Source organism: Xanthomonas sp. WHRI 7064 (assembly GCF_040202355.2).
Lineage (GTDB): Bacteria > Pseudomonadota > Gammaproteobacteria > Xanthomonadales > Xanthomonadaceae > Xanthomonas > Xanthomonas arboricola.
Window position 1 is genome coordinate 2,688,056 of sequence record NZ_CP167821.1, and the last position, 56,513, is coordinate 2,744,568.

General features: G+C 67.1%; 49 protein-coding genes and 1 tRNA gene (2 of these 50 running past the window's edge). 22 read left to right on the forward strand and 28 right to left on the reverse strand.

All coding sequences use genetic code 11. The features are described from left to right. Positions 1-429: the 5' portion of an elongation factor P gene (gene efp, locus ABQY74_RS11610; protein ID WP_007962665.1), read on the reverse strand. 138 nt of this gene lie to the left of the window's left edge; 429 of the gene's 567 nt are visible here — the first part of the coding sequence; its start codon is at positions 427-429; its stop codon lies off the left edge, out of view. Positions 430-532: 103 nt separating this feature from the next. Here efp and epmB point away from each other — a divergent pair, with 103 nt between their 5' ends. Next, positions 533-1,561 (forward strand): EF-P beta-lysylation protein EpmB, encoded by a 1,029-nt coding sequence (epmB, locus tag ABQY74_RS11615; protein ID WP_047128831.1) that lies wholly within the window; start codon positions 533-535, stop codon positions 1,559-1,561. 95 nt (positions 1,562-1,656) lie between these two features. Here epmB and ABQY74_RS11620 read toward each other — a convergent pair whose 3' ends face one another. The 3 genes from ABQY74_RS11620 to ABQY74_RS11630 are packed head-to-tail and all read right to left on the reverse strand — an operon-like array spanning position 1,657 to position 5,519. Beyond that, entirely contained in the window at positions 1,657-3,774 is a 2,118-nt protein-coding gene (locus ABQY74_RS11620; protein WP_349791495.1) for an EAL domain-containing protein, read from the reverse strand. Then, positions 3,771-4,700 carry a phosphate/phosphite/phosphonate ABC transporter substrate-binding protein gene (locus ABQY74_RS11625; RefSeq protein ID WP_047128832.1) on the reverse strand — a complete coding sequence of 310 codons (930 nt, stop codon included), beginning with the start codon at positions 4,698-4,700 and terminating at the stop codon, positions 3,771-3,773. The genes ABQY74_RS11620 and ABQY74_RS11625 overlap by 4 nt, the downstream gene beginning before the upstream one ends. Before the next feature lie 51 nt (positions 4,701-4,751). Then, positions 4,752-5,519 (reverse strand): RNA methyltransferase, encoded by a 768-nt coding sequence (locus tag ABQY74_RS11630; protein WP_039526928.1) that lies wholly within the window; start codon positions 5,517-5,519, stop codon positions 4,752-4,754. Between the two features lie 116 nt (positions 5,520-5,635). Here ABQY74_RS11630 and ABQY74_RS11635 point away from each other — a divergent pair, with 116 nt between their 5' ends. Beyond that, positions 5,636-6,469 carry an inositol monophosphatase family protein gene (locus ABQY74_RS11635; RefSeq protein WP_039521909.1) on the forward strand — a complete coding sequence of 278 codons (834 nt, stop codon included), beginning with the start codon at positions 5,636-5,638 and terminating at the stop codon, positions 6,467-6,469. A 515-nt stretch (positions 6,470-6,984) separates the two neighbouring features. Here ABQY74_RS11635 and ABQY74_RS11640 read toward each other — a convergent pair. Then, a complete protein-coding gene (locus ABQY74_RS11640) occupies positions 6,985-7,596 on the reverse strand; it encodes a superoxide dismutase (RefSeq protein WP_016904847.1) in 612 nt (203 codons plus the stop codon). A 257-nt stretch (positions 7,597-7,853) separates the two neighbouring features. Between ABQY74_RS11640 and ABQY74_RS11645 the strand changes: the two genes are divergently transcribed. Both ABQY74_RS11645 and ABQY74_RS11650 read left to right on the forward strand, forming a co-directional pair. Further along, on the forward strand, positions 7,854-8,303 hold the full coding sequence (locus tag ABQY74_RS11645; RefSeq protein ID WP_104554210.1) for a ribonuclease domain-containing protein: 450 nt from the start codon (positions 7,854-7,856) through the stop codon (positions 8,301-8,303). Continuing rightward, the gene (locus ABQY74_RS11650) at positions 8,300-8,725 is read left to right on the forward strand and encodes a barstar family protein (protein ID WP_104554209.1); all 426 of its coding nucleotides are present in this window, start codon (positions 8,300-8,302) and stop codon (positions 8,723-8,725) included. Before ABQY74_RS11645 ends, ABQY74_RS11650 begins: the two co-directional genes overlap by 4 nt. 208 nt (positions 8,726-8,933) lie before the next feature. Here the strand turns inward: ABQY74_RS11650 and ABQY74_RS11655 are convergent, their stop codons facing one another. After that, entirely contained in the window at positions 8,934-10,826 is a 1,893-nt protein-coding gene (locus ABQY74_RS11655) for an ATP-binding cassette domain-containing protein (RefSeq protein ID WP_054592720.1), read from the reverse strand. A 102-nt stretch (positions 10,827-10,928) separates the two neighbouring features. On the opposite strand from ABQY74_RS11655, the gene dbpA reads away from it, so the two are divergent. Continuing rightward, a complete protein-coding gene (gene dbpA / locus ABQY74_RS11660) occupies positions 10,929-12,305 on the forward strand; it encodes an ATP-dependent RNA helicase DbpA (protein WP_053045141.1) in 1,377 nt (458 codons plus the stop codon). Between the two features lie 145 nt (positions 12,306-12,450). On the opposite strand, the gene ABQY74_RS11665 is transcribed toward dbpA, so the two are convergent. Further along, positions 12,451-13,011: an adenine phosphoribosyltransferase gene (locus ABQY74_RS11665; protein WP_024939306.1), complete on the reverse strand. Its 561-nt coding sequence runs from the start codon at positions 13,009-13,011 to the stop codon at positions 12,451-12,453. 94 nt (positions 13,012-13,105) lie between these two features. Next, positions 13,106-14,662: a protein adenylyltransferase SelO gene (locus tag ABQY74_RS11670; RefSeq protein ID WP_349791501.1), complete on the reverse strand. Its 1,557-nt coding sequence runs from the start codon at positions 14,660-14,662 to the stop codon at positions 13,106-13,108. A gap of 169 nt (positions 14,663-14,831) precedes the next feature. Here ABQY74_RS11670 and ABQY74_RS11675 point away from each other — a divergent pair, with 169 nt between their 5' ends. Beyond that, a complete protein-coding gene (locus tag ABQY74_RS11675; RefSeq protein WP_349791504.1) occupies positions 14,832-15,707 on the forward strand; it encodes an alpha/beta hydrolase in 876 nt (291 codons plus the stop codon). A 121-nt stretch (positions 15,708-15,828) separates the two neighbouring features. Here ABQY74_RS11675 and ABQY74_RS11680 read toward each other — a convergent pair whose 3' ends face one another. Continuing rightward, positions 15,829-16,527, reverse strand: a complete 699-nt coding sequence (locus tag ABQY74_RS11680) for a glutathione S-transferase (protein WP_166770925.1) — start codon at positions 16,525-16,527, stop codon at positions 15,829-15,831. Between the two features lie 174 nt (positions 16,528-16,701). Beyond that, positions 16,702-16,911, reverse strand: coding sequence for a cold-shock protein (locus ABQY74_RS11685; protein WP_006451993.1), 210 nt, complete (start codon positions 16,909-16,911; stop codon positions 16,702-16,704). Between the two features lie 267 nt (positions 16,912-17,178). On the opposite strand from ABQY74_RS11685, the gene ABQY74_RS11690 reads away from it, so the two are divergent. The 4 genes from ABQY74_RS11690 to ABQY74_RS11705 all read left to right on the forward strand — a co-directional run bounded on the left by ABQY74_RS11690 (position 17,179) and on the right by ABQY74_RS11705 (position 21,635). Next, positions 17,179-17,658: a YaiI/YqxD family protein gene (locus ABQY74_RS11690; protein ID WP_349791508.1), complete on the forward strand. Its 480-nt coding sequence runs from the start codon at positions 17,179-17,181 to the stop codon at positions 17,656-17,658. A 62-nt stretch (positions 17,659-17,720) separates the two neighbouring features. Then, the gene (locus tag ABQY74_RS11695; protein ID WP_024939301.1) at positions 17,721-18,269 is read left to right on the forward strand and encodes a YaeQ family protein; all 549 of its coding nucleotides are present in this window, start codon (positions 17,721-17,723) and stop codon (positions 18,267-18,269) included. Beyond that, a complete protein-coding gene (locus ABQY74_RS11700; protein ID WP_126966069.1) occupies positions 18,266-19,447 on the forward strand; it encodes an NAD(P)/FAD-dependent oxidoreductase in 1,182 nt (393 codons plus the stop codon). Before ABQY74_RS11695 ends, ABQY74_RS11700 begins: the two co-directional genes overlap by 4 nt. Positions 19,448-19,565: 118 nt before the next feature. Beyond that, positions 19,566-21,635, forward strand: coding sequence for an EAL domain-containing protein (locus tag ABQY74_RS11705; RefSeq protein WP_104622777.1), 2,070 nt, complete (start codon positions 19,566-19,568; stop codon positions 21,633-21,635). A gap of 104 nt (positions 21,636-21,739) precedes the next feature. Here the strand turns inward: ABQY74_RS11705 and htpX are convergent, their stop codons facing one another. After that, a complete protein-coding gene (gene htpX, locus ABQY74_RS11710) occupies positions 21,740-22,618 on the reverse strand; it encodes a protease HtpX (RefSeq protein WP_104554203.1) in 879 nt (292 codons plus the stop codon). A gap of 97 nt (positions 22,619-22,715) precedes the next feature. Here htpX and gluQRS point away from each other — a divergent pair, with 97 nt between their 5' ends. The 3 genes from gluQRS to phaR all read left to right on the forward strand — a co-directional run bounded on the left by gluQRS (position 22,716) and on the right by phaR (position 25,165). Then, positions 22,716-23,615 (forward strand): tRNA glutamyl-Q(34) synthetase GluQRS, encoded by a 900-nt coding sequence (gene gluQRS / locus ABQY74_RS11715; protein ID WP_104622778.1) that lies wholly within the window; start codon positions 22,716-22,718, stop codon positions 23,613-23,615. An 84-nt stretch (positions 23,616-23,699) separates the two neighbouring features. Continuing rightward, positions 23,700-24,440 carry a beta-ketoacyl-ACP reductase gene (locus ABQY74_RS11720; RefSeq protein ID WP_024939297.1) on the forward strand — a complete coding sequence of 247 codons (741 nt, stop codon included), beginning with the start codon at positions 23,700-23,702 and terminating at the stop codon, positions 24,438-24,440. Between the two features lie 158 nt (positions 24,441-24,598). Then, positions 24,599-25,165, forward strand: coding sequence for a polyhydroxyalkanoate synthesis repressor PhaR (phaR, locus tag ABQY74_RS11725; RefSeq protein ID WP_039526896.1), 567 nt, complete (start codon positions 24,599-24,601; stop codon positions 25,163-25,165). Positions 25,166-25,211: 46 nt separating this feature from the next. Here the strand turns inward: phaR and ABQY74_RS11730 are convergent, their stop codons facing one another. From ABQY74_RS11730 to ABQY74_RS11755, 6 genes are all read right to left on the reverse strand, one after another. After that, entirely contained in the window at positions 25,212-26,177 is a 966-nt protein-coding gene (locus ABQY74_RS11730) for a TraB/GumN family protein (protein WP_228599729.1), read from the reverse strand. A gap of 15 nt (positions 26,178-26,192) precedes the next feature. Then, a complete protein-coding gene (locus ABQY74_RS11735; protein ID WP_349791512.1) occupies positions 26,193-27,131 on the reverse strand; it encodes a DUF1684 domain-containing protein in 939 nt (312 codons plus the stop codon). Next, positions 27,131-28,984, reverse strand: a complete 1,854-nt coding sequence (gene mutL / locus ABQY74_RS11740) for a DNA mismatch repair endonuclease MutL (RefSeq protein WP_102596614.1) — start codon at positions 28,982-28,984, stop codon at positions 27,131-27,133. The genes ABQY74_RS11735 and mutL overlap by 1 nt, the downstream gene beginning before the upstream one ends. Positions 28,985-29,121: 137 nt before the next feature. After that, on the reverse strand, positions 29,122-30,816 hold the full coding sequence (locus ABQY74_RS11745; RefSeq protein WP_104573461.1) for an N-acetylmuramoyl-L-alanine amidase: 1,695 nt from the start codon (positions 30,814-30,816) through the stop codon (positions 29,122-29,124). A 70-nt stretch (positions 30,817-30,886) separates the two neighbouring features. After that, complete coding sequence (tsaE, locus tag ABQY74_RS11750) at positions 30,887-31,387, reverse strand: tRNA (adenosine(37)-N6)-threonylcarbamoyltransferase complex ATPase subunit type 1 TsaE (protein ID WP_349791517.1); 501 nt, start codon at positions 31,385-31,387, stop codon at positions 30,887-30,889. Next, positions 31,384-32,871, reverse strand: a complete 1,488-nt coding sequence (locus tag ABQY74_RS11755) for an NAD(P)H-hydrate dehydratase (protein WP_349791520.1) — start codon at positions 32,869-32,871, stop codon at positions 31,384-31,386. Before ABQY74_RS11755 ends, tsaE begins: the two co-directional genes overlap by 4 nt. A 24-nt stretch (positions 32,872-32,895) precedes the next feature. Here ABQY74_RS11755 and queG point away from each other — a divergent pair, with 24 nt between their 5' ends. Continuing rightward, the gene (gene queG, locus ABQY74_RS11760) at positions 32,896-33,963 is read left to right on the forward strand and encodes a tRNA epoxyqueuosine(34) reductase QueG (RefSeq protein ID WP_349791523.1); all 1,068 of its coding nucleotides are present in this window, start codon (positions 32,896-32,898) and stop codon (positions 33,961-33,963) included. A 54-nt stretch (positions 33,964-34,017) separates the two neighbouring features. Beyond that, on the forward strand, positions 34,018-35,358 hold the full coding sequence (gene xseA, locus ABQY74_RS11765) for an exodeoxyribonuclease VII large subunit (RefSeq protein ID WP_126967437.1): 1,341 nt from the start codon (positions 34,018-34,020) through the stop codon (positions 35,356-35,358). Between the two features lie 214 nt (positions 35,359-35,572). Here xseA and ABQY74_RS11770 read toward each other — a convergent pair whose 3' ends face one another. Then, on the reverse strand, positions 35,573-36,841 hold the full coding sequence (locus ABQY74_RS11770) for a virulence factor family protein (RefSeq protein WP_104573774.1): 1,269 nt from the start codon (positions 36,839-36,841) through the stop codon (positions 35,573-35,575). Positions 36,842-37,099: 258 nt separating this feature from the next. Beyond that, complete coding sequence (locus ABQY74_RS11775) at positions 37,100-38,965, reverse strand: SUMF1/EgtB/PvdO family nonheme iron enzyme (protein ID WP_372469836.1); 1,866 nt, start codon at positions 38,963-38,965, stop codon at positions 37,100-37,102. 97 nt (positions 38,966-39,062) lie between these two features. On the opposite strand from ABQY74_RS11775, the gene rnd reads away from it, so the two are divergent. From rnd to ABQY74_RS11800, 5 genes are all read left to right on the forward strand, one after another. Then, positions 39,063-40,157, forward strand: a complete 1,095-nt coding sequence (gene rnd / locus ABQY74_RS11780) for a ribonuclease D (RefSeq protein WP_016904996.1) — start codon at positions 39,063-39,065, stop codon at positions 40,155-40,157. Positions 40,158-40,629: 472 nt separating this feature from the next. Then, the gene (locus tag ABQY74_RS11785) at positions 40,630-41,031 is read left to right on the forward strand and encodes an H-NS family nucleoid-associated regulatory protein (protein WP_039516171.1); all 402 of its coding nucleotides are present in this window, start codon (positions 40,630-40,632) and stop codon (positions 41,029-41,031) included. Positions 41,032-41,119: 88 nt separating this feature from the next. Continuing rightward, positions 41,120-41,195 (forward strand) — tRNA-Ala (locus tag ABQY74_RS11790). Positions 41,196-41,367: 172 nt separating this feature from the next. After that, on the forward strand, positions 41,368-41,544 hold the full coding sequence (locus ABQY74_RS11795; RefSeq protein ID WP_164741595.1) for a hypothetical protein: 177 nt from the start codon (positions 41,368-41,370) through the stop codon (positions 41,542-41,544). A 204-nt stretch (positions 41,545-41,748) separates the two neighbouring features. Next, positions 41,749-42,828, forward strand: a complete 1,080-nt coding sequence (locus ABQY74_RS11800; RefSeq protein WP_104554195.1) for a diguanylate cyclase domain-containing protein — start codon at positions 41,749-41,751, stop codon at positions 42,826-42,828. A 219-nt stretch (positions 42,829-43,047) separates the two neighbouring features. On the opposite strand, the gene ABQY74_RS11805 is transcribed toward ABQY74_RS11800, so the two are convergent. Together ABQY74_RS11805 and ABQY74_RS11810 are read right to left on the reverse strand one after the other, a co-directional pair. Further along, a complete protein-coding gene (locus ABQY74_RS11805) occupies positions 43,048-43,557 on the reverse strand; it encodes a chemotaxis protein CheW (protein WP_349791529.1) in 510 nt (169 codons plus the stop codon). Between the two features lie 11 nt (positions 43,558-43,568). Next, entirely contained in the window at positions 43,569-45,227 is a 1,659-nt protein-coding gene (locus ABQY74_RS11810) for a methyl-accepting chemotaxis protein (RefSeq protein ID WP_039521952.1), read from the reverse strand. Positions 45,228-45,527: 300 nt separating this feature from the next. On the opposite strand from ABQY74_RS11810, the gene ABQY74_RS11815 reads away from it, so the two are divergent. Further along, positions 45,528-46,148, forward strand: coding sequence for a DNA-3-methyladenine glycosylase (locus tag ABQY74_RS11815; RefSeq protein ID WP_349791533.1), 621 nt, complete (start codon positions 45,528-45,530; stop codon positions 46,146-46,148). Here ABQY74_RS11815 and ABQY74_RS11820 read toward each other — a convergent pair. Then, entirely contained in the window at positions 46,088-50,488 is a 4,401-nt protein-coding gene (locus tag ABQY74_RS11820; RefSeq protein WP_349791536.1) for a DEAD/DEAH box helicase, read from the reverse strand. The genes ABQY74_RS11815 and ABQY74_RS11820 overlap by 61 nt on opposite strands. Before the next feature lie 358 nt (positions 50,489-50,846). Between ABQY74_RS11820 and ABQY74_RS11825 the strand changes: the two genes are divergently transcribed. Next, complete coding sequence (locus ABQY74_RS11825) at positions 50,847-51,227, forward strand: DUF3301 domain-containing protein (RefSeq protein ID WP_181098255.1); 381 nt, start codon at positions 50,847-50,849, stop codon at positions 51,225-51,227. A gap of 207 nt (positions 51,228-51,434) precedes the next feature. Here ABQY74_RS11825 and ABQY74_RS11830 read toward each other — a convergent pair whose 3' ends face one another. The 6 genes from ABQY74_RS11830 to ABQY74_RS11855 all read right to left on the reverse strand — a co-directional run. After that, positions 51,435-51,875 (reverse strand): ClpXP protease specificity-enhancing factor, encoded by a 441-nt coding sequence (locus tag ABQY74_RS11830; protein WP_016901612.1) that lies wholly within the window; start codon positions 51,873-51,875, stop codon positions 51,435-51,437. 78 nt (positions 51,876-51,953) lie between these two features. After that, positions 51,954-52,589, reverse strand: a complete 636-nt coding sequence (locus ABQY74_RS11835) for a glutathione S-transferase N-terminal domain-containing protein (RefSeq protein ID WP_024939278.1) — start codon at positions 52,587-52,589, stop codon at positions 51,954-51,956. A 390-nt stretch (positions 52,590-52,979) separates the two neighbouring features. Beyond that, positions 52,980-53,738 (reverse strand): cytochrome c1, encoded by a 759-nt coding sequence (locus tag ABQY74_RS11840; protein ID WP_349791540.1) that lies wholly within the window; start codon positions 53,736-53,738, stop codon positions 52,980-52,982. Then, a complete protein-coding gene (locus ABQY74_RS11845) occupies positions 53,731-54,990 on the reverse strand; it encodes a cytochrome bc complex cytochrome b subunit (protein ID WP_016901614.1) in 1,260 nt (419 codons plus the stop codon). The genes ABQY74_RS11840 and ABQY74_RS11845 overlap by 8 nt, the downstream gene beginning before the upstream one ends. Continuing rightward, positions 54,990-55,634: a ubiquinol-cytochrome c reductase iron-sulfur subunit gene (petA, locus tag ABQY74_RS11850; RefSeq protein WP_024939275.1), complete on the reverse strand. Its 645-nt coding sequence runs from the start codon at positions 55,632-55,634 to the stop codon at positions 54,990-54,992. The genes ABQY74_RS11845 and petA overlap by 1 nt, the downstream gene beginning before the upstream one ends. Positions 55,635-56,006: 372 nt before the next feature. Then, positions 56,007-56,513, reverse strand: the 3' portion of a protein-coding gene (locus tag ABQY74_RS11855) for a lytic transglycosylase domain-containing protein (RefSeq protein ID WP_102584746.1). 480 nt of this gene lie beyond the right edge of the window; only the last 507 of its 987 coding nucleotides appear in the window; its start codon lies off the right edge, out of view; the stop codon is at positions 56,007-56,009.

A 56,513-nucleotide genomic window follows, 5' to 3' on the forward strand; every position in this document is an offset into this window, starting at 1 on the left:
GCGCACGCCCGGGTCGGTCTCGGTGATCTTCAGCTCGACGAAGTTCGGCGGCTGCACCCAGATCGGCGTGCCGTTCCACAGCGTCACGATGCAGTCTTCCTCGCCCTTGAGCCACTTGTCGGCGCCGCCCATGCCGGCCTTGTCGGTCTGCACCTGCTCGAAGGTTTCCGGGTCCATGAAGTGCCAGTACTCGCCATCGCTGTACAGGTAGCGCATGTCGGTATCGACCACGTCGGCCACTTCCACGTCGTCGGTCGCCTTCATGGTCATTTCGACCACGCGACCGGACTTGATGAAGCGGTACTTCATGCGGGTGAAGGCCTGGCCCTTGCCCGGCTTGACGTATTCGGTCTCGGTGATGACCGCCGGCTCGTTGTTGACCAGGATCTTCATGCCGTTCTTGACGTCGTTCATGCCAACAGTGGCCATGGTGCAGCTCCTCGATAAGACCACGACCTGCCACAGGCCGTGGCAGGTCGGATTAGAATGGGGCGCCCGCCGCAACCGGCGGGCATTGGTTTTGTGACCGCACATGATACCCGCAGCCCCCCTCGCCTTGCAGCCATCTCCGCCGCCCACCCTGCAACCACCGCGCTGGCAGCAGCAGTGGCGAGACGCCGTGCGCGACCCGCGCGCGCTGCTGGCGCTGCTGGGCCTGGAGGCGCAGGCGGCCGGGATCAGCGATGCCGCCGCCGCGCAGTTCCCGCTGCGGGTGCCGCAGGCATTCGTGGCGCGCATGCGCCGTGGCGACCTGCACGACCCGCTGCTGCGCCAGGTGCTGCCGCTGGACGATGAAATGCGGCCGGTGCCCGGCTTCGGCCTGGATGCGGTCGGCGATGGCGCCGCCAAGACCGCCGATGGGGTGATCCAGAAATACCGCGGCCGCGCGCTGCTGATCGCCACCGGCAGCTGCGCGGTGCACTGCCGCTACTGCTTCCGCCGCCACTTCCCGTATGCCGAGGAAACCGCCGCGCGCGACGGATGGCGCGACGCGGTCGCCACGATCGCGGCCGACCCCGGCATCGACGAGGTGCTGCTGTCCGGCGGCGACCCACTGTCGCTGGCCACCGGCAAGCTGGCCGAACTCACCGACGCGCTGGCCGCCATCGGCCATATCAAGCGCCTGCGCATCCACAGCCGGCTGCCGATCGTGCTGCCCGAGCGCGTCGATGCGCCGCTGCTGGCCTGGCTGCGCAGCCTGCCGTGGCCGGTGGCCTTCGTGGTGCATGCCAACCACGCCAACGAATTCGATACCGCCGTCGACACCGCCATGCGCGCCCTGCGCGAGGCCGGCGCGCAGTTGCTCAACCAGGCCGTGCTGCTGCGCGGCGTCAACGACAGCGTGGACGCGCTGGCGGCCCTGAGCGAACGCAGCTTCGCCGCCGGCGTGCTGCCGTATTACCTGCATCAGCTCGACCGGGTGGCCGGCGTGGCGCATTTCGAAGTGGACGATGCCCGTGCGCGCGCCCTGCACACCGAGCTGGCCACGCGCCTGTCCGGCTACCTGGTGCCGCGCCTGGTGCGCGAAATTCCCGGCGACACCGGCAAACGGCCGCTGTAACCACCAGCTCAAACACACCGGATCGTAGGAGCGCACCCGGGCGCGACGGGCGTTACCGGTCATGCATCGTCGCGCCCGGGTGCGCCCTACGCTGCTCAGCCCGCGGCGATCAGCTTGACCATGTCGGTCGGGCTCAGCGGGCGGCTGAACCAGTAGCCCTGGCCCAGGTCGCAGCCGCGCTCGCGCAGCAGGTTGAACTGCGCTTCCTGCTCGATGCCCTCGGCCACGACCGTGATGCCCAGCGAATGCGCCATGCCGATGATGGCCGTGGTCAGCGCCAGATCGTCCGGGTCGCGCTGCAGGTCGGCGATGAAACTCTTGTCGATCTTGACCCCGTCCACCGGCACCTGGCGCAGATGGCTCAAGCCGGAGAAACCGGTGCCGAAGTCGTCCAGCCACACCTTCACGCCGGTGCGGTGCAATTGATCGAGCAGGCTGGCGGCCATCATTTCGTCGCCGATCACCGCCGTTTCGGTCAGCTCCAGGTGCAACCGCGCGGCCGGCAGGCCGGACTCGGCCAGGCACTCGGCCACGGTGTCGATCAGGTCGCCACTGCGCAGCTGACGCGGGGAGACGTTGACCGAGATGAACAAGCCCTCGCCCACCACCGGCCATTGCGCCGCTTCCAGGCAGGCCGCACGCAGCACCTTGGGGCCGATCACCTCGATCAGGCCGCTCTGCTCGGCGATATCGATAAAGGTGGATGGCGCAATCGTGCCCAGCGCCGGGTGCTGCCAGCGCAGCAGCACTTCCACCCCCACCAGCACCCGGTCGCTGGTGCGGTAGATCGGCTGATAGACCAGCCGCAGCTCGTCGCGATCCCAGGCCCCGCGCAGCTCGTGCTCCATGTGCACGCGCCGCTCCACCGCATGATCGGCGGCGCGGCTGTAGAAGCGATGGCAGTTCTTGCCGGCGACCTTGGCCTGGTACATCGCGATGTCGCCGTTCTTCAGCAACGCGGTGGCATTGCTGGCATCGTCCGGGAACAGCGTGATGCCGATCGAGGTGCCCAGGAACACCTCCCGGCCCTGCACATTCAAGGGGCGGCTCAGTTCGTGCACCAGCCGGTCCGCCAGCTGGGCGGCAAGCAGGCTGACATCGCCGTTCTGCAGCAGGATCACGAACTCGTCGCCGCCGAAGCGCGCCAGGATCGCGTCGTCGCCACCCAACGCACCGACCGCGCGGCTGATGCGGCTGGCGAACTGCAGCAGCGCCTCGTCGCCGGCCTCGTGGCCCAGCGTGTCATTGACGCGCTTGAAGTCGTCGATATCGGCGAACAGCAGCGCCAGCTTGCTGTCGGTGCTACGGGCGGTGTTGAGCAGATGGTCCAGGCCCTCGCGGAACCCCAGCCGGTTGGTCAGCCCGGTCAGCGCGTCGGTGTAGGCCATGTGGCGCACCTCGCGATCGTGCCGGGCGATGCTCTCGCTCATGCGGCCGAAGGCGGAAATCAACTCGCCGATCTCGTCGTTGCGCGGATGCGGCGGCAGCTGCACCGCATAGTCGCCACGCTCGATCTGGCGCGCGGCCGCCGCCAGCAACCGCACCGGCGCCACCAGGGTGCGCTGCACGTAGATGGCCAACAGCACCCCCAGCGCCACCAGCGCGGCCAGCAGCACCAGCAGCCAGCCCAGATCGCGCTTGCCGATCGCGTTGAGGTTCTGCACGAGGGTCAGGTTGGCGCCGGATTCGATCCTGCGCACCCGCTCGCGCGACATGCCCACCCGCACCCCGCCGATGCGCTGGTCGCCGATCTTGATCGGCACCGTCACGTCCAGCACTTCCGGCGAGGATTGCAACAGCATGGCGCGCGCGGTCACCGCCCTGGCTGCGAGCGGGTCGGTCATGGCCTGGCCGTAACGCTGCAGATTGGGCGAGCCGTCGTGCACCAGCCGGCCGCGTCGATCGAACACCAGCACGTAGCTCACCACCTGCTGCCGCGAGGCGTTGCGCACCAGCGCCCCCACCGCGCCCAGGTCGGAGTAGTACAGCGGATTGGCCAGGCCGTTTGCCAGTTCGGTGGCCAGGGTCTCGCCACGCGTGCGCAGGCTGCGATCGAACAGCTCGTGCAGGATCTGCGCGCTGAGCCCGCGCACCTCGCGCTGCATCGCGCTCTGGCGCTGCAGCAGCGACGCCAGGATTGCACCGACCAGCAGCAGCGTCAGCGCCATCACCAATAGAAAGCGTGCCTGCAACCCGAAGCGCACCTGAGTCATTCCACTTGGTCCCTGACACGGTGCAAGCCGGCGCTCAGCGCATCCAGGCGGCGGCGGCTGGCAGCATCCAGCGGGCGGAAGGCGGTGGTGCCGAAGAAGCGCTTCAGGGCCGGCCCGGCCTTGGGGTCGGAGGCCGCCTGCAGCAGCACCACGCGCAGCCGCCGTTCCACCGCCGGATCCATGCCGGTGCGCACCATCTCCACCGCGCGCGGCACCGGTGCACTGCGATGCACGATACGGAAGTCGCGCTTGAACACCTGTGGCAGGTGGCGCTCGTCGTCCCAGTCGGCGTTGCTGAAAGCGCCCGCATCGATCAGGTGCTGATGCACGAAGGCGGAGATATTCAATTTCGAGCCGACCATCAGGTAACCCACCGAGCCCGGCACCTGGCTGTCATCCGGCGACAGCAGCACATCGCAGGCGATGCCGTTGCGCACCAGCTCCAGCATCGGCAGCAGATAGCCGCTGGTGGAGGAGGCGTTCTGCAACGCCAGGGTGTGGCCGCGCAACTGCTTGAGCGACTGGATCGGGCTGTCGCGGCGGACGAAGAACACCGTATGGAACTCGCGCAGGCCGGCGCGCTCGGTCATCACCAGCGGGTGCGCACTGCCGCGCTGTTCCAGCAGCATTGCCGCACCGGTGGTTTCACTGACCCAGTCGACGCGGCCACGCCGCAGGTAACTGGACATCTGCCGTGCGTCCGGCGCCATCAGGATTTCGCCACGGCGGATACCGACCTCGTGCATGCGGGGCACCACGTAGTCCAGCAGGGGCTTGAGTTGCGCGTAATGCGTGGCGGGATCGTCGCTGATCCGTCCAAGCACCAATACCGGGGAAGGCGCCGCTGTCGCCGTCGCGGCAAAGCCTGCCCCGGCCAACAGCCCGCAGGCAATCAGACACCATCGTAGACCGCGCAAAACGGACACTCCCCTAGAGCCGCCGACAGCCTAGCCGAATCTTTCGAGATGTGACAGACGTCAGTTTCCGTTGCGCTTTGCCAGCATGGCCATGCGCTGCGCATCAGACAGAATGCCGCGCAGCAAACGCACTTCCTGCTCGCTCATGTCCGCGCGCAACAGCAGCCGCCGCAGCTTGCGCATCGCCGACTCCGGCGCCCGCCCCTTGTGGAAGTCGATCTCGTCCAGGGTCTGGCCCAGCTGGCCGAACATGCCTTCCAGTTGGGCATGGCTGGCCGGGCCCTCGCGCAGCGCACCGCCCGCCGCGGCGGGTGCAGCCTCCGCTTCGCCGGCCGCCAGCTGCGCCAGCCGCACTTCGTACGCCACGACTTGCACCGCCGCCGCCAGGTTGAGCGAGCTGAACGCTGGGTCCGACGGGATATGCAGCGCCGCATGGCAGAGCTGCAACTCGTCGTTGGTCAGGCCGGTGCGCTCGCGGCCGAACACGATCGCCACTTCGGCCGGTTCGCCAGCCTTGGCCCAGGCACGGCGTGCGCCCTCGTCCGGCGGCAGCTCTTCCAGCGCGACCCGGCGCGCACGCGCGGTGCAGCCGATCACCAGGGTGCAATCGGCCACCGCCTCGGCCAGGGTGGCGAAGATCGGCGCCTCGCCGAGCACGTCCTCGGCACCGGCCGAACGCCGATAGGCGTCTTCGTCGAGTGCACGCTCCGGCGCCACCAGCACCAGGCGCGACACCCCCATCGTCTTCATCGCGCGCGCGGCGGCGCCGATGTTGCCTGGATGCTGGGTGCCGACAAGAACGAAACGGATGCGCTGGCTGACGGACATGAACGGAGATTGGGGAGCGATTCGGTCGTAGATGGTAAACTGCGCGGCCGGCTTTGGTGCCGGACCGCTCTTTTACCTTCGCCATTTTCGATTCTGCCTTCACGGGAGCTTTAACCATGCAGAAACCCGCCGTCACCGTCATGGTCAAAGCCGCCCGCCTCGCCGGCAATGTGCTGTTGCGCGGTATCAACAAGCTCGATGCGCTCAACGTGGTGCAGAAAGGCCGCATGGACTACGCCAGCGAAGTCGATGCCGATGCCGAGAAGGTCATCATCAAGGAACTCAAGCGCGGCTACCCCGAGTACGCCGTGTTCGGCGAAGAAGGCGGCGTGCAAGGTGGCAAGAGTGGCCGCTACACCTGGGTCATCGACCCGCTGGACGGCACCAGCAACTATCTGCGCGGCTTCCCGCATTACTGCGTGTCGATCGCGCTGGTGGAAAACGGCGAGCCTACCGACGCGGTGATCTTCGACCCGCTGCGCAACGAGCTGTTCACCGCCAGCCGCGGCGCCGGCGCGGTGCTCAACGACCGCCGCATCCGCATCGCCGAACGCAAGGACCTGGAAGGCGCGATGGTCCATACCGGCTTCCCGCCGCGCGAGCGCGCACGCACCAGTGCGCAGCTGAAGTGCGTCGATGCGTTGCTGGTGCAGGCCGAGGATGTGCGTCGTACCGGTTCTGCCGCGTTGGACCTGGCCTATGTGGCCTGCGGCCGGGCCGATGCGTATTTCGAGGCCGGCGTCAAAGCCTGGGACATCGCGGCCGGCGTGCTGCTGGTGCGCGAAGCCGGTGGCCGCGTCTGCGACTACAAGGGCGCCACTCCGCCGCGCATGGACAACATGGGCCCGGAAACGCAGCAGATCGTGGCCGGCAACATCAAGATCAGCGACGCGCTGCAGAAGGTCATCGTCAATACCGGCTACGCCCGCGAGTTCGACGCCAAGTTCTGATCGCTGCCCGATCCCAAGTTCTGGTCGGCGCCGCACACCGTAGGAGCGCGCCAGAGCGCGACGGGGCTTCCCGGCAAAGCCCTCGCGACCAGGGTCGCTCCTACAACAGCGCGTAGCAAAACGAACAAGGCCGGGATCACTCCCGGCCTTGTGCGTTCCAGCTCGATGCAAAGCCCATCGGCGCCACACACCGTAGGAGCGCGCCAGAGCGCGACGGGCCTTTCCCAGCAAAGCCCCTCGCGACCAGGGTCGCTCCTACAACAGCGCGTAGCAAAACGCACAAGGCCGGGATCACTCCCGGCCTTGTACGTTCCAGTTCGATGCAAAGCCCATCGGCGCCGCACACCGTAGGAGCGCGCCCGAGCGCGACGGGGCTTTCCCAGCAAAGCCCCTCGCGACCAGGGTCGCTCCTACAACAGCGCGGAGCAAACACAAAAGGCCGGGATCGCTCCCGGCCTTGTGCGTTGGGTGACGCTGTCACAGCGCTACGTGGAACCTAGCGCTGATGCAGGACTTCAGGCGATCGCAGCGTGGTAGCGGCGCTCGACTTCTTCCCAGTTCACTGCGTTGTAGAACGCGCCGATGTATTCCGGGCGACGGTTCTGGTACTTCAGGTAGTACGCGTGTTCCCACACGTCCAGACCCAGGATCGGGGTGTTGCCTTCGAACAGCGGGCTGTCCTGGTTGGCGGTGCTTTCCACCACCAGCTTCTTGTCCGGGGTCACGCTCAACCAGGCCCAGCCCGAGCCGAAACGGCTGACGGCGGCCTTGGTGAAGGCTTCCTTGAACTTCTCGAAACCACCGATGTCCTTGTCGATCGCCTTGGCGACCTCGCCCTTGGGCTCACCGCCGCCATTGGGCGACAGCACGGTCCAGAACAGCGAATGGTTGGCGTGGCCACCACCGTTGTTGCGCACCGGGCCCTGCAGGTTTTCCGGCAGGCTCTTCAGCTTGGACACCAGCTCTTCCACCGGCAGGTCGGCGTACTCAGTCCCTTCCAGCGCCGCGTTGACGTTGTTGATATAGGTCTGGTGATGCTTGGTGTGATGGATTTCCATCGTCTGCGCATCGATGTTGGGTTCCAGCGCGTCGTAGGCGTAGGGCAACTGCGGGAGGGTGTAGGCCATGCGTGTCTCCTGGACTTGCCGCCCGGCGAAGACCGGGCGTTGCGGGGTAGATGGTAAGGACGGCGGCGGCGCTTACCAAGGGTATTGGCAGGGAAACTTCATCCCATCGCATGCCGCGTCGTGTTCGCTGCACACCTTGCACCATGCCCCGGTTACTTGGGCGTGAACCGTCCCACCGGCCGGCACGTTCAAAGTCGACACAGTCGCGCAGCGGCATACTTGCTCTGCCGTCCCAAACTCCTGTTTTCGGAACCGTCATGCGCAAGCCCGCTTTGCTGATCGTCGCCATCGTGCTGCTCGTCACCGGGTTGTGGGGCATGCGCGCGATGCAGACACCCAAGCCGCACTTCGCGCCGCAGCTCAGCGCGCCGATCGCCGCGGCAGCACCGGTCGAACGCTCACCGCAGCAACAAGCGTTGCCGGGGTTTCTGCCGACCGAGGCCATGGCCACGATCGTGCTGATCCAGCGCGGCGGGCCATTCCCGCATCCGCAGGACGGCAGCGTGTTCGGCAATCGTGAGCAGCGCCTGCCCGAGCGTCCGCGCGGCTACTACCACGAGTACACCGTGGAAACGCCAGGCAGCTCCGATCGCGGTGCGCGCCGCATCGTCACCGGCGGTACGCCGCCGCAAGCGTGGTATTACAGCGACGATCACTACCAGAGTTTCAGATCGTTCCAGGGCCCGGCCCCGGAGCAGGCACCATGAGCGCAGGCGACTTCGCACTGGATCTGTCCGACCCGCAGCAATCGGGCGTCTATCAAGCCGAGACCGACGACCTGGACACCATGGCCGCCCTCGCACGCGATGCAGGCCTGCACATCCTGCGCGTGGACCTGGCCAGTTGCAGCGACAAGCACAGGTTGCTGATGCGTCTGGCCACCCAACTGGACTTCCCGGCCGGCTTCGGCCGCAACTGGGACGCGCTCTCCGATGCCTTGCGCGATCTGGCATGGCTGCCGGCGTCGCATGGCTATGCGCTGCTGATCGACGGCGCCGATGCGCTGGCCCGCGCTGCGCCGAACGACCGCGACACCTTGCTGGACATCCTCGACGAAGCGGCTACCGCCTGGGCCGCGCGCGGGCTGACGTTTGCGGCATTCGTGGCGCCTGCGAGTGCCTGCGACTAGGCGCTGCCTGCGAGACGCGTCCCGCAATCACGGGACACAGCACGACCAACACAGCGTATTGGTGATCGGTGATCACCGGTGCGTATCCAGCGCGTGTTTTACGCGACGCGCTGCCCCACGGCTGCCACCCCTGTAGTAGGAGGCGTGGTGCCAGTTATCGCTCCACACATCCACAAGGCCGGCACGCAGTCGCGCACCGGCCCGATCATCAACTATCCAGTTCGCTCCAGCGCGCGAACGCCGCATCCAGCCGAGCCTGCGCATCGCCCAATGCGGCGGTATGCGCGGCCATCGCCGCACTGTCGCGCTGGTAGAAGGCCGGGTCGTTCATCGCCTCGGTCAGTGCCGCGACCTGTTGCTCCAGGGTTTCGATCAAGGCCGGCAACTGCTCCAGCTCACGCGCGTCCTTGTAGCTGAGCTTGCGCTTGGGCGCGGCATCGACCGGCAGCGCAGCCGCCACCGGCGTAGTCGCCGCCGCCGTCGCCGATGCCTTGGCGACCGCCATCGCGTTGGGCGCCGGGGTGCGACGCTGACGCAACGAATCGCTGTACCCGCCGACGTAATCGCCGATCAGGCCCTCGCCCTCCATCACCAGCGTGGAGGTCACCACGTTGTCGAGGAAGTCGCGGTCATGGCTGACCAGCAACAAGGTGCCGGTGTACTCGCCCAGCAGCTCTTCCAGCAGCTCCAGCGTTTCCACGTCCAGATCGTTGGTCGGTTCGTCCATCACCAGCAGGTTGGACGGCTGCGCGAACAGGCGGGCCAGCAGCAGCCGATTGCGCTCGCCACCGGACAGCCGGGTGATCGGCGCACGTGCGCGCTCGGGGGTGAACAAAAAGTCCTGCAGATACGCATGCACATGCTTGCGCTTGCCGTTGATCTCGATGAAGTCGCGGCCTTCGGCCACGTTCTCGATCGCGCTCCAGTCCTCGCGCAGCGTGGAACGGTACTGATCGAAGTAGGCGATCTGCAGATTGGTGCCGATGCGGATCTCGCCCTGCTGCGCCTGCAGATCGCCCAGCAGCAACTTCAGCAAGGTGGTCTTGCCGCTGCCATTGGGGCCGATCAGCCCGATGCGGTCGCCGCGCTGGATGATGGTCGAAAAATCCTTGACCATCGTGCGCGCGCCGAATGCGAAACCGACTTCCTTGGCCTCGATCACCTTCTTGCCAGAGGACTCGCCCTGCGAGACTTCCATGCGCACATTGCCGGTCAAGTCGCGGCGCTGCACGCGCTCGTTGCGCATCGATTCCAGACGCCGCACACGGCCTTCGTCGCGGGTACGCCGCGCCTTGATGCCCTGACGGATCCAGATTTCTTCCTGCGCCAGCATCTTGTCGAAGCGCGCGTTTTCCTGCGCCTGCGCATTGAGCCGCTCTTCGCGGCGCCGCTCGTAATTGGCCCAGTCGCCCGGCCAGCTGGTGACCTGGCCACGATCGATCTCGACGATGCGGGTGGCCAACGCACGCAGGAAGCGCCGGTCATGGGTGACGAACAACACGCTGCCGTTCCAGTTCTTCAGGAACGACTCCAGCCAATCGATGGCTTCGATGTCCAGATGGTTGGTCGGCTCGTCCAGCAGCAGCACATCCGGCGAGGACACCAGCGAGCGCGCCAGCAGCACGCGCCGCTTCATGCCGCCGGACAACCGCGCAAACTCCGCATCGCCGTCCAGTTCAAGCTTGGTCAGCGTCTCGCTGACGCGCTGATCCAGCGCCCAGCCGTCGGCCGCATCGATCTTGGCCTGCACCTTGCCGAATGCGTCGGCATCGAACACCTCGGCATGACTGAGCTGGTGGAACTCGGCCAGCCAATGACCCAGCTCGCCCAGGCCGTCGGCCACCACATCGAACACGCTACCGCCGGTGCCCTGCGGCACTTCCTGCTCCAGCCGCGCGATGCGCACGCCCTGTTGCACGCGCACTTCGCCGTCGTCGGGCTTGAGCTCGCCGGCAATCAGTTTCATCAAGGTCGATTTGCCGGCGCCGTTGCGGCCGATCAGGGCGATACGCTCGCCCGGCTCGATCGTGAGGTCGGTTTTTTCCAGCAACAAGGGGCCGCCGACGCTGTAGTCGACGCTTTGCAGAGTGATTAAAGGCATGGGCTGATTGTACGGGAATCGGGAATGGTGAATCGGGAATGGAAAAAGCCTCGCCGTCGCGAATCCCCAATCCCCACTGCCCAATCCCGGCTAAAATGCGCCATGAACGAATTCTCCGCGCTGCCGCTGTCGCCGGCCCTGGCCCCCGGCATCGACGCCCTTGGCTACACCGTCCTTACCCCCATCCAGGCACAGAGCCTGCCGCCGATCCTGCAGGGGCTGGACGTCATCGCCCAGGCGCCGACCGGCAGCGGCAAGACCGCCGCCTTCGGGCTGGGCCTGCTGCAGAAGCTCGACCCGGCGCTGACCCGCGCGCAGGCGCTGGTGCTGTGCCCCACCCGCGAGCTTGCCGATCAGGTCGGCAAGCAGTTGCGCAAGCTGGCCACCGGCATCCCCAACATGAAGCTGGTGGTGCTGACCGGCGGCATGCCGCTCGGCCCGCAACTGGCCTCGCTGGAGGCGCATGACCCGCAAGTGGTGGTCGGCACGCCCGGCCGCATCCAGGAACTGGCCCGCAAGCGCGCCCTGCATCTGGGCGGCGTGCGCACGCTGGTGCTGGACGAGGCTGACCGCATGCTCGACATGGGCTTCGAAGAACCCATCCGCGAGATCGCCAGCCGCTGCGACAAGCACCGCCAGAGCCTGCTGTTCTCGGCCACCTTCCCGGACATCATCCGCACACTGGCGCGCGAGATCCTCAAGGACCCGGTCGAAATCACCGTCGAGGGCGCCGACAACGCGCCGGAAATCGACCAGCAATTCTTCGAGGTCGACCCGACCTACCGGCAGAAGGCCGTCGCCGGTCTGCTGCTGCGCTTCAATCCCGAATCCAGCGTGGTGTTCTGCAATACCCGCAAGGAGGTGGACGAGGTGGCCGGCTCGCTGCAGGAGTTCGGCTTCTCCGCGCTCGCCCTGCACGGCGACATGGAACAGCGCGACCGCGACGAAGTGCTGGTGCGCTTCGTCAACCGCAGCTGCAACGTGCTGGTGGCCAGCGATGTGGCCGCACGCGGGCTCGACGTGGAAGACCTGTCGGCAGTGGTCAATTACGAGCTGCCCACCGATACCGAAACCTACCGCCACCGCATCGGCCGCACCGCGCGCGCCGGCAAGCGTGGATTGGCGCTCAGCCTGGTGGCCCCGCGCGAGACCGGCCGCGCGCAGGCGCTGGAAGCCGAACAGGGCCAGCCACTGAAGTGGTCGCGCGCGCCCCTGGCCACCGCCCGCCCGGCGCAGCTGCCGCAGGCGGCCATGACCACGCTGCGCATCGACGGCGGCAAGACCGACAAGCTGCGTGCCGGCGACATCCTCGGCGCACTGACCGGCGAAGCCGGACTGTCGGGCGCGGCGATCGGCAAGATCGCGATCTACCCCACCCGCTCCTATGTCGCCATCGCCCGCGCGCAGGTCGCCAAGGCGCTGGCGCATCTGCATGCAGGCAAGATCAAGGGGCGCCGGTTCCGGGTCAGCAAGCTGTAATCAACGCGCGGCAGCGACCCTGCCGACCACCGATCGGGCGGCGGCGACAGCGCCTGCCGCACGCTCCACAGGGATGCGCATGCTTGCGCATTCCCGTTTTCAGAAAGCCTGATCGGCGAGCTGCTCGATCGGCAAGACGCCTGGGTCAGTAGCTCAAGGTAGCCAGCAACGGCACGTCATTGGCCCACTTCTCGCGGCCCTGCAGCGCCAGCAACTCGACCAGCACCGCCGCGCCGACCACTTCCAGCTCCAGCTGTGCAGCCAGACTCAGGGCCGCGCGCAGCGTACCGCCGGTGGCAAGCACGTCGTCGACGATCAACACGCGCGCGCCGCGTGGCAACGCGTCCTCGTGCATTTCGATGCGGTCGGTACCGTATTCCAGCGCGTATTCCTGGACCAGCGTACGCCCGGGCAGTTTGCCGGGCTTGCGCACCGGCACAAAGCCGGTACGTAGTTCGCGCGCCAGCGCCGACCCCAGGATGAAACCGCGCGCCTCGATGCCCAGCACCGCATCCAGCGGCGTGGTGCGCCAGGGCTGCGCCATTTCATCCAGCGCCGAGGCGAAGTCCGGCCCATCCGACAGCAGCGGCGTGATGTCCTTGAAGACGATGCCCGGCTTGGGAAAATCGGCGATGTCGCGGATTCGCTCGGACCATTGGTTGGGTCCGGAAGAATTGGTGCCGGCGCAGCGGGTGCAGTCAGTCATGGTGGTGGTGGCGTCTAGGCCGGTGGGGACCACCCTATTCTAGGCTGCGCGCGCTCACGACGCCGCGTTTACGACATACCTGCATCTGAGCGCGTCAGGAACTGCAGGACAGCATCGAGCAACCGGCGCGGTCGCGCGCCCAGTCCGGCCGCCGTGCGGCAAACGCCTCGCGGCCCGGCTGCTCGTCGTACGGGTGACGCATGACCTCCAGCAACTCTTCTACGCCGGACGCATCGCCCTGCTCGGCCAGATCGATCGCCTGCTGCGCCAGATAGTTGCGCAGCACATAGCGCGGGTTGGCCAGGCGCATGCGTTCGCGCCGCACCTCCGGCGACAGCGTGTCCTGCTGCAGCCGCTCAGCGTAGCGCTGCAGCCAGTCCTGCAGCTGCGCGACATGCGCGAGGCGCTTGTCCTGGTCATAGAACGCCTCACGCAACAGATCGGGATCCGGATGCTCCGGCACCAACGCGATCAGGCCGCGGAAGGTCAGCGTCATGTCCATTTCCGCGTTGTGCATCAGCGCGCGCAGCGCATCGATCAGCTGCAGATCCTCGTCGCGGCAGTCGGCCAGACCCAACTTGGCGGCAGTGTCGCGGCGGTCGCAGGCTAGGTAGGTATCGCGGAAGCGGTCCAGCCCCAGCTGCAACTGCGCCTGGTCGGCAAATAGCGGCGCCAGCGCCTGCGCCAGGCGCCCGAGGTTCCAATACGCGACCTGGGGCTGGGTGCCGAAGCGGTAGCGACGGCCCTGCGCATCGGTGGTGTTCGGCGTCCAGTCCGGGTCGTAGTCGTCGACCCAGCCGTAGGGGCCGTAGTCGATGGTCAGCCCCAGGATCGACATGTTGTCGGTGTTCATCACCCCATGCACGAAGCCCACCCGCATCCAGTGCGCCACCATCACCGCGGTGCGCTCGCAGACCTGCGCGAACCAGGCTGCGTACAGCGCCTCGCCAGCACCTTGCAGCTGCGGGAAGTCGCGCGCGATGGTGAAGTCCACCCATTGCCGCAGCAGCGCCAGATCGCCGCGCGCACCGGGCAGCTCGAAGTTGCCGAAGCGGATGAACGACGGCGCCACCCGGCACACGATCGCGCCCGGCTCGCGCTGCGGCCGGCCGTCGTAAAACATGTCGCGCACCACCGCATCGCCGGTGGTGACCAGGCTCAGCGCGCGCGTGGTCGGCACGCCCAGGTGATGCATCGCTTCGCTGCACAGGAATTCGCGAATGGACGAGCGCAGTACCGCCCGGCCATCGGCACCGCGCGAATAAGGGGTCGGGCCGGCACCCTTGAGCTGCAACTCGTAGCGACCGCCATCGACCCCGATTGCCTCGCCCAGCGAGATCGCCCGGCCATCGCCCAACTGGCCGGCCCAATGTCCGAACTGGTGCCCGCCATAATTGACCGCCCACGGCTGCATGCCCGGGTACAGCGCATTGCCGGCGAATACCTCGGCAAACTGCGCGCTGCCGATCTGGGCCTCATCCAGCCCCAGCCGTTGGGCGACATCGGCCGAATACGCCAGCAAGCACGGCGCGGCTACCGGCGTCGGCATCACCGTCGACCATGCAGCGCGTACCTCGCGGCGGCGTGGACCTTGTTCGGAATCACCGGGCAGCTGCTGGCGCAGGCGGTTGTCAAACTGCAGAGTCGTCATGCATGCCAGCGTAGGCCAACGACAGTGAACTTCGCATGGGCAACCACGCATCCGGCGTTGCGCACGTACCGTATCTTCGAGCAGCTGGCCGCCAGCAAACGGGCTCGTCCTGCACACGCAGGCAACAGCCGCCGCGTTATTCCTCCCCGCCCCTCAAACGACATCGCCCATGCCCTCGCGCACTTCCTGCTGGTTTCGCCCCGCCCTGCTGCTGCTCGGCTCGCTGACACTGACTGCCTGCAGCAGCGTGTTCTTCGGCGGCATCAACGCCGCCTCCAGCCGCGACGGCATTGTCGAGCACCGTGACCAGGTGTTCGATCCGGCGCATGGTCTGGCCCTGGACGTCTACCAGCCGCGCGGCGCGGTGGATGCACCGGTGGTGGTGTTCTTCTATGGCGGCACCTGGAAGCGCGGGACGCGCGCCAACTATCGCTGGGTCGGACGCGCGCTCGCGCGACAGGGCGTGGTGGCGATGGTGGCCGACTACCGCAAGTATCCGCAGGTCGGCCTGCAGGGCTTCATGTCCGACGCTGCCGGCGCCACCGCCTGGGGCTATCGGCATGCGCACGACTACGGTGGCGACCCGACGCGCCTGGCGGTGATGGGCCACTCTGCCGGCGCGCATATGGCCGCGCTGCTGGGTACCGACGCGCACTGGCTGCAGGTGCAAGGCCTGCAACCCCGGCAACTGTGCGGGGTGGTGGGTCTGGCCGGGCCCTACGACTTTCTGCCACTGACCGACCCGGAGCTGATCGAGATCTTCGGCGAGGCACCGGCCGCGCAACAGCAATCGCAGCCGGTGCGCTATGTCGGCGGCGACGAACCGCCGATGCTGCTGCTGCACGGCGATGCCGATCGCGTGGTCGAGCTGCAGAACAGCACCTCGTTGCAGCACGCCCTGCAACGCAAGGGCGGCACGGCCGAGTTGAAGGTCTACCCGGGCATGGGCCATCTCGGCATCGTGCTGGCGCTGCGCAAACCGCCCGAGCGCTCGCCCGTGCTGCGCGACACGCTGCAGTTCCTGCGGCAATGTCGGGCGCCTTAATTGGGCGGTACGGGATTGAGCGGTACGGGATTGGGGAGTCGGGATTGGGGATTCGCCAAACCCTGGCAGGACACCGTCAAGGCACGGTGACCTGCGGCCTCCCTGCGCGCATACCGCAACGTCACTCGGCGGGCTTGCGCCCCATCAGCTCGAACGGGCCGCCCTTCTTCAGCGCGGCCTGGTATGCCGGACGCGCCTCGATACGCGCGATAAACGCGCGCAGGCGCGGATAGCTTTCCAGCCCGCCGCCACGTGCAGCGGCGGCCTGTACCGGGAAGCTCATTTGGATGTCGGCTGCGGTGAAGCGCTCACCGGCGAACCATTCGCTTGCCTGCAGCGACTGCTCCATCCAGTCCAGATGCAGTTTGAGCTGCGGACCGACAAAGCCGGACATGGCCTTGTCCACGATGGCACGCGCGATCGGCTTGGCGAAGAACGGCATCGGCGCACTGCGAATCCGCCCGAAGATCAGCGTCATCAGCAACGGCGGCATTGCCGAGCCTTCGGCGTAATGCATCCAGTAACGGAACTTCAGGCGCTCCGGCGACTCCAGCGGACGCGGCGGCGGCGACAGCGCGCATTCGGTGTCGTAGCGTTCGGTCAGGAACTCCAGGATCGCGCCGGACTCGGCCACGGTCAGCTCGCCGTCGACAACCACCGGCGACTTGCCGAGCGGATGGATGGCACGCAATGCCGCCGGCGCCAGCATGGTCTTGGGATCGCGCTCGTGCCGCACGATCTGGTATGGCAGCGCCAGTTCCTCCAGCAGCCACAGCACGCGCTGGGAACGGGAATTGTTGAGATGGTGGACAGTGATCATGGAAGAGGCTGCACGCGGAAAGCGCACATGCTACCGATTGGCGTGTCGTCGCTGCGCTCACCTGAGCGGGCCGAACCGCCGCACTCTCTATTGCACTGATCAAACCGCGCCCAATAAAAAACGCCGGTCGCTTGCGCGACCGGCGTTTTTGGCAACCTTACGGTTGCAGACGGATTAGACCGCCTGCACCTGGTCAGCCTGCATGCCCTTCTGGCCCTGCACGGCGACGAAGGTCACTTTCTGGCCTTCCTGCAGCGACTTGAAGCCGGTGCCCTGGATGGCACGGAAGTGCACGAACAGGTCCGGGCCGCTTTCCGGGGTGATGAAGCCGAAGCCCTTGGCATCGTTGAACCACTTCACGGTACCGCTCTGACGATCTGACATTTACAAACTCCTGAACTATAGATGGATAAATCGCAGCGTCCGAAAAGCCGGAGCTGAGACTGAGTTGCAGGCGTTGGTAAAGCGGAACGATGAAGCGAGATCTGTAACGATCCGGCTGCATCAGGCCACGATTCACGGTGACCCTTGCAAACACAGTGCGTGCACAGTACTCGCGTTCCCAGCAAAAAGCGACACCTTGCGTCAAATTTTTTACTGTCAGGCCGAATCTGACCACCTGTCAGGCCCCTTCCCTCTCGATTTCAGCACATGAATGCGCCTCCCCTGCCGTCCCGCCCGAATATCTGGGTCGATGCCGATGCCTGCCCCGCAGTCATCCGCGACATCCTTTTCCGCGCTGCCGCACGTACCGGCACCGCGGTGACGCTGGTCGCCAATCATTTCCTACCCACCCCTCGCCTGGCCCACGTGCGTGCGCTGCAGGTGCCTGGAGGAGCGGACGCGGCCGACGACGCCATCGCCGCACGGGTGGCCGCAGGCGACCTGGTCGTCACCCAGGACATTCCGCTGGCCGCTCGCGTACTGGAGGCGGGAGCGGCCGCCGTCAGCCCGCGTGGCGAGCCGTTTACCCGCGACAGTATCAACGAGCGCCTGTCGGTCCGCGGCTTTCTGGAGGAACTGCGCGGCGCCGGCGTGGTCACCGGCGGGCCGGCGGCCCTGCACCCGCGCGACCGCCAGGCATTTGCCGCCCAGTTGGACCGTTGGCTGGCCGAGATGGCGCGGCGCTGACCGCAACACGCCGGCATTGCAACGGGGGCGTATCATAAGTGCCCTTTGCAACCGGCATCCTGATGGCCCTTACCGCCACCGTCCGCAGGGCGGAACTCCAGATCAGCGACATGGACCGTGGCTACTACGCCAACCATTCGTTAACCCTGGCCCAGCACCCCTCCGAAACCGACGAGCGCCTGATGGTACGGCTGCTGGCGTTCGCGCTGTTCGCCGACGACCGCCTGGAATTCGGCCGCGGCCTCAGCAACGAGGACGAGCCCGACCTGTGGCGGCGCGACTACACCGGCGACCCGGACCTGTGGATCGACCTCGGCCAGCCGGACGAAAGCCGAGTGCGCAAGGCCTGCAATCGGTCGCGCGAAGCGGTGGTGATCGGCTATGGCGGCCAGGCCACCGAAACCTGGTGGAAGAAGCAGGCCAACGCGCTTAGCCGGCAGCGCAACCTGCGCGTGATCGAGCTGGACTCGCAAGCCACTGAAGCGCTGGGCGCGCTGATCCAGCGCGGCATGCGCTTCGACGTGATCATCCAGGACGGTGAGGTGCAGATGCTGGCCGACCACGGCAGCGTCACCCTGACCCCGATGGTGCGGCAAGCCCCGGCCGAATGAGCATGCGTTGCGACGTGCTGGTCATCGGTGCCGGCGCGGCCGGACTGATGAGCGCCTTCACCGCAGGCCGGCGCGGCCGTCAGGTGCTGGTGATCGACCATGCCAACAAGGTCGGCAAGAAGATCCTGATGTCCGGTGGCGGCCGCTGCAATTTCACCAATACCAGCACCACGCCGGGCAACTTCCTCTCGGCCAACCGCCACTTCTGCAAGTCCGCCCTCGCCCGCTACAGCCCGCTGGATTTCGTGGAGATGGTCGAGCGCCACGGCATCGCCTATCACGAGAAAGAGCTGGGCCAGCTGTTCTGCGACATCTCGTCCAAGCAGATCGTGCGCATGCTGCTGGACGAGTGCGAGGCGGCGGGCGTGCAGGTGCGTACCGACTGCAAGGTGCAATCGGTGCAGCGCGGCAGCGACGGCTTCAGCGTGGAGACCAGCCAGGGACGCGTGCAGGCGCAGTCGCTGATCGTGGCGACCGGCGGGCTGTCGATTCCGAGCATGGGCGCCAGCGGCTTCGGCTATGCGCTGGCCCAGCAGTTCGGCCACACGCTGTTGCCGACGCGTGCCGGGCTGGTGCCGCTGACCCTGAGCGGCAAGCACCAGGAACGGCTGCAGGACCTGTCCGGGCTGGCGCTACCGGTCCAGGCGCAGTGCAACGGGGTCAGCTTCCGCAACTTCATGCTGGTCACCCACCGCGGCGTCAGCGGCCCGGCCATCCTGCAGATCTCCTCGTACTGGCAGCCCGGCGACGACCTGCGCCTGGACCTGCTGCCCGGCCAGGATGCGGCGGCGTGGCTGCGCGACCAGAAAAATCAGCGTGGCGCCACCGAACTGCGCAACGTGCTGGCCGACGTGCTGCCGCGGCGGTTCGCCCAGCGCCTGTGCGAGGTGTGGTTGCCGGACAAGCCGGTCCGCCAGCTCGACCCGCCCCAGTTGCAGGCCGCAGCCGACCTGCTGGCCGCCTTCCCGCTGATCGCCAGTGGAACCGAAGGCTATCGCACCGCTGAAGTAACGCTGGGAGGTGTCGATACCAACCAGGTCTCCAGTGCGAGCATGGAGTCGCGCCTGGTGGCCGGCCTGTACTTCGTCGGCGAGGTACTGGATGTGACCGGCTGGTTGGGCGGCTACAACTTTCAGTGGGCATGGGCGTCCGGCCATGCCGCCGGGAGCGTGGCCTGATGTCAGCTTCGACACATGGAAACGTGGCCTGAGTCTCACCCCGGATGCGGCCTTGTCCACAGACATGGACGCAGCCGAGTTCCTTCGTGTATTAAAGCCCGTCGCTAGGGAAACGCGCATGCAAAAAGGCAAAGATCTCACCCTCCGCCTGATGATCGTCGACGACAGTGTCGAAAGCGCGGAGGCGATCGTGACCGCGCTGCGCAACGGCGGCATCGCAGTGCGTCCGTCGCGACCGCAGACGCCGGAAGAGCTCGCCAGCATGCTGTCGGGGCAGATCGACCTGGCCCTGCACGGGCAGGCGCTGCAGATCCCGATGAGCGCGTTGCAGCAGCAGATCGCCGGCAGCGGCAAGGATATTCCGATCATCCTGCTGGCCGAGCGGATCGAGGAAAACGCGCTGGTCGAGGCCGCGGCACATGGCATTCGCGCCATCGTGCTGCGTCATCGCCCCGAACACCTGCTGGCGCTGGTGCGCTCGGAATGGGCCGACCTGCAGGCACGCCGTGGCCTGCGCCGCATCGAGGCACAGATGCGCGAGACCGAGCGGCGCTGCGATGCCCTGATCGCCTCCTCGCGCGACCCGATCGCCTACGTGCACGAAGGCATGCACATCCGCGCCAACGAGGCGTATCTGGACATGTTCGGCTTCGAGTCGTTCGACGATGTCGAGGGCGTGTCGCTGCTGGACATGATCGCCGCCCAGTACGTCGACGATTTCAAGCAACTGCTCAAGGCGATGTCCAAGGGCGAGCCGCCGCCGGCGCAGTACAAGGTCGACGCGCGCCGGCTCGAAGGCGACACCTTCCCGGCGACGATGGAGTTCGCCACCGCGACCTACGAAGGCGAGCCGTGCATCCAGGTGGTGTTCCGCCGTCGCGAGGAATTCGACCCGGAGCTGGCGCGCGAGGTCGAGGACCTGCGCCAGCGCGACCAGGTCACCGGCCTGCTCAACCGCCCCACCTTCATGGTCGCGCTGGAACAGGCGGTGGCGCGCGCCGGCCGCAGCGAAGGCCAGTCCGGCTTCCTGTTGATCGAGCCCGACCACTACGCGCGCCTGCTGCCCGAGATCGGCCTGGATTCAGCCGACGCGCTGATCGCCGCGCTGGCCGCGCACGTGGCCAACGTGAGCGACGACAGCGTGGTCGCCGCACGTTTCGGCGAGCACAGCTTTGCGTTGTTGATGGACGGCAATTACGCGCGCACGCATGCACTGGCGGAGCTGGTACGCGACACCTTTGCGCAGCATGTCTTCAGCATCGGCGCGCGTTCGGCCACGGTGACGGTGAGCATCGGCGGGGTGCAGATCGGCGAGAAGATCGCCAGCATCGGCCAGGTGCTCAACCGCGGCACCGAGGCTGTGCGCACCACCGCCGAGCTCGGCGGCAATGCGGTCAGCATCTACGACCCTGCCGCGGCCGACCGGGCTGAAGAGGAACGCATCGAGCGCTGGGTGCAGCAACTGCGCGAGGCGCTGGTCGGCGACGGCTTCCTGCTGCATTACCAGCCGGTGCTCAACCTGCAGGGCGAGCCGCTGGAGCTGTACCAGGCCTTCCTGCGACTGGAGCGCAACGGCGAGATGATGTCGCCGAACGCCTTCATGGCGATCGCCGAAGAACACGATCTGATCACCGAGATCGACCGCTGGGTGGTGGCACGCGCGATCCGCCAGCTCGGCGAGCGGCAACGTGCAGGACACAGGACGCACCTGCTGGTACGCATCGGGCCCAACTCGTTCTCCGATCCGCAGATGATCGACATCATCCGCGAGCAGCTGGCCGTGTACGGCGTGCCGGGCGAACGGCTGTGGCTGCAGACGCCGGAATCGAAGGTGTTCACCCATCTGCGCAATGCCCAGCAGTTCCTGGCGGCGGTGTCGGCGATGGGCTGCAAGGTCGGGCTGGAACAGTTCGGCTCGGGCCTGGACTCGTTCCAGTTGCTGGCGCATTTCCAGCCGGCCTTCCTCAAGCTCGATCGCGGCATCACCGGCGAAGTGGCCTCGGCGCGCGAAAGCCAGGAAAAGATCCGCGAGATCACCTCGCGCGCGCAGCCGGCCGGCATCCTCACCGTGGCCGAGTTCGTGGCCGATGCGCAGTCGATGAGCACCTTCTTCAGCGCCGGGGTGGACTATGTGCAAGGCGATTTCGTCGCCCCGACCGGGCCGTTGATGAACTACGAGTTCGGCTGAGACCTGCAGCTACACCGCATCACCGCCGCCTCTCTCCACCCAACAAAAAACCCGCAGGACGCGGGTTTTTTGTTTGGCGGCACGCATCGGTTGGCGCTACCGTCTTACATCGCCGCACCGTTGGCGGCGCGCAGCGCGGCGATGCGCTCGGACAGCGGCGGGTGGCTCAGGAACAACCGGCGCAACCCATCGCCACCACCGCCGGAAATGCCGAAAGCCTGCACCTGCGAAGGCAGGCTGTTCTGGCCATGGTTGAGCGACAGGCGTTCCAATGCGGCGATCATCTTGCCGCGGCCCGCCAGTTGCGCGCCACCGGCATCGGCACGGAATTCGCGGCGCCGCGAGAACCACATCGCGATCATCGTCGCGAACAGGCCGAACACCATCTCCAGCACGAACACGATGATGTAGTAGGCAAAGCCGCGGCCACCGTCGCGATTACCCGACATGGCGCTGTCGATGACGCCGCCGACCACGCGCGCCAGCACGATCACGAAGGTATTGAGCACGCCCTGCAGCAAGGCCATGGTGACCATGTCGCCATTGGCGACATGCGCAATTTCATGGCCCAGCACCGCCTCGGCCTCGTCCTGGCTCATGTTCTGCAGCAGCCCGGTGGACACCGCCACCAGCGCGTTGTTGCGGTTGGCGCCGGTGGCGAAGGCATTGATCTCCGGGCCGTCGTAGACCGCCACTTCCGGCATGCCGATGCCGGCCGCCTCGGCCTGACGGCGCACCGTCGCCAGCAGCCAGCGCTCGGTCGGCGTGCGCGGCTCGCTGATCACCTGCGCGCCGGTGCTGCGCTTGGCCATGAACTTGGACAGCAGCAACGAGATGAAGGAGCCGCCGAACCCGAACACGGCCGCCATCACCAGCAAGCCGCTCATCTGCGCGGGATTGACGCCCAGCACCGACATCACGATGCCGGCCAGCACCAGCACCGCAAAATTGGTCAGCAGGAACAGGAAAATGCGGTTGAACATGGTGCGACGACTCCACGCGAGCAAGATGAGCTGCAGCAGATCTGCGGTCGTCAGCGCTTGAAATCAAGCGATCACCTGACCGACGATTCAGCCGATCATGCCAGCTCTCCCCTACCGCGGCCGCTTCGCGCCCTCCCCGACCGGCCCGCTGCACTTCGGCTCCCTGCTGGCGGCGTTCGGCAGCTGGCTGCTCGCGCGGCATGCCGGCGGTCAGTGGTGCGTGCGCATCGAAGACATCGATCCGCCGCGTGCCGAACCCGGCGCCTCCGCGCGCCAGCTGCGCACGCTGGCCGCCTTCGGCCTGCACTCGGACCTGCCGGTGCTGTATCAATCCGAGCGCCACGCGCAGTACGAGGCTGCCGTCACCACCTTGCTGGAGGCGGGACTGGCGTTCGAATGCAGCTGCAGCCGGGCCGACCTTGCCGGCATGGGCGGCATCCACCACGCCTGCGTGGCGCCGCTGAGCGCTCGCCGTGCGGTGCGCCTGCGGGTGCCGCCACAGCCGCCGGTCGGCTTCGACGACGCGCTGCAGGGCCACGTGGTGCAGGACGTGCATGCCGAGGTCGGCGACGTGGTGCTGCGCCGCGCCGATGGCTACTGGGCGTACCAGTTGGCGGTGGTGGTCGACGATGCCGCGCAGGCCATCACCGATGTCGTGCGCGGCGCCGACCTGCTCGACTCCACCCCGCGCCAGTTGTTGCTGCAGCGCGCACTGGGCCTGCCGCAACCGCGCTACCTGCACCTGCCGCTGATCCTGGATCAGGCCGGCCGCAAGCTGTCCAAGTCGCATGCTGCGCCCGCGCTGGACGATGCCGATCCGCAACCGGCCCTGCGCGCCGCCTGGGTCGTGCTGGGACAGCAGCCGGACGCCTTGCCGCGCCGGGCGGCGCTGGACACCTTGCTGCAGCATGCGGCGCAGCATTTTTCGCCACAGCGCTTGCCCCGGCACCTGCATCTGGACGCGGACGGACGCGCATCGCAGCCCCGGCGTGACTAGAATTGCGCCCCAGCACCGGCGTCGGGCCAGGCAGCGCGCCTGTGCCCCGCCCGCCCCCAGTCTTACCTGTCCATTGGAGTCGTCATGACATCTCGCGTCGTATTGGTCACCGGCGGCACCGGCGGTATCGGCACCGCCATCTGCAAGCGCCTGGCCGACCAGGGCCACCGGGTGGCCAGCAACTTCCGCAACGCCGAAAAGGCCCAGGCGTGGCAGCAGCGCATGCAGACCCAGGGCTACGACATCGCGCTGTTCCGCGGCGATGTGGCGTCCTCCGAACATGCGCGCAGCCTGGTCGAGGACGTCCAGGCAGCGCTGGGGCCGATCGAAATACTGGTCAACAACGCCGGCATCACCCGCGACACCACCTTCCATCGCATGACTGCCGAGCAATGGCATGACGTGATCAACACCAATCTCAACTCGGTGTTCAACGTCACCCGCCCGGTGATCGAAGGCATGCGCCAGCGCGGCTGGGGACGGGTGATCCAGATCAGTTCGATCAATGGCCTGAAGGGCCAGTACGGGCAGGCCAATTACGCGGCCGCCAAGGCCGGCATGCATGGCTTCACCATTTCGCTGGCACGCGAAAATGCCGCGTTCGGAGTGACCGTCAATACCGTGTCGCCGGGGTATGTGGCCACCGACATGGTGATGGCGGTCCCGGAAGAGGTGCGCGCCAAGATCGTTGCCGACATCCCCACCGGCCGCCTGGGCCGGCCGGAAGAAATCGCCTATGCGGTGGCATTCCTGGTTGCGGAAGAGGCCGCCTGGATCACCGGCTCCAACCTGGATATCAACGGCGGCCACCACATGGGCTGGTGAGCTTTGCTGCAACTTTGCGATGCAGCATAAAAACCCTTGAAAATCATGCTGCGCAACATTTTTTAGGTGTCTACTTAAGAAAATAAGGCCTTGTGGCGGTTGCAAGGGCTGCTGCGGTGCGCCATCCTGCGCGCACTATCGTTGTGAGTGAACGTTCCATGGCCGGACTTCGCATCATCAAGAAGTATCCCAATCGCCGTCTCTACGACACGGAAATTTCCAGCTACATCACCATCGAGGATGTGCGTCAGCTCATCATCGACGGCGAAGAATTCGAGGTACGCGACGCCAAGAGTGGCGAAGACCTCAGCCGCGCGGTCTTGCTGCAGATCATTGCCGACCGCGAACAGGACGGCGAGCCGATGCTGTCGACCCAGTTGCTGAGTCAGATCATCCGTTTTTACGGCGACTCGCTGCAGGGCTTCATGGGCAACTACCTGGAGCGCAGCATGCAGGTGTTCCTGGATCAGCAGCAGCAGTTCCGCCAACAGATGGGCAACCTGCTCGGGCAGACCCCGTGGGCGATGATGAACCAACTGACCGAGCGCAACCTGGAGTTGTGGCAGGAATTCCAGCGCAACTTCGGCGCCGGCTTCGGCCGTCCGGGCGGCCCTGGTACGCCGCCGCCGGGTGCCAGCGGCATGGGCAGCGGCCCGATGGGCACCGGCACGCATGGCACCGCCGGTAGCGCCGGCACCACCGGCAAGGCCCGCAACCGCGGGTAAGACAGGCGCGGCGCCTGGAGCGTGAGCCGCTCCAGGGCGCAGCCAATCAGCGGCCGGCCTGCTCCGCGCAGGCCGTGCAGATCCGCTCCACGTGGTAGCCACGCGCGCGCAGACGCTCCACCACGCCATCACTTCCCAGCAGGTGCAGCGCACCGACCACCACCAGCGTGGTCCCGCTGCCCTTGCCCAGCCGCTGCTCCAGCCGCGGCACCCAGCGCGCATTACGCTCGACATTGATGTCCTGATACAGCGCTGGGTAGTGCTGCCGCATTTCTTCGGCCATCTGCGTGGACAGGGTACGCACATCGCCACTGCGCCAGGCCGCGTGCAGCTGACGCAGCTGATCGTTGGCGCCGGCATCGTCCAGCGATTCCTCCAGCAGCTGATGCTGTTCGGTCGGCGACATGCCATCGAGCAAGGCAATCTGCTCTTCGGCCCGCTCCAGCCCATCGGCCGGTTTGCCGCTCGCCTGTGCCTGCGCCATCAGGTAATGGTCCAGCCCGGCGTTCGGGTCCATGCCTTGCCGGCTCATCTCCGCCAGACTGATCGTCAGCGCCACGAACCAGGGTTCCAGGGTCTGCAGGCTGTCCACCGGCATCCCGTGTTTGCGGGCGTAGGTGGTCAGCGCCTGCCAGGTCTTCGGATCCAGTGCGTCCTGCAGGCGACGCCCGTCGCTGCGACGCGCCGCCTGCAGCATGCGGCCGGCCAGTTCGGGCGATTGCGCATCGGAGGGCGGCAGTTCGAACACCAGCCGGTCGGCCTTGGCGAAGGCCTGTATCACATCCGGCGACAACGGGTAATCGCTGGGCTTGAGCACATGGAACGAACCCAGCAGATACAGCGTGCCGCCCTTGCCATCGACCTTCCACAACAGCGGCACCGGCGGACCGGCCGGCGCCTCGCTGCCGGCGCGCGCCCAGGTCGGCGCGGCCGCCGCGCTGCATAGCGCCAGAGCAATCACCACACCGCCGCACCAGGCTGCCAGCCGGCTGCGCATGCTTGCCTTCACCATGTCGGCCTCTCCACGTCAGTGCGGCACCTTGTAGGTCTTCTCGCCGGCCGACACCGCCAGGTTGATGCGGTTCTCCGGCGGCGGCAGCGGACAGGTCGCAAACGGAGTGAACGCGCACGGCGGGTTGTAGGCACGGTTGAAATCGACGACCACATGCCCGGAGGCGTCGGGCACGTCCAGGTCGAGAAAGCGCCCGGCCGGATAACTGCCGTGTCCGCTGGTGCGATCGGCGAACACCACGAACATCGGCCGCCCGGGTTCGCCGATGGTTTCCAGCCGGTACGCCTTGCCGTTGCGCTCGAAGGTGATCGCCCCGGCGTTGGGCTGTTCGCTGCTGATGCCGACGATGTCCACGATCGGGATGGTCTTGCCGACATCGTTGGGCACATAGCGCGCGCTGATGCGCCAGGACGGATCGACCGGCCAGTAGTCCAGACCGGCGAAGTGGCTGCGCGATGGCGCATCGGCATGCTTGACCCGCAGCGCATTGCGGTCGCCCCGGTGGATCAGGCTCAACACGCCCTTGCCATCGTCGAAATGGATGAAGGTCGGCTGCGGGTCGCGATCGGACTGGAAGCGGATCCTGCCGGTCAGCGGCTTGCCGTCGACGGTCAATGCTGCGCCGCGCTCGGGCACGAACCAGACCGTGTCGGCCTCGGTCGCGACCATGCCCATCTTGGGTGGCCCGACCGCCAGCCTGATGCCGCTGTCGGCGCTGCTGCCGATGTAATGCGCCTTCAGCGACAGCCAGTGCAGGCCGACCAGGCTGGTCCAGCCATCGGGCGCGCGCAACTCGGTCAGGCGCGCCTCGCGCCAGGCCGCGTTATCGGCCAGGAAGGCCTTGTCGAGTGCGGCCGGCGCTGCCGGTGGCGGTGCATCCTTGCCGCAGCCGGCCAGCGCCGCACACACCAGCATGCCGAGCAGCCAGTGGTTCCCCTTGTGCAATACAGCCATCAGCGCCCCCTCAGGAACCAGCGATCGATTTCGCCCAGCGTAAACCGTGCCCAGGTCGGTCGGCCATGATTGCATTGGCCCGAGCGCTCGGTGACTTCCATATCGCGCAGCAGTGCGTTCATTTCCGGCACGGTGAGGCGCCGGTTCGCGCGCACCGCGCCATGGCACGCCATGGTGGAGAGCAGTTCGTCGCGCGCACTGGCAATGCGCCGGCTCTGGCCATGCTCGCGCAGATCGCCGAGCACATCGCGCAACAACGCCTCCGGGTCGGCATTGGCAAGCAGCGCGGGAATGCTGCGCACATGCAGCGACTGCGGGCCGGCGCGGGTGATCTCGAAGCCCAGGCTGGCCAGCGTGTCGGCCTCGCGCTCGGCGGTGTCGGCCTCGCGCTCGCCCACCGCCAGCGTCATCGGCACCAGCAGCGGTTGTGCGTGCAGGCCGATGCTGTCGTGCGCGTTCTTCAGCCGCTCGTAGCCGATGCGTTCGTGCGCGGCATGCATGTCCACCACGATCAGGCCTTCGGCGTTCTCGGCCAGGATGTAGATGCCGTGCAACTGCGCGACGGCATACCCCAGCGGCGGCACGCCACTGTCCGCGGCAGTCGCCGGCAGGCCCATCCCGCTGCCCTCCGGCAAGGCGGCAGACTGCTGCTGCGCGCCACTGGACGGCGGCGCATACAGCGCGCTGTAGGCCGCACGCGCCTCGTCCACGCGCAGGCCCAGCGGGGTCTGCGATGGCGTCCACTGACCATAGCCGGCACCGCCGCCACCGCCTCCGTAGTTTGGTCGGTCGAGCATGCCGCCCGGCGCCGCAACCGTGTCGCTGGCGCCGTCCGTGCCGATGCTGTTGGGCATCGCACCGGCGCGCGTATGCGCCAGCGCGTCCTGCAAGGTGCGGTAGACGAAGTCGTGGATCAGCCGCGCCTCACGGAAACGCACCTCGTGCTTGGCCGGATGCACGTTGACGTCCACGCGCGCCGGATCCAGTTCCAGGAACAGCACGTAGGCCGGCTGGCGCCCATGGAACAGCACATCGCCATAGGCCATCTTGACCGCGTGCGCGACGCTGCGATCGCGCACCGAGCGGCCATTGACGTAGAGATACTGCTGGTCGGTACTGGCGCGCGAGTAATGCGGCTGCGCGACCCAGCCATGCAGCCGCAGGCCGGCGCCACTGTGATCGACGCGCAAGGCCTGCCGCGCGAAATCCTCGCCCAGGGTTTCGCCCAGCCGCGCATCCGAATACAGATCGCCCGGCTTGTAGCGACGCGAGGGTTTGCCGTTGTGCGAGACCCGCAATTCCACATCCGGGCGCGCCAGCGCGAGTGAGCGCAGCCATTCTTCGATATGCCCCAGCTCGGTGCGCTCGGCACGCAGGAACTTGCGCCGCGCCGGCACGTTGAAGAACAGCTCGCGCACTTCGACCGTGGTGCCGGGCGCGTGGGCGCGTGGCACCACCTCGCTCAGGCGCCCGCCGTCGATCTCCAGTGCGGAGCCATGTTCGGCATCGTGGCGACGCGAGATCAGCGTGAAACGGCTGACCGAGGCGATCGACGGCAGGGCTTCGCCGCGGAATCCGAGCGTGGCCACGGTTTCCAGATCGTCCAGCGATGCGATCTTGCTGGTGGCATGCCGCGACACCGCCAGCGGCAGTTCGTCGGGGGTGATGCCGCCACCGTTGTCGCGGATACGGATCAGCCGCACGCCGCCCTCTTCCAGCTCGATATCCACGCGGGTAGCACCGGCATCGAGGGCGTTTTCGACCAGTTCCTTGACCACGGACGCAGGCCGCTCGACGACTTCGCCGGCGGCAATCTGGTTGATCAGGATCTCGGGGAGCTGACGGATCGCCATCAGCACAGGCGCTCGCGCTGGACGCAGACTGCGGAGCGCATCGGGGGTGTAACAGGCAAGACAGACGTCGGCACGGCAATCCGGCGGCGCGCAGGCGCCGTCATCAAGGAATCAGTGCGGAATGATAGCCGAGCGGCTCAGCGGCTGCCGCCGGCCACGGTGCCGACACCGGCATCGGCTTCGGCCTGCGCACGTGCGGCAAACAGGGTGCCCGGCGGCGGCTGGCGGGTGAAGAAGGTATCGATGCCATCCAGCACGGCCGAGGCGATCTTGCGCTGGTAGGCCGGGTCGATCAGCCGGCGCTCTTCGTCCGGATTGGAAATGAAGGCGGTTTCCACCAGCATCGCCGGCATGTCGGAGGTACGCAGCACCGCAAAGTTGGCGCGTTCCAGCTGCGGCTTGTGATTGTTGCCGATCCGCTTGAGACCGCCGAGCACATGCCCTGCCGCATCTTCGGAGGCCTTCATGTGGCCGCTCTGCGCCAGGTCCAGCAACACATTGGCCAGCGTGCTTTCGGTCTGCTGCAGACGCACGCCGCCGACCAGGTCGGCGGCGTTTTCCTTGTCGGCCAGCCAGCGCGCGCGCTGCGAGGAGGCGCCCTTGGTCGACAGCACATAGACAGACGAGCCGGTCGCACTGCGGTTCTCGGCAGCATCGGCGTGGATGGAGATGAAGATGTCGGCCTTGGCGGCGCGTGCCTTCTGCGCGCGCATCGGCAGCGGAATGAACACGTCGGTATCGCGCGTCAGGTAGGCCTTCATGCCGGGCGTGGCATTGATCTGGCGCGCCAGTTCGCGGCCGACCGCCAGGGTGACGTCCTTTTCGCGCTTGCCGGTGGGGCCCATCGCGCCCGGATCCTGGCCGCCGTGTCCCGGATCGATGGCAACGATCAGCGGCCGCATGCCTGGTGCCATCTTGATCCGCGAGGCCTCGCTGGGCAGCACCGGACGCGGCGGCAAATCATCGCTGTCCGCCGCGACGACACTGCCGGCAGTCGCATTCGGCGAAGCGGTCATGGCATTACCGGAAGCAGCACCCAGCGGCGCGTTGCCGCCATTCAAGATCGCAGCCGGCGATGCGGCGTTGCCTGGCAGCGCCGAGGCCGGCGAGGCACCGGCGACGCGATTCGGGGTAGTGCCGGCGGTGCTGGCTGGCGAGGCCGTGCTGGTCGTCACCGCGGTCGTGGCAGTGCCTGGACGCGGTGTCGGCACGCCGGTGGCGACCGTGGTCGGTACCGGTGCCGGAGTCACGCTGGGCATGGCCGACGCAGGCACATACGGTGCGGGCGCCGGAGCAGGCGGCACCACCGACGCACGCTGCGCAGACGCCGCCAACGCAGCGGTTGCGCGGGCGGCTTCGGATTGCGCATTGGCCGGGCGCGGCGGCGGCAGCGCGGCAGGTGCTGTGGTGGTGGCCACCGTGCCGGCAGCCGGCGGATCGCCTGGCCACTCGATCACCAACGTCGATGCGCTGCCCAGCGTCTGCATCTGCGGCTTCAACGGCGTCACCGGCGTTGCCAGCTCGAATACCACCCGGAAGGTGCCGGGCACCGGTTGACCGGTACGCACCGACGTCACCAGGCCGGCAGCCGGCGGCAGCTTGAGGCCACGCACACCCGAGGAATCGGGAAAATCCACCACCAGCCGATTGGGGTTGGCCAGCGACAACGTCTTGAATCCGCCACTACCGGCGAGCTGGATCTCCGCACGCGTGCCGGTGGCACCGGTGCTGACGCCAACGCCCTTGATTTCGCCGGCCCACGCTGCAAAAACCGCCAGGCTGAGGCTGGCGGTCACGGTGGAAACACAGAACTGGCGGAACCCCGGTGTCATGGCGCTGGATTCAATCACCCAAACGTGTGAATTGCAAGGTGATTTCCCTTAATAATCCACAACCTGGCGTTCATTCTTCCTGTGAGCTGACAAAAAGGGACTGCAACTCGGGCAGCTCCGACAACCGTGCCAGCCAGTCGCGCCCGGTTTCGCTGCGGCCCAGCAACGTCACGCTGCGCCCCTCGCCGTCGACTGCCAATTCCACGTCCAGATCCACCGGCGGCAATGCACCTGCGCCACGTTCCGGCCATTCGACCAGCCACAGGCTGGCGCTACCCTCGTCGAGCCCGAGAAAATCCAGTTCCCCGGCCTGCCCGATGCGGTACAGATCCAGATGCCAGGCCTCGTCGCCAATGCCGAGCGGATAGCGCTCGACCAGCGTGTAGGTGGGGCTGCGAATCGGCCCGGTGACGCCGAGTGCGCGCAGCAGGGCGCGCGCCAGCGTGGACTTGCCTGCGCCGAGATCGCCGTGCAGTTGCACCATCGCGCGGGTGGGCCGCACCGCGGCCAGGGCCTGCCCCAGGGTTTCGGTGGCCTGCGCATCGACCAAGTGTGCGCTGAGTGGGCTCATGCAATGGCTCCGGCATTGGCGAGGCGGCGCAGTTCGGGCAGCAGATCGGTGGGCAACAGGCCGCGCTCGCCCTCGCGCGCCGCCGCATCGCCGGCACAGGCATGCAACAAGGCGCCCAGACTGGCGGCATCGAAGGGCGACCAGCCCTGGGCCAGCAAGGCTGCGATCACGCCGGTCAGCAGGTCGCCCATGCCGCCGACCGCCATGCCCGGATTGCCGGCATCGATGATGCGCGGCACTGCGTGCGGCGCTGCAATCACGCTGCCAGCGCCCTTGAGCACCACCACTGCATCGAAACGTTTGGCCAATACGTCTGCGGCAGCCAGCCGATCCTGCTGAACCTGCCTGGTCGACATCCCCAGCAGCCGGCCGGCCTCGCCGGGATGCGGGGTCAACACGCGCGGGCCGCGCGCCGGCACCGGGTTGGCGGCCAGCAGATTCAGGCCATCTGCATCGATGACCACGGCGCTGTCCGAGGCCAGCACCGCGCGCCACAACTGCTGCGCCCAGGCGTCCTGCCCCAGGCCCGGACCCAGCGCGACCACGTCGGCGGCGTCAGCCAACGCGGCGATGTCGTCTTCGGCCTGCACAGAACGCACCATCGCTTCCGGGCAGCGCGCCAGCAGCGGCGCGACGTGCTCGGCGCGGGTGGCGACCTGCACCAGCCCTGCCCCGCTGCGCAGGGCCGCTTCGGCGGTGAGCATGATCGCGCCGCCGCTGCCGAGGTTGCCGCCGACACACAGCACGCGACCGGACTCGCCCTTGTGCGTATTGCGTCGCCGCGGGCGCAACTGCGGGGCCAGGGCGTCGATGTCCCAGCTGTGCGCGGCCGGCGCCAGGCCGTCGAATGCGGTATCCGGCACGTCCAGCGACGCGGTTGCGCGCGTGCCGGCATGCTCCAGCGCATCACCGGTATGGAGCCCCAGGTGCGGCACGATGAACTGCAAGGTGGCCTGCGCGCGCACCGCGGCACCGAAGGCCACGCCATGATCGGCATCGATGCCGCTGGGCACATCCAGCGCAAGCACCGGCACACCGGCGGCGTTGATGGCGTCGATCAAGGCGGTGGTCTCGGCGTCGGGCGCGCGGTTGAGGCCGATGCCGAACAGCGCATCGACGATCACGTCGGCTTGCGCCAGCGGCGAGGGAAACAACTCGATCGCACCGCCCACGCCCAGATAGTCGGTACAGGCGCGTTGCGCCAGCGACGAGGCCGGGCCGTGCTCGGCAAGATGCACCACCTGCACTTGGCGCCCGGCTCGCTGCGCCAGGCGTGCCAGCACATAGCCATCGCCGCCGTTGTTGCCGGTGCCGCAGACCACCACGATGCGGCGCGCCTGCGGCCAGCGTTCCAGCAGATGCTGCCAGGCGGCCTGCCCGGCGCGCTGCATCAAGATGTAGCCGTCGCCGCCGAGCAGCGTGGTGGCCTGCGTGTCCAGCCTGCGCGCGGCGGCGGTGTCGTAAAGATCGAGCGGTGCGTACATGCCGGGAATTCTATACTTGTCGCCATGTCTGCCGTCCTTGCCCGCCCCGACCCCACCGACGCTGCCGCGCGCATCCGTGCGCTCGCGCGCGAGGCCGGCTTCCAACGCTGCGGCATCACCGGCATCGAGCTCGGCGAAGACGAGGCGCATCTGCGCAGCTGGCTGGAAGAAGGCCTGTACGGGACCATGCACTGGATGGCCCAGCACGGCGACAAGCGTTCGCGCCCGCAGGAGCTGGTGCCGGGCACCTTGCGCGTGCTGTCGGTCGGCATGGACTACGGCCGCAAGGACGACACTGAGGCCTGGAACACCTTGCACGACGGCCGCCGCGCCTACGTGGCGCGCTACGCCCTGGGGCGCGATTACCACAAGCTGATGCGCAACCGGCTGCAGAAACTGGCCGAGCGTATCCAGGGCGAAGTCGGCGCGTTCGGCTATCGGGTCTTCGTGGATTCGGCACCGGTGCTGGAGCGCGCACTGGCGCGCAATGCCGGGCTGGGCTGGATCGGCAAACACACCTGCCTGATCGATCGCAATGGCGGCTCGTGGTTCTTCCTGGGCGAGATCTACCTCGACCTGCCCTTGCCCATCGATACCCCGGCCACCGCGCATTGCGGCACCTGCACGCGGTGCATCGACGTCTGCCCGACCCAGGCCATCATCGCCCCGTACCGGCTGGATGCGCGCCGCTGCATCGCCTATCTCACCATCGAACACGAGGGCGCGATTCCCGAGCAGATGCGCAAGCCGATCGGCAACCGCATCTTCGGTTGCGACGACTGCCAACTGGTCTGCCCCTGGAACAAGTTCGCCCAGCGCACCGACGAAGCCGATTTCCGCGCCCGCAACGAGCTGGATGTGGCAACGCTGCCGCAGCTGTTCGCCTGGGACGAAGACGAGTTCCTGCGCCGCACCGAAGGCAGCCCGATCCGTCGCAGCGGCCATCAACGCTGGCTGCGCAACATCGCGGTCGGCCTGGGCAATGCGCCCGGCACGCAGGAGGTGTTGGCGGCACTGGAAGCGCGCCGCCACGACGCCTCGGAGCTGGTACGCGAACACGTGGGCTGGGCGCTGGCGCAACACGGCTTGTGAGGTCTCGCCCGATGCGCTCACGCATGCGCATCGCCGCTGCGGGATAATGCGGCGATGGCCGACCGCAACGAACAGATCCTCACCCCCAGCCAGCTCAACACGCTGGCACGCGACCTGCTGGAAGGCAGCTTCCCGCTGGTCTGGGTGGAGGCAGAGCTGAGCAGCGTCACGCGCCCGTCCTCGGGCCATCTGTACTTCACGCTCAAGGACGCGCGCGCGCAGATCCGTTGCGCGATGTTCAAGCCCAAGAGCACCTGGCTGAAGTTCCAGCCGCGCGAAGGGCTGCGCGTGCTCGCGCGCGGACGTCTCACGCTGTACGAAGCGCGCGGCGACTACCAGCTGGTACTCGACCACATGGAAGAGGCCGGCGAAGGCGCCCTGCGCCGGGCTTTCGACGAACTGCGTGCACGCCTGGCCGCCGAGGGCCTGTTCGATGCCGAGCGCAAGCAGCCGTTGCCGGCACATGTGCGACGGCTGGGAGTGATCACCTCGCCCAGCGGTGCGGCGGTGCGCGACGTACTCAGCGTCCTGGCGCGCCGCTTTCCATTGTTGGAAGTGGACCTGCTCCCCTCGCTGGTGCAGGGCGACAGCGCCGCGGCGCAGATCACCTCGTTGCTGCAGCGCGCCGATGCCTCCGGGCGCTACGACGTCATTCTGATCACCCGCGGCGGCGGCTCGCTGGAAGACCTGTGGGCCTTCAACGACGAACGCCTGGCCCGCGCGATTGCCGCCGCGCACACGCCGGTGGTGTCGGCGGTCGGGCACGAGACCGACTTCAGCCTCAGCGATTTCGTGGCCGACGTGCGCGCGCCCACGCCCTCGGTGGCGGCAGAACTGCTGGTGCCCGATCAGCGCGAGCTGGTCGCGCGCGTGCGGCGTGCGCATGCCCGCATGGCCCAGCTGCAACAGCACGCGCTGGGCAATGCGATGCAGCGTGCCGACCGGCTCGCCCTGCGCCTGCGTGCGCATAGCCCGCAGGCGCGGCTGCAGTTGCTGCAACGCCGGCAGCAGGACGCCGGCCGCCAGCTGCGCGCGCGCATGACCCAGGTGCTGGAGCGTCTGCAGGCACGCCTGCAACGGACGCAGGCGCGCCTGCACGCGCATAACCCGCAACGCGATCTGGCCAGGCTGCAGCAACGACTGCGCGCACTGCATCCGCAGGCAGCGATGCAGCGGCGCTTGCAGCACGATCAACTGCGGTTACGCAGCCTGGCACGCTCGCTGGAAGCTGTCAGCCCGCTCGCCACCGTCGCGCGTGGCTATGCCATCGTGACCCGCCCCGCCGATGGCAGCGTGGTGCGCAGCGCCGCCGAGGTCAGCGCCGGCGAGCGCCTGCGTGCGCAGCTGGCCGATGGCAGCATCCAGGTGCGGGTCGAGCCGGGCAACGACGACTGACGGCGGCAAACCACGCTTGCTGCGTGGTTGCCGTGGGCGATCAGCAAGCGCACACGCATCGCTTTGTCGCGATAACGATGAGCTGCAGGGCGGTCGCCCGAGCAGAGCCGTGGATTGGCACAGAGGGCGCGCCTGGGCGGCGCTATCCACTTCGCCCAGGCGGGCCAAGCCTGGATCAACCCTTCAACCCGCCGCAGACCGCTCCGCGTGCAGATCAGAGGGCATCACCGGCTCTCAAACCATGAACGGGCGTCTGCGCCGCCTGCCGCCAGCCCCGCAGCAGCAGCCCGGCCAGCACCACCGGATCGTGGTCGAAGTGATGCCCGCCCGGACGCGCCACCACCTGCACGCCACGCGCGCGCAATTCCGGGCACAACGTGTCCTTTTCCTGATCGCCATAGATGCATTGCAGGCGATGCGCATCCAGCGACTGGATCGCCGGCTCCACATCGCGCTCGGCATCGTTATGCCAGCCCAGCCAGCCACCGACACGCACCTTGAAATCGGCCTGATGGGCAAGGCCGAGCAGGCTGACAAACTGCACCGATGCGCGCTGCTGCGGCGACAGCTCGGGATAGGCAAACGGCAGCACATCGGCGCCGAACGAGTAGCCCACCAGCGCGACGTGGTGGATATGCCAACGCTGCTGATAGGTCGCGATCACCCGATCCAGGTCCGCCCCGACCTGCTGCGGCGTGCGGCTGGCCCAGAAGTAGCGCAGGCTGTTCCAGCCCACCACCGAAACGCCTTGCTGCTGCAATTGCGCGGCAATGCCCTTATCCAGTTCGCGCCAGCCGCCGTCGCCGGACAGCATGACCACCATGCGGTCGCTGCCGGGCGCATGCAGTTCGACCAGTGGCAGATCGCCCACGCCCTGCGCCTGGGCCGTCAGGAAATGGCCCCGGGTGGCCGCAGCGATCTGCAGGGGGCTGGCAGCGTCGACCAGGTCGTCGAGGAAGCCTTGATTGGCATCGGGCACGTCGCGCGAGCAGGCCAGGCCGCCATCGCCGGCGTCGCCATCGGCGACAACCGCACCGCCCAGCACGTCGGGCGCGGCCGAGGCCAGCGCCTGCCGCGCCAGCACCGCGCCATCGCCCTGCCCCACCAGCACCGGCGGCAGGAACGCGTCGACATGCTCGGCGCGCAGCAACTTCTTGCCCAATCGTTCGGCATCGTCGGCCAGGGAGCTGCAGGCTGCGTGATGCGCGCGCACCCGTTCGCGATAGCTGGCGGTATCGACCACCGCGACCAGCGCGCCGTCGTTGCTCAGCATCTCCGCAAGCCGCTGGCCGTCCTGCGCATGGCCGCTGTCGGGCAACAGCACCACCATGGCCTTCGGCGTGCCTTCCGGACGCAGCACCTCCACCGAGCGGTAATGCCCGGCGGTATTTCCGTCCTGCAGATGCCGCGCCACGGCGTAGCCGCTACCGCCAATCAGCAGTACCGCGATGACCCAACGAAACACCTTGATTCCCCAGCCCATCACCGCAATCCTCGCAAGCGCTGGCGCTTGGACCGCGGCCGAGGCGGCCGGTTCCATGGCGATCGCCAGCAGCGTTCGCTGCGGTTAAGCCTGCGCGCCCGGGCTTGCGGCGGGACCAACCGAGAAAGTGTTCAGGTCGTCGCGAACGACAAGCACTTCGACATGAGCATGGCATCCGGACAACATGGCGATCGGCGATCAGCGATCAATCGCCGTGCAGCCGCAAACCACGCATGCGCACTGACTTACAGCTGCGGCCTAGATCCCGCGCGCCACGCGGAAGCCGATCCGTGCGCTGGTGCTGTCCGAATCCTGCGACTGCCGCCAGGCCGCACGCGTCTGCTGCGGCGAGTTGGCCCAGCTGCCGCCGCGGATCATGCGCTGCCGGCAGCCGGGGTTGAACCAGGCGGCACCGTCGGCCGGCGCGCGACGGTAGCTGGCATGCCAGCAATCGGCCACCCACTCGCTCAGGTTGCCGCCCATGTCGTGCAGCCCCCAGGCATTGGCGCGAAAGCTGCCGACCGGCGCCGGGCCCCAGAAGCCGTCGCCGTAGCCGACGAAGCCGTTGTTCCAGTGCCGGCCGCTGCGCGAGACATCGTTGCCGCCGGTGAAGTTGCCCGCATCCAGCGGCGGCGAGCCGGCGTTGCCCCAGGGATAGCGCCCGGTGGTGCCGGCGCGCACCGCGTATTCGAACTCGGCCTCGCTGGGTACGTGGTAGTGGCGGCCGGTCTGTTCCGACAGCCAGCTCGCATAGGCTTCGGCGTCGCGGATGCTGACGTGCATCACCGGGCTGTTGGGCGCGGCCTGCGCACCGTTGTAGTCGGACTGCCAATCCACCCCGCTGCGGCGGATGAAGTTGCCGCTGCGCTCGTCGTAGACCACCGAGTGCCCGCGCCGGGTGGCACGCGGACGAGCGCCGGTCGCCTCGACGAACTGGCGGAATTCGGCAACCGTCACTTCGGTGATCGACAACGCAAACCCGCGCGCGAAACGCACGTAATGCGCCGGGCGCTCGTTGTCGGAGGCGCCGGGCTCGGCATCGCCGGCGCCCATCTGGAACGCGCCATGCGGCACCACGATCATCTGCGGACCGCGCCCGCCAACCTTGAGCCCGTCGGTGAACACCTGCCCAGGGCGAAAGCTGCCGTAATGGGTGGCCAGTTCCAGCCGCCGACGCAGATCGCCGGCCACCGCATCGCCCGGGTCGGCAATGCGCAGCACCTCGGCCAGTGTTTCGCCAGCCGCCTTGAGGCCGCGGGGCGAGGTGAGATCGTGCAGGCCGGCGTCGTGCAGTGCGGCGATCTGGGCACGACGCATGCGCTCGATGCGCGCACGTGCATCGGCAATGGTCGGTGCGCGCTCACGCACCTGCCCGGCCATCTGCAACCAGTAGCGTGCGCCGATGAAGTCGCTCGCCTCGGCCGCCTGCTCGGCGCGTGCCAGCAGGCCGCTTTCCACCGCAGCCAGCCCCTGGCGCGTGCGCGGGTTGTCCGGATCCAGCTGCGCCGCATCGCGGAAGTTCACCAGCGCCCCGTTGCCGTCCTCGCCCAGGCGGCCGCCACGCAGATCCTCCTCGCCGGCACGGTTGAAGCTCAGCACCCGCTGTGCGGTTTCCACTGCGCGCTGCAGTGCGCGCACCGTCGGGTCCTGCGGAGCGAGCGCCAGCGCCACGATGGCCAGCTCACGCGCCTGTTCCAGCGCGCTGTCCTGACGGTCGGTCTGCGCGATCAGCGCCTGGCCGCGCTCGATCAACCGACGCCGCGCCTGCTCCAGCCCGCGCCGGCTGGCCGCGTCCTTGCCGTCGGCGCGTTGCTGGATTGCCAGATACAGCGGAATCGCATCGTCGGCGTCGCGATAGAGCCGATCGTCCTTCAATGCCTGGTCGGCGCGCTTGCGCACCTGCGCCAGCGGCTCATCGCCCAGGTCCACTGGCGGCGGCTGCCATTGCGCCACGGTTTCGGCGGATTCTTCGCCACCGATGGACACATTCGGCTTGCTCGGCACCGCGGCGGCGGCAGCAGGTTGCGGCGCAGCGGCAGGCGCCGGCGTCGGTGTCCGCGAACAGGCGCACACGCTTAGCGCAACCAATGCCCATGCTGCGATCCGGTTACCGCACTTACCCACCACCTGCTCCTTCCAGTGCTCTGCCGCACGACAGGCGATCGCGACGTTAGGCTATTCTGCGCGTTCTGCGCAAACCCTTGCTGTCGACGGAAATCACGTGCCCCATTGGATCACCCACCCCTCCGAGCTGAGCGAACGCCTGCAGGCATCGCGTCCGTCCCGCATTGGCCTGGATACCGAATTCATTCGCGAACGCACCTACTGGCCGCAACTGGCGCTGGTGCAGATGGCCATCGGCGAGGAGATCCTGCTGATCGACCCGCTGATCCCGGGCATGAACGAGGCGCTCAGGGAATGGTTGACCGCCACCGATATCGTCAAGGTGATGCATAGCGCCAGCGAGGATCTGGTCACCTTCAAGTGTGCGTGCGGGGTGTTGCCGCGGCCATTGTTCGATACCCAGATCGCCGCCGCGCTGGCAGGTGTGGGGGGTGGCATGGGCTACCAGAAACTGGTGCAGGAAGTGACCGGCACTTTGCTGACCAAGGGCGAGACGCGCTCGGACTGGATGCGTCGCCCGCTGTCGCCGGCGCAGCTGGAATACGCTGCCGACGATGTGCGTTACCTGTTCGCCATCCACGACGAACTCACCCGCCGCCTGACCGAGCAGGATCGCCTGGGCTGGCTGGCCGAAGACGCCGAGCGCCTGCTCGCCACGGTGGAGCATGACGATGGCGAGCGCTGGCCGCATGTGAGCCTGCGCACCGCGCAATTCCTCGAGCCTGCGGCGCAGCGCCGCCTGCTGCGCCTGCTGCGCTGGCGCGACCTGCAGGCGCGCCAGAGCGATCGCCCGCGCAGCTGGATCCTGGACAACGAACTGGCCAGCCAGCTGGCGCGCTTTCCGCCTGCCGATCTGGATGCCTTGCTGCGCCAGTTCGACAAGTTTCCCAAGGCGCCGCGCAAGCTCGCCGCCGCAGTGTGGGAAGCGCTCAACACGCCGTTGCCCGACGAGGACCATGCACCGCTGGCGCAGGCGGCCACCGACGGCAACAAGGCCGTGCTCAAGCGCCTGCAGGATGCGGTGGCCCAGCGCAGCCGCGAGCTGGGATTGCCCGACGGCATCCTGGCCTCGCGCCGGCATCTGGAAACCCTGATCGAACAACGCAGCTGGCCCGCACCGCTGGGGCAATGGCGCCGCGACGCGCTGGAAGCGCAGCTGACGCCGCTGCTGGAAGACGCTGCAGCGCAGTGAGGTGATGCAGTGGTCGACGGACCACGCATCCACGCGCTGGTGGCGATGCAGGCAAGGCGCAGGCTGACGTTCGCCAGCTGCGCCCGCACATCGCCGGCCATGGATCGGACCAGCCATTCGAGCAGCATCCCCGTCGATCGCCGCATCTGCCCTTGCACAGCGCGCCATCGAAACCGGCGCAGTCGATCAGGACAGGGTTGGCCATCATGCAGTCAATCTCTGGCCGGCGCTGCACGGAGATGTCATCCCGCCTGGCCTGCTGCTGTATTGTTACGGCCGGGGTCGCCGCCTGCGCAAGCATGCTCGACGACCTCGCCAGGACACTGCGAACCCGCGACCAGACCCTGTGAATAGCCTGCTCGCGTCATGTGCAGGTGCAGGCACACGCAAAGGCCGCCCCCGGGCCACATGCCATAATGACGCGTGCCCATCGGGCAACGTCTCCACCCCCTTATTCCGAGGCCATACCTCTGTGAGCAATACCACTTCCAAACTGGATTCCATCGCACAAGCCAAAGCCAAGCTGCTGGACGAGCTGCAGAAGCTGGAAGAACAGGAAAAGACCGAGCGCGCGAGCGAGGCATCCTCTGCGCATGCCACCATCGTCTCGCTGCTTGAGCAGTTTGCCGGCCACTTCAACACCAAGCAGCGCAACGATATTGCCGCTTACCTGGGCACCACCGCTGCACGCAAGGAAGTGGTCAAGAGCGGCCGCAGCGAAGTCAAGCCGAAGTACGAACTGCCGCACACCGGCGAGACCTGGTCCGGCCGCGGCCGCACGCCCAAGGCCTTTGCCGCCTGGGAAGGCTCGGTGTCGTACAAGGAATGGAAGGCCAAGAACCCAGACCTCAAGTTCCCGCTGGTTCGCGAGTGATTGCCGCAGGATCGCGCCCCCGGGCGGCGATCCAGGCCGCCGGCCTGCTTGGCGAATCGCGCAACATGTGGTTAGAATCCAGGCACGTGGGGCGGTAGCTCAGCTGGGAGAGCGTCGCGTTCGCATCGCGAAGGTCGAGGGTTCGATCCCCTTCCGCTCCACCATTGCTTCAATCGTAAAGGCCTCGGAAACGTCATGTTTCCGGGGCTTTTCCGTTCTGGGCTCCTGCATCGGCAGCGCGTCGGCCTGGTGCATGCCAGGCCCCGGTACGGCCATGTCGCCAGGATCACATCGAGCGCGCTAACGTCCATTTCATCATCACGCCGGACGCAAGCCATGAGCAACAAGCAGAGCCAGCCCGACAAGGCCGCCGACAATCAGCACGGTGTTTCGGAGAGCCAGCAGGATCGCAAACAGGATGAGGCCGCCAAGCAGCGTCCCGGGCAGAAGGACATGCAGATCCATGACGAACAGACCCGCCGCCCCAAGGGCAACAACGGCCAGGGCGAATGAGACGCCAGGCAGGGCTGCTCTGCGGCGCGTCAGAACGGAGTCGCTGCCCCTGACCTGCCCTGCCCGATGTGGCAAGATCGGTGACGGGCGTCATCCGCTGGGGTGGATGAGGTCTGCGCCAACCAACGTGTGCGACGGGCCCAGACACGGCATCGCCATGCGCATATCCATCGCCTGACGGCGCCTTGTTCCGGTGGTCTATCCATGCAGATTCCTGACGCGTCCGCGTTGCACCTCTTCCACGCGACGCTGCTGCCGGGTGGCACCGCCGTTGCAGCGCAGCTGCCGGCGAACGAAGATGAACGTCTGGCCGCATTGCAGGACTACCAGCTGCTGGACACTGCACCGGAGCCGGTCTACGACGCCTTCACCTCGAGCGCGGCCGAGCTCTGCGGGACGCCGATGGCCCTGATTTCGCTGATCGACACGCAGCGCCAGTGGTTCAAGTCGAAGCTGGGCATGGCGCCACGCGAAACCCCGCGCGAGCTGTCGTTCTGCGCGCATGCAATCCTCGAACCCGACCAGGTGATGGAGGTGGGCGACACCCACCAGGATGCGCGCTTTGTGGGCAATGCGCTGGTCACCGGCGAGCCGCAGATCCGCTTCTATGCCGGCGCCCCGCTGCTGACCTCCGATGGGATCGCGCTGGGCACATTGTGCGTGCTGGATCGCACACCCCGGCGCCTGTCGGTTGCCGAGCGCGACGCACTGCAGGCGCTGGCACGGCAGGTCGTCGACACCATCGAGCTGCGGCGTGCGGCCAAGCTGGTCGAGCTGGACGCGCTGCGCGACGAACTCACCGGCATGTGGAACCGCGCCGGTCTGGAGCATGCGCTGCAGACACACGCACAAAGCTCACCCACTGCCGCCACGCCATCGCTCGCCCTGGCGCTGATCGAGCTGGATGGCTTCAAACGGCTGAGATTGCAGGCGGGCGCCGCGGCAGCGGATGCAACGCTGATCCAGGCTGCCAGGGTGATCGAAGCGCAGTTGCCGGATGCCGCCACGGTGGCACGATTGAGCCGGGATCAACTCTGTATTGCCTTGCCGGAGACAGCGGCGACCAAGGCAATGGAGCTGATCGAGGCTGTGCGCAAGGCGATCGAAACGGCCAGCTGGCCAGCCGGCGCATTGACGATCAGCGTGGGGCTAGTCGAGGTGGCAGCCGGTGCCTCGCTCGACAGCAACGCCTTGCTGGCGCGCGCGCGGCACGCCCTGCAGGGCGCGATCGGCAATGGACGCAACTGCGTGCAGCGCTTCAATGGCTGGCATCGGCAGGACTGAGTGGCAGACCACGCGCGGGTCTGGCGAGGCAGGCCAGCAGGGCGCTGATCGACACGACCCAGCCTCAGGCAGCTAGGTCGATGCCTATGTACAGCTGCAGTCTTTCCACTTACGACCGCAGTGTGCACACACCCGCCAGCACGCCTGTCTTGAGCGGCTAACGCGTGTGCCGATCAGCTGCCAGGCGGCAGCCGTATCGTCAGCTGCGCTTCACCCGACTCAGGCTGCCAGCGCATCGGTGTTGCCGGCGATTTCGTCCACCTGCAGCACCTGCTCCATCTCCAGCAGCACCACGAAGCGCTCGCCCACCTCGCCCATGCCGCGCAGCAGGTCGCGGCGGATATGCGTGCCGAATGATGGCGCCGCTTCGATGTCCTGATCGGCCAGTTCGATCACCGCGTTGACCGCATCGACCAGCACCCCGATCACCTGCGGTCCCTGCGCCTGCTCGGTGGCCAGGATCACGATGCAGCTGCGCTTGCTGATCGCGCTGTCGGCACGCCCCAGCCGCGATTGCAGATCCACCACCGGCACCACCGCACCGCGCAGGTTGATCACCCCGCGCACGCAGGCCGGCATCGACGGCACCGGCGTGGGTGCGCGGTACTGGATGATTTCGCGAATGCCAAGAATGCTGATGGCGAAGGTTTCGCCATCCAGCTGGAAGGTCAGGTACTGGGCCGCCGCATCGGCGTCGCCAGGCATCACATCGGGGGTCTGTGCAGTCATCGATCGGTCTCTCAGAAGCGGGCGAACTGGCCTTCGTCCGGGCCCTCGGACATCGCATAGGCAGGTGCCGCGGCGCTGCGCCAGCCGCGCGCACCGGGCGCACGTGCCGGGCGTGCAACCGCCACCTTGCCGCGCTTGGGCGGCGTGTTCGCCGGCCCCTGCCCGCCCAGGCGGAAGAACGCCATGCTCTGCTGCAGCTGCTCGGCCTGTGCGCTCATTTCCTCGGCAGTGGCGGCCAGTTCTTCCGACGCACTAGCGTTCTGCTGGGTGGTCTGGCTCAGCTGCACCACCGCCGAATTGATCTGGCTGACGCCGGAGGATTGCTCTTCGGAGGCCGCTGAAATCTCCTGCACCAGGTCCGAGGTGCGCTTGATGCTGGGCACGATGGTGTCGAGCAAGCGGCCGGCGCGATCGGCCAGTTCGACGCTGGAACTGGCCACCTCGCCAATCTCCTGCGCGGCCACCTGGCTGCGTTCGGCCAGCTTGCGCACCTCGGCGGCCACCACGGCAAAGCCCTTGCCGTGTTCGCCGGCGCGCGCCGCTTCGATCGCCGCATTGAGCGCGAGCAGATTGGTCTGATACGCGATGTCGTCGATGATGCCGATCTTCTGTGCGATCTGCTTCATCGCCTGGGTGGTGGCGACCACCGCTTCGCCGCCTTCGATGGTCTCCTTCGCGGCCTGCGTGGCCATGCCATCGGTGATGCGGGCGTTTTCGGTGTTCTGGCTGATCGATGCGGTCATCTGCTCCAGCGAGGCGCTGGTTTCCTCCACACCGGCAGCCTGTTCGCTGGCGGCCTGCGACAACGACTGTGCGGTGGCGCTGACTTCCTCCGACGCGCTGGCCAGGGTTTCGGCACTGGTGTTGACCTCGCCGACCACCTGCGACAGCTTCTGCACCATCGTGCGCATTGCTTCGAGCAGCTGCGCGGTTTCGTCGCGGCCATGCACGTCGATGCGCATGGTCAGATCGCCTTCGGACAGCCCGTTGGCCACCGTCACCGCGCGGCGGATCGGGCCGGTGACGCTGCGGCTGATCACCACGCCGAGAACCGCGCCGAGCAGCACGCCGCCGCAGATGATGGCCATCAGCAGCTTGGAGCTGCGCGCATGGATGCTGCCGGCTTCGGCATTGGCCGAGGCAGCGCTGCGCTCGCGCAGGCCGCTCAGATCGGTCATCAAGGTATCGACTTCATCCGAGCTGGCACGCACCGCACGCGAGAGTTCTGCCAGTTCCGGGTTAGCGTCGCGCAAGGCTTCGCGGTTGGCGGCGTCGATGAAGCGGCCGCGCTCTTCCAGGTATTTCTGCCAGGCGCGGTCGAACTGCGCCAGCTTGTTCCTGCCTTCCTCGGTCTGGAAGCTGGAACGCGCGCGCGTCATGTAATCGACCACCTTGGCGGTGTACTTGTCGATGTTCTGCACATGCGACTGGCGCTCTTCGGCGCTGCTGGCCAGCAACAGGTTGGCGCGTGCGCGGCCGGCGTAGATCAGGTTGATATTGGCCTCCTTGACGTTCGACAAGCCAAGCAGCTCGCGCTCGTAAAGCGAGGTCGACAGGTCGCTGATCCGACCGGAGTTGGAATAACCCACCCACCCGATGCATGCGCCGATCGCCGAGACGATCAGGAACGCCACGATCAGCCTGGTTCCGATTCTGAAGTTGCCTAACATTGGGGAGTTCTCTTGAAGGTGGTGCATGCGCGACCTGCGTTGCAGGGTCGCCCGGTGGCCTGGTGCGGGTGCCGCTCACTGTGTGCAGCTTGTCTAACCAATCGCTAATGGCTATCGGCGAGGCCAAAACGCGCTTGAGACGCAAACGGCACTTAACCGCGTATTCACACCATCGGATATGCGCTTTTGTGACCGGTCACGCGCTCGTACGGTCCGCGTTCGGAAAATTCCTACCCCTGGTTCCTGCCGTGTCCGGAACAGTCCGCTGGGACATCACGACTGCGCGGTTAGGCTTGGCGCATGTCATTGCAAGCACTTCCACGCAGCTTCTATGCGCGCGATGCCCGCCAGGTCGCGCCGCGCTTGCTCAACAAGGTATTGGTCAGCGCGGACGGACGCCGCGGCCGCATCACCGAGGTCGAGGCGTATTGCGGCAGCGAAGATCCGGCCGCGCATTCGTTTCGCGGCATGACCCCGCGCACGCAGGTGATGTTCGGCGCACCGGGGCATCTGTATGTGTATTTCATCTACGGTATGCACTGGGCGATCAACGCGGTGTGCGGTGGCGCGCCCGGGCATGCGGTGCTGATCCGCGCACTCGAACCGCTGGCCGGGATCGCCACCATGCAGGCCGCGCGCAACGCCGCCCCGCTCAAGACCTTGACCACCGGTCCCGGTCGCCTGGCCCAGGCGTTCGGGGTGAGCGCGACGGACAACGGGCTGGATTTGACCGACGCAGGCGCACGCCTGTGGATCGAGGACGACGGCCTGCCACCGCCCTCCGCAGCGCTGGCGACGCCGCGCATCGGCATCCGCAAGGCGGTGGATGCGCCGTGGCGCTGGGTGGTCCCGGACAACCCCTATCTGTCGCGTCCGCTGCCGCGCGCGACCGGCGCACGCGCGGTTCTGCCGGGCGACTGAGCCAGCCATTGCTCCATCGGCGTCTGCTCGGCGGCACCGGGCCCACGCTGCAGCAGGCGCAAGGCCTGCTCGGCCTGTTCCTCGCTCAGGTCCTGCAGCGGCTGGAAGCGATCTGCCACCCACACCGCCATCGGCAGGCCATCGAGATACGCCACACGGTTGCCCGGCAGGCGCGCCACGCGCTCGCCCGGCAGGACGCTGCCCAACAGATTGCTCGGGTCGCTCGCACTGACGCATACCCACTGCTGCGGCAAGGCCTGTGCACGCACGCGGCGCAGCGCCGCGATCGCATCCGGCAACGCGAACTGCTCGCCGGACAGCCCGGCGATGAAACGTCCGCCACGGATTTCGCCACGCGCTTCCAGCCGCTGATACATGCGCAGCAACTCGCGCCACGGCGGCAACCACGCTGCCTCGCGCTCCAGCAGCCGCCAGCAGACCACGCCGTAGCGCCGCAACAAGGTATGCGCCACATGTTCGAGCATGTCCTGGTGGCGCTCGCCGGCTTCGGCCAGCGGCAGCTCCGGCAGCGCGCGTACCGGCGCCCAGCGGCCGGCATCGCGAATGCCCAGCGCGCTGGCGCGGCGCCGGTGGCGCGACAGCGCCGAGGGACGCTTGGAGGCCGGCACCAGCAGCGCGCGCAGCCCGGCGTAGCTGTCGCAATGCGCACGCCCACGCATCACCAGTTCGCTCAGGGCATCTTCCAGCTCGGTGCTCATCAGGCGGGCCGCATCGGCAATCTCGTCGAAGAACAAGGCGCCCTGCTGCTGCAGCACCTCCGCCACCCGTTGCGCGCGCGAGCCCAGCGGCGCGTCGTCGGCATCGCGTGCCAGGCCGCTCCAACGTTGCGCCTCGCGACGCGGCAGCAACACGATCGGCGTGGTGCGCAACGCGGCACCGCTGCGGCCACCACCGGGCCGCAGCCGCGCCCACACGGTGCGCCCGGCGGTGCACAGCTCGTCCAGCCAGGCCGGTTGATAGTCGCGCACGCGTGCCGGCAGCAGCTCGCTCTCCCACAGCACCGCAGGCGCCTCGAAACCTTCCAGCTGCCCGACCACGCCAGCCAATGCGTCCGGCCCCGCGACCCGGCTGGCACTGTCGAGGTGCTGCCACTCGAACAGGAACCGCGCGTAATCGCGTTGCGCCACCGGCTCGATCTCGCGGCGCAACCGTCCCAGGGTATAGCGATGGATGCGCGCCAGCAGATGACGTTCGCACCATTCTTCCGCCTGCGCCTGCGCCTGCGCGCTGAAGTGGCCGGCCATGACATAGCCCTCGCGCTGCAGGGCGGCCAGGGCAAGCACGATCTCGGACTCGGGCAAATGCAACGCGCCGGCCAGGGCCGACACCTGCGCCGGGCCGACCGCAGACAGACGACCGCGCAGCAGCTCGCGCACGGCCCGGTCGCGCTGCCAGTCGGCAACGCGGCAATCTGCCGGCGCCTGTAGCGGCGGTAGCGCAGCGGCGTGCGGATACAGTGGCGCAAACCAGTCGATGCGCTCGGCACTGATCCACAGCGCGGGTACACCATCGAACGCAAGACAGCTGGCACGCCCATCGCCTGCAAGTGCAGCCAGCCAGGCCTGCCAGTGCGCATCGCCCGCTTCATCGACCGGAAGCACGCCCAGCCCTACCAATGCTTCGTGCATTTCTTCGGCATCGCGCGGCTGCGGCCAGGCCTGTTCGCGCACCGAGGCAATCGCCTCGGGATCGAGCTGCCCCAGGTCGTCGCTGCTTTGCGGGGTATAGCGACGGCTTTGCACCGCCTGAGTGCGACGTTCTTCCAGCGGTGCATCGTCCAGGAATGCGTACGGCCGCGCATTCAAGGCTTCGGCCGCCAGCGGCGACGGTGCCGCCAGATCGCGCGCCACCAGCGTAATCGCCCCCGACTCCAGCCCGCGCAGTACCTGCAACCAGCCCTCGCTGTCCATGGACTGATGCAGGCAGTCTTCCAGTGTCTGCATCACCAACGGATGATCCGGCACCTCGCGCTCGCCGACCAGATTTTCCGCGCAGGCGACCTGATCGGGGAACACGGTCGCCAGCAGATCTTCCGACTTCATCCGTTGCAGTTGCGGTGCGACCTTGTTGCCACCGGCAAAGCGCGGCAGCGCCATCGCATTGGTCGCATTCCAGCGCCAGCGCACGCCGAACAGCGGCGCATCCAGCAAGGCCTGGATCAACACATGCTCGGCCGATGACGAATGCAGGTAGCGCGCCACCTCCTCCAGCGCAAAACTATGGCTGGTGGACAACGACAACACGATCGCATCCTCGGTCGCGGCGGCCTGCAGTTCGAAGTTGAAGGTGCGGCAGAAGCGCTTGCGCAACGCCAGCCCCCAGGCACGATTGATGCGGCTGCCGTACGGCGAGTGGATCACCAACTGGGTGCCGCCGCTGGCATCGAAGAAGCGCTCCATCACCAGGCACTGCTGGGTCGGCATCGCGCCCAGCGCGGTGCAGGCATGGGCGAGATAGTCGACCAGCTGGCGTGCCGCTTCCACCGAGAGATCCAGCACGGTGTGCAGCCAGTCGCAGGCCGCCTGATGTGGCGGGCTATCCAGCCGTAGCGCAATCTCGCCACGCAGACGTGACACCGCCGCCGACAATTCGTCGCTGCGGCCGGGCGCCTCGCCCAGCCAGAACGGGATGTTCGGCGGCGCGCCCTTGGCGTCCTCCACCCGGACGCGCCCGGCATCCACGCGTAGGATGCGGTAGCTGGCATTGCCGAGCTGGAACACGTCGCCGGTAAGACTTTCGACCGCAAAATCCTCGTTCACCGTGCCGATCTTTTCGGCCTGCGGTTCCAGCACCACGCTGTAGTCGCCGGTTTCTGGGATGGTGCCGCCGGAGGTCAGCGCAGTCATGCGTGCGCCGCGGCGCGCGTGCAGGCGCCGATGTACCGCATCGCGATGCAGGTAGCCTGCGCGCGGCCCGAGCCGTGTGCTGAAGCCGTCGCACAGCATGCGCACCACGTCATCGAAGCTCGCGCGGCTCAGCTGCGCGAACGGCCAGGCGCGGCGCACCAAGGCGAACAGCGCATCTTCGTCCCAGTCCTCGCACGCGGCCTCGGCCACGATCTGTTGTGCAAGCACATCGATCGGCGCCAGCGGAATACGCAAGGCGTCCAGCTCACCGCGGCGCACGCTGTCCAGCAACGCAGCACATTCGACCAGTTCGTCGCGGGTCTGCGGAAACAGGCGCGCCTTCGGCGTGCCGCCGACCGCATGCCCGGAGCGTCCGGCACGCTGCAGGAAGGTGGCGATCGAGCGCGGCGAACCCAGCTGGCAGACCAGGTCCACATCGCCGATATCCAGGCCGAGTTCCAGCGATGCCGTGGCCACCAGCACGGTAAGGTCGCCGGCCTTGAGCCGCTGCTCCGCCAGCAGACGCGTTTCGCGCGACAGGCTGCCGTGGTGCGCGGCGACGCGCTGCTTGCCGAGCAGATCGCCAAGATGGCGCGCAGCGCGCTCGGCCATGCGCCGCGTGTTGACGAACACCAGCGTGGTGCGATGCTGCTGCGCGAACGTGGCGACATCGGCATACACCTGCAGCCACTGATCGTTGGACATCACCACGCTCAGCGGCGTCGGCGGCAGGGCCAGTGCCAGATCGCGCCTGCGGGTGTAGCCGATATCGACGATCTCGCACTGCGGCGGCCGGCCGGCATCGCCCACCCCGACCAGGAACTGCGCCACCGTCTCGATCGGCTTCTGCGTGGCCGACAGCCCGACGCGGGTGATCGGGCGCTCGGCCAGCCGCTGCAATCGCTCCAGGGTCAGCGCCAGATGACTACCGCGCTTGTCCGCGGCCACCGCATGGATCTCATCGACGATGACGGTGCGCACATGCCGCAACGCAGTGCGCCCGGAGGCCGAGCCCAACAGCACATACAGCGACTCCGGCGTGGTCACCAGGATATGCGGCGGCGAGCGGCGCGCCTGCGCCCGCTCGCGTTGCGGGGTGTCGCCGGTACGCACCGCCGTGCGCACCGCCACATCCGGCAAGCCGCTCGCGACCAGCGCCGTGCGGATGCCCTGCAACGGCGCCTCCAGATTGAGGTGGATGTCGTTGGACAACGCCTTCAGCGGCGACACGTAGACCACGCGGGTTTCGTCCGGCAGCGCGCCGCCATTGGCCAGGCCATCGCGGATCAACGCGTCGATGGCCGCGAAGAACGCGGTCAGCGTCTTGCCCGAGCCTGTCGGCGCGGCCACCAGCGTGTGGCGCCCGGCCTGGATCGCCGGCCACGCGGCAATCTGCGCCGGCGTGGGCGCAGCGAAGGTCTGCGCGAACCACGCAGCCACGACAGGATGGAACTGCTGCAGGACAGGATGCATAGGCGATGCCGCAGGCCGCGATGCCAGGCCAGGAGCGGCGTGTGGATTCAACGGGGCGAAGTCCAATGGATGGGGTTGCACTGCGCCCGACACAAGCCGAGCGCGGGAATGGCGGTGAATGGTTAAAGCGGCTGTCGGCCTGACCGCGCAGCGGCCAAACTGACGCGTCCGCTGCACCGCTTCGACCTGCTGCAGCCTTCCCGTCAACTCCGGTTCGACCGCGCGCGATGCCGAGCACTCGCGCGACGTGACGACAGCCATTGCTGGTGCAGCGAAGGGATGCCTGCACAAGCGGTAGACACCGGCCGGCGCATCGGGTCACCAGCCATCAACGCAACGCTGCGGCCCGGCGCGACGATTGTCGATCGGGCGCAGGCCATGGCACATTGGCGCCATGCCCAGCCTTATTCTCTTCATGATTGCCGGCGCCGCGCTGTACGCGTTCTGGAACTCCTCGCGCGCGGCCGCCGAACGTGCCGATATCCTCGGCCGCAATGCCTGCCGCGCGGCCGATGTGCAATGGCTGGACCAGAGCGTGCATTCCACCAATATCCGCATCTGCCGCAAGCCCAATGGCTGGCTGGGCTTCGAGCGGACGTTCCGGTTCGAGTATTCCTACGACGGCATCGACCGTCATAGCGGCCGCCTGGTGCTGCGCGGCGACCAATTGATCGCCTTCACCGGACCGCAGGTGGCCACGGTGACGCCGCTGAGCCCGGACCATCAGCGCCTGAACTGACCGCGATTCGATCACTGGGTGCGTCTGCAGGTACATGGCCTGCATGCAGTGACGTACGACCGAAAATCCGCGTCGCTGCCGCCTATCCGCAACGTCGATGCACATATGCAACGGCGTGCTCTGGTGGAAAAATGCGCGAGCGATGCAAGTCGCACGCGTACATGGCGCAACAACGCACTGACGCGCGATGCGCGTCCGTGCGTGCAGTTACTTGACCACGCGCAGATGCGGACGCTTGCCCGCGCTTGGCGGCTCGTCCGGCGTGGGCGCGCTTGGCGGCGGTGCACCCGGATCCGGCGGCTCGGTGCTGGTGCCGGGGATATCGTCCGGCAAGGCCATGCCCTGCCCGGTCTCGCGTGCATACACCGCAAGGACTGCGGCCATCGGCACCATCACCGGATAACTGACGCCGCCAAAGCGCGCGGTGAACTGCACGCTTTCGTTGTCGACCTGCAGCCCGACCACGGCGCGCTCGGCGATGTTCAGCACCACGCGGCCGTCCTTGACGGCACTGGCAGGCACCTGCACGCCGGGCAGCCCGGCGTCCACCAGGACGTGCGGGGTCATGCCGTTGTCGTTGATCCATTCGACCAAGGCCCGCAGCAGGTACGGGCGATGGCTGGTCATGCGGGGGAAATCTTCGCTCATGACGTCATTTTACCCGCACACGGCCCGCAGCGGCGGCTGCGCGATGGGACGTCGGTCTGTTGGCATACAGCCGTCGCATCAGCCCGGCAGGTCGCGCAGTTTCTTTTCCTGATCGGTCAGGCTGCGGATGAAGCCGGGATTGCGGAAGATCCGGTTGCCGTAGTCTTCGATCGCCTTGCCGTCCTTGGGCAGACCGATCTCCAACGCGTCCAGTCGCCAGATGATCGGCGCCATCGCGCAATCGGCCAGACTCATTTCCGGATTGAGGAAGAACTTGCTGGCCTTGAACAGCGGCACCGACGCGGTGAGCAGTTCCTTCAGGCGCTTGCGGCCAGCCTCGGCCTGGGTCTTGTTGCCGAGCTGGATGGCCTGTACCTGCGGCACCCAGTCGTGCTCGATCCGCAGCATCGCCAGACGCAGACGTGCGCGCGAGAGCGGATCGACCGGCATCAACGGCGGATGCGGGTAGCGCTCGTCCAGGTATTCGCTGACCACCGATGCCGCGTACAGCACCAGGTCGCGTTCGACCAGGGTCGGGACCGAATGGTAGGGATTGAGATCGATCAGATCTTCCGGGGGATTTTGCGGGTCGACCGGCACCAGGTCGTAGGTCACCCCTTTCGCCGCCAGGACCAGACGGACCCGGTGGCACAACACGTCGTCGTTGGACGAAAACAAAGTCAAGGTATTCCGCATACGCACACTCGTCGCCATTCAAGGCTCTCCGACGACCGGAATCCGCCGGCCGCATCGGCGCGGCCGGCCCAACGCCGACCGTCACCACGGTCCATCGAGTGTGCAATCACGTCACGCAAAAGCCAAGAGTGATAGGGCCGATTAATGCCCGGACAGGCCGCTTGTTGCGCCGAGATGCAGCTTCCGGTCACGTGCGCGTGTCGCAACGGCGCGACTGCCGGTGCACGACATCGGATGCGGCAGAGGTGATTCGTCGTCAACCGACGCGTTGATTGCTTGCCGACTCTCACCCCAGCCCCTCTCCCGCGGGGAGAAGAGAGGCGGAGCGATCGTTGTGCTGCAGCCGTTGCATGGTTTGCACATGCACGGCCGATGCGCTCTGCAGCCGATGACCGGCCTGCAGACCGGTCAGTGCACGTCCTTCCAGTATTCCTTCTTCAGCAGGTAGGCCATGAAGGTGAGCAAGGCCAGGAACAGGATCACCCACACGCCCATGCTCTGCCGCTTCAGGGCCGCCGGTTCACCGGCGTATTCGAGGAAGTTGGCGATATCGCGCACGGTCTGATCAAACTCGACCGGCGTCTGTCGCCCTGGCTGACCAAGTTTGAGCGCCTGCACCGGCTTGTCGCCGGTCGCCTTGTCGGGCGGGCCGAACTGCGCCTGCTGCAGGCCCTGCAGCTCCCACAGCGGGTTGGGCATGGAGGCATTCGGAAACAGCTGGTTGTTCCAGCCCAGCGGGCGGGTCTGATCCAGGTAGAACGACTTGAGGTAGGTATAGACCCAGCCGGTGCCACGCACGCGGGCGATCAAGGTCAGATCCGGCGGCGCCTTGCCGAACCACTTGGTCGCCGCATCGTGCGGCATGGTGCCTTCGATGTGTTCGCCGATCTTGGCGCCGGTGAAGTTGAGGTTGGTCATGACCTCTTCCTCGCTCAGTCCCAGATCGCTGGCCATGCGCGAATAGCGCAGGTACTTCAGCGAGTGGCAGCCGGAGCAGTAGTTCATGAACAACTGCGCGCCACGCTGTAGCGAGGCACGGTCGCTCAGGTCGTTGCCGGCCTGCTGCACCTTCCCGCCTTCGGCTGCCAGCGCCCCTGCGGCCAGGGTCAGCCCGCACAGCAGGGCGACCACGCGCGACGTCCATGACTTCACGTTGGAATTAGTCATGGGTGGTCACCCGCTCCGGCACCGGCCTGGTCTTGTCCAGCCGCGTCCACACCGGCATGGTGATGAAGAAGGCGAAGTACAGGAAGGTCAGCACGCGCCCGACATAGGTTTCGTGTGCGTCGGTGCCAGGACCGGAGCCGATCACGCCCAGCCACACGAAGCACACCACCAGCACGCCGAGCGCGACCTTGGAGATCCAGCCGCGGTAGCGGATCGAGCGCACCTTGGCCCGATCCAGCCATGGCACCAGGAACAGGATCGCGATCGCCGAGAACATCACCAGCACGCCGCCGAGCTTGTTGGGGACCACCCGCAACATCGCGTAATAAGGCGTGTAGTACCAGACCGGCTTGATGTGCTCCGGGGTCACCAGGCGATTGGCCTCGGTGAAGTTGTCGTGCTCCAGGAACAAACCGCCGAACGCCGGCGCGAAGAAGATGATGAAGGCCGCGATCAGCAGCAAGAAGCCGACCCCGACCAGGTCCTTGACCGTGTAGTACGGATGGAACGGGATGCCGTCGGCCGGCTTGTGCGCGTCCCAGCGGTTGCCCTTGGGCCCCTTCTTGATCTCCACGCCGTCGGGATTGTTGGAGCCCACTTCGTGCAGCGCGCCGATGTGCAGCACGATCAGCAGCAACAGCACCAGCGGCAGTGCGATCACGTGCAGCGCGAAGAAGCGGTTGAGCGTGGCATCGCCAGGCAGATAGTCGCCCATGATCCATTCGGTCAGCCCGTTGCCGATCACCGGGATGGCGCCGAACAGCGAGATGATCACCTTCGCGCCCCAGAACGACATCTGCCCCCACGGCAGCACGTAGCCCATGAAGGCTTCGGCCATCAGCACCAGGTAGATCAGCATGCCGAGAATCCACACCAGCTCGCGCGGCTTCTGGTAGCTGCCGTACATCAGCCCGCGGAACATGTGCAGATACACCACGATGAAGAACAGCGAGGCGCCGGTGCTGTGCATGTAGCGGATCAGCCAGCCCCACTCCACGTCGCGCATGATGTATTCGATCGAGGCGAACGCATCGGCCGCGCTGGTCTTGTAGTGCATCGTCAGGAAGATGCCGGTGACGATCTGGTTGACCAGCACCACGATGGCCAGCGAGCCGAAGTAGTACCAGAGGTTGAAGTTCTTCGGCGCGTAGTATTCGCTGACGTGCTTGCGGTACATGGGCATCAGCCCGGGCGCGCGTTCGTTGACCCAATCGAACACACCGTTGGCGGTACGGACCAGGATATTGCTCATCAGGCAGCCCCCGTGCTGTTGGCCGACGTCCCGGCAGCGTCGGGATCGACGCCGATCACCAGGGTGTTGTCGTCCACATAGTGGTGTGGGGGCACCAGCAGATTGATCGGTGCCGGCACGCCGTCGAAGACGCGGCCGGACATGTCGAAGCGCGACTTGTGGCAGGGGCAGAAGTAGCCGCCCTTCCACTGCGGGTCGTAGGGCTCGGGGCGGATCTCGGCGACCATTTCCGGCGAGCAGCCCAGATGCGTGCACAGCCCGACCAGCACCGAGATGTCGGACTTGATCGAGCGGTACTCGGGGTTCTTCAGCACGTAGTCCGGCTGCTGGTCCTTGTTCTCCGACTTGGGATCCTTGAGCCGGTCATCCAGCGATGGCAGTGCGTCGAGCATCGCCTTGGAGCGCTTGACGATCCAGATGGGCTGACCGCGCCATTCCAGAACCAGCCGTTGCCCTTCCTGCAAGGCGCTGATGTCGGCGGTCACCGGGGCACCGGCCAACTTGGCGCGTGCGCTGGGATTCCACGACTTCACGAACGGAACTGCGACAAATCCTGCTCCGACCGCACCGACCACGGCCGTTGTCGCGGTCAAGAACCGACGACGCCCGATATCAGCAGGTGCGTTAACCCCATCGTTGGCCATCCGGCTCTCCGATCTTGATTAGGTAGCGTGAGGCTGCCAACGGCTGGCGGGGGGTCCAGCCGCGATGAATCGACCGCAGTGTAGCGGAACGCTTAATGCACAGACAACGCAATGTACGCAGTCGAACCGGCGCAGTGCAAACACTGGATGCAGGCACGCGTCGATCACGTCACGCGCCAGGCCTGCACAAGGAGTACAGCTGTGACCCAGTGCTGACAAAAAGACCGCGCCAGTTGCGGACATGCTGAGCCTTGGCTGCACTATCGCGCCGGTGCGATGGCGGCCTGCGCGGCCTGGTTGCCGCATGACATCTGTCTCGACTGGTGACTGTCAAAGCAGGCCGCAGCGGGCGCTGCGTGCAAAGCACATGGCTCAGTTGGCCGCCGTGGTCTGCCCACGATAGCGCCCGGCCAGCACGCCGACGCGTTGGACGTAGCGCTGGGTCTCGCTGTAAGGCGGCACGCCACCATAGCGATCCACCGCACCCTCGCCGGCGTTGTAGCCGGCAGCGGCGAGCGTGAGATCGCCATTGAAGCGCTTCAGCAACCACGAAAGATATTGCACGCCACCGCGAATATTTTGCGTTGCATCATAGGCATCGCTGACGCCGAAGCGGCGCGCGGTGCCGGGCATCAACTGCATCAGCCCCTGCGCGCCGGCCCGGCTCAGTGCCAGCGGGTTGTAGGCCGACTCGGCATGGATGATCGCGCGCACGATCGCTTCCTCGACCCCGAACTCGCGCGCGGCTGCGGTGATTTCCTGCTGATAGGCATTGGTGTTGAGCCGGATCGCGCCAAAATTGACGCCGGGCTTGGCCGCGCAGGCGTAACAGGTTTCGATGAAGCTGTAATGGATGGTGCGCAGGCCTTCGATGCTGGC

What these genes read in the sequence shown, in the direction of transcription:
- epmB (WP_047128831.1), top strand. Translation starts at nt 533, where the DNA reads ATGATACCCGCAGCCCCCCTCGCCTTGCAGCCATCTCCGCCGCCCACC.
- ABQY74_RS11620 (WP_349791495.1), bottom strand. Translation starts at nt 3,774, where the DNA reads ATGACTCAGGTGCGCTTCGGGTTGCAGGCACGCTTTCTATTGGTGATG.
- ABQY74_RS11630 (WP_039526928.1), bottom strand. Translation starts at nt 5,519, where the DNA reads ATGTCCGTCAGCCAGCGCATCCGTTTCGTTCTTGTCGGCACCCAGCAT.
- ABQY74_RS11635 (WP_039521909.1), top strand. Translation starts at nt 5,636, where the DNA reads ATGCAGAAACCCGCCGTCACCGTCATGGTCAAAGCCGCCCGCCTCGCC.
- ABQY74_RS11640 (WP_016904847.1), bottom strand. Translation starts at nt 7,596, where the DNA reads ATGGCCTACACCCTCCCGCAGTTGCCCTACGCCTACGACGCGCTGGAA.
- ABQY74_RS11645 (WP_104554210.1), top strand. Translation starts at nt 7,854, where the DNA reads ATGCGCAAGCCCGCTTTGCTGATCGTCGCCATCGTGCTGCTCGTCACC.
- ABQY74_RS11650 (WP_104554209.1), top strand. Translation starts at nt 8,300, where the DNA reads ATGAGCGCAGGCGACTTCGCACTGGATCTGTCCGACCCGCAGCAATCG.
- ABQY74_RS11655 (WP_054592720.1), bottom strand. Translation starts at nt 10,826, where the DNA reads ATGCCTTTAATCACTCTGCAAAGCGTCGACTACAGCGTCGGCGGCCCC.
- dbpA (WP_053045141.1), top strand. Translation starts at nt 10,929, where the DNA reads ATGAACGAATTCTCCGCGCTGCCGCTGTCGCCGGCCCTGGCCCCCGGC.
- ABQY74_RS11665 (WP_024939306.1), bottom strand. Translation starts at nt 13,011, where the DNA reads ATGACTGACTGCACCCGCTGCGCCGGCACCAATTCTTCCGGACCCAAC.
- ABQY74_RS11670 (WP_349791501.1), bottom strand. Translation starts at nt 14,662, where the DNA reads ATGACGACTCTGCAGTTTGACAACCGCCTGCGCCAGCAGCTGCCCGGT.
- ABQY74_RS11675 (WP_349791504.1), top strand. Translation starts at nt 14,832, where the DNA reads ATGCCCTCGCGCACTTCCTGCTGGTTTCGCCCCGCCCTGCTGCTGCTC.
- ABQY74_RS11680 (WP_166770925.1), bottom strand. Translation starts at nt 16,527, where the DNA reads ATGATCACTGTCCACCATCTCAACAATTCCCGTTCCCAGCGCGTGCTG.
- ABQY74_RS11685 (WP_006451993.1), bottom strand. Translation starts at nt 16,911, where the DNA reads ATGTCAGATCGTCAGAGCGGTACCGTGAAGTGGTTCAACGATGCCAAG.
- ABQY74_RS11690 (WP_349791508.1), top strand. Translation starts at nt 17,179, where the DNA reads ATGAATGCGCCTCCCCTGCCGTCCCGCCCGAATATCTGGGTCGATGCC.
- ABQY74_RS11695 (WP_024939301.1), top strand. Translation starts at nt 17,721, where the DNA reads ATGGCCCTTACCGCCACCGTCCGCAGGGCGGAACTCCAGATCAGCGAC.
- ABQY74_RS11700 (WP_126966069.1), top strand. Translation starts at nt 18,266, where the DNA reads ATGAGCATGCGTTGCGACGTGCTGGTCATCGGTGCCGGCGCGGCCGGA.
- ABQY74_RS11705 (WP_104622777.1), top strand. Translation starts at nt 19,566, where the DNA reads ATGCAAAAAGGCAAAGATCTCACCCTCCGCCTGATGATCGTCGACGAC.
- htpX (WP_104554203.1), bottom strand. Translation starts at nt 22,618, where the DNA reads ATGTTCAACCGCATTTTCCTGTTCCTGCTGACCAATTTTGCGGTGCTG.
- gluQRS (WP_104622778.1), top strand. Translation starts at nt 22,716, where the DNA reads ATGCCAGCTCTCCCCTACCGCGGCCGCTTCGCGCCCTCCCCGACCGGC.
- ABQY74_RS11720 (WP_024939297.1), top strand. Translation starts at nt 23,700, where the DNA reads ATGACATCTCGCGTCGTATTGGTCACCGGCGGCACCGGCGGTATCGGC.
- phaR (WP_039526896.1), top strand. Translation starts at nt 24,599, where the DNA reads ATGGCCGGACTTCGCATCATCAAGAAGTATCCCAATCGCCGTCTCTAC.
- ABQY74_RS11730 (WP_228599729.1), bottom strand. Translation starts at nt 26,177, where the DNA reads ATGGTGAAGGCAAGCATGCGCAGCCGGCTGGCAGCCTGGTGCGGCGGT.
- ABQY74_RS11735 (WP_349791512.1), bottom strand. Translation starts at nt 27,131, where the DNA reads ATGGCTGTATTGCACAAGGGGAACCACTGGCTGCTCGGCATGCTGGTG.
- mutL (WP_102596614.1), bottom strand. Translation starts at nt 28,984, where the DNA reads ATGGCGATCCGTCAGCTCCCCGAGATCCTGATCAACCAGATTGCCGCC.
- ABQY74_RS11745 (WP_104573461.1), bottom strand. Translation starts at nt 30,816, where the DNA reads ATGACACCGGGGTTCCGCCAGTTCTGTGTTTCCACCGTGACCGCCAGC.
- tsaE (WP_349791517.1), bottom strand. Translation starts at nt 31,387, where the DNA reads ATGAGCCCACTCAGCGCACACTTGGTCGATGCGCAGGCCACCGAAACC.
- ABQY74_RS11755 (WP_349791520.1), bottom strand. Translation starts at nt 32,871, where the DNA reads ATGTACGCACCGCTCGATCTTTACGACACCGCCGCCGCGCGCAGGCTG.
- queG (WP_349791523.1), top strand. Translation starts at nt 32,896, where the DNA reads ATGTCTGCCGTCCTTGCCCGCCCCGACCCCACCGACGCTGCCGCGCGC.
- xseA (WP_126967437.1), top strand. Translation starts at nt 34,018, where the DNA reads ATGGCCGACCGCAACGAACAGATCCTCACCCCCAGCCAGCTCAACACG.
- ABQY74_RS11770 (WP_104573774.1), bottom strand. Translation starts at nt 36,841, where the DNA reads ATGGGCTGGGGAATCAAGGTGTTTCGTTGGGTCATCGCGGTACTGCTG.
- ABQY74_RS11795 (WP_164741595.1), top strand. Translation starts at nt 41,368, where the DNA reads ATGAGCAACAAGCAGAGCCAGCCCGACAAGGCCGCCGACAATCAGCAC.
- ABQY74_RS11800 (WP_104554195.1), top strand. Translation starts at nt 41,749, where the DNA reads ATGCAGATTCCTGACGCGTCCGCGTTGCACCTCTTCCACGCGACGCTG.
- ABQY74_RS11805 (WP_349791529.1), bottom strand. Translation starts at nt 43,557, where the DNA reads ATGACTGCACAGACCCCCGATGTGATGCCTGGCGACGCCGATGCGGCG.
- ABQY74_RS11810 (WP_039521952.1), bottom strand. Translation starts at nt 45,227, where the DNA reads ATGTTAGGCAACTTCAGAATCGGAACCAGGCTGATCGTGGCGTTCCTG.
- ABQY74_RS11815 (WP_349791533.1), top strand. Translation starts at nt 45,528, where the DNA reads ATGTCATTGCAAGCACTTCCACGCAGCTTCTATGCGCGCGATGCCCGC.
- ABQY74_RS11820 (WP_349791536.1), bottom strand. Translation starts at nt 50,488, where the DNA reads ATGCATCCTGTCCTGCAGCAGTTCCATCCTGTCGTGGCTGCGTGGTTC.
- ABQY74_RS11830 (WP_016901612.1), bottom strand. Translation starts at nt 51,875, where the DNA reads ATGAGCGAAGATTTCCCCCGCATGACCAGCCATCGCCCGTACCTGCTG.
- ABQY74_RS11835 (WP_024939278.1), bottom strand. Translation starts at nt 52,589, where the DNA reads ATGGCGACGAGTGTGCGTATGCGGAATACCTTGACTTTGTTTTCGTCC.
- ABQY74_RS11840 (WP_349791540.1), bottom strand. Translation starts at nt 53,738, where the DNA reads ATGACTAATTCCAACGTGAAGTCATGGACGTCGCGCGTGGTCGCCCTG.
- ABQY74_RS11845 (WP_016901614.1), bottom strand. Translation starts at nt 54,990, where the DNA reads ATGAGCAATATCCTGGTCCGTACCGCCAACGGTGTGTTCGATTGGGTC.
- petA (WP_024939275.1), bottom strand. Translation starts at nt 55,634, where the DNA reads ATGGCCAACGATGGGGTTAACGCACCTGCTGATATCGGGCGTCGTCGG.